The organism is Mesorhizobium sp. M1322 (assembly GCF_040318085.1).
Taxonomy (GTDB): domain Bacteria; phylum Pseudomonadota; class Alphaproteobacteria; order Rhizobiales; family Rhizobiaceae; genus Mesorhizobium.
The window spans coordinates 1-57,671 of the sequence record NZ_JAMYLP010000014.1; the positions used below are offsets into that span (position 1 = coordinate 1).

Here is a 57,671-nt window from a genome sequence, read left to right on the forward strand (position 1 = left end):
GCCCAGATCAAGCAGCAGATCGAGGAGACCACCTCGGACTACGACAAGGAGAAGCTGCAGGAACGTCTCGCCAAGCTGGCGGGCGGCGTTGCCGTGATCCGCGTCGGCGGTGCGACCGAAGTGGAAGTCAAGGAAAAGAAGGACCGCGTCGATGACGCCCTCAACGCGACCCGTGCGGCCGTCGAAGAAGGCATCGTTCCCGGCGGCGGCGTCGCATTGCTGCGCGCTTCGCTGAGCATCAAGGCTGTCGGCGCCAACTCCGACCAGACCGCAGGCATCAGCATCGTGCGTCGCGCGCTGCAGGCTCCGGCCCGCCAGATCGCGGCCAACGCCGGTGCGGAAGCATCTATCGTCGCCGGCAAGATCCTCGAGAACAAGGGCGCGACCTTCGGCTACAACGCCCAGACCGGCGAATATGGCGACATGATCGCCATGGGTATCGTCGATCCGGTCAAGGTTGTGCGTACGGCTCTGCAGGACGCGGCCTCGGTCGCCGGCCTGCTGGTCACCACCGAAGCCATGATCGCGGAGGCTCCGAAGAAGGAGTCGGCTGGCGGCGGCATGCCTGGCGGCATGGGCGGCGGCGGCATGGGCGGCATGGGCGGTATGGATTTCTAATCCAGCCCCCTATCAACCTACAGCGGAAAGGGCGGCAGCAATGCCGCCCTTTTTTGTGTGCCGAGCATGATCGACAGCTTGGAGGTGCAAGTCCTCTACCCAGCTGATGGCGGCGAAGCGCAACGGCGTCGTCGTGAGACGGGTCTGGCCGTGTCCTTTCGTTCAGCCGCTGGTCGAAACTCACGATGATCGTGCTGCCTTCCGCCGTGCCGTAGATCTTTACAGGGCTGCGAGAAGGCCTTGCCAACGGCTGGCAGACCCTGGTTGCGGTAGAACTCATCGCATCGTTCGAAGGGCTCCAATTACCTGATGGCCTATGGTCGTCAGCTCTTTCAATTTGAACTCGTTCTTTCGGCCATGATCGTGGTCGGCCTGACCGAATTGGTGATCCACGGCCTGCTCACGCTTGCCGAAAACTATCTGCAACGCTGGCGTCCGGAGACCCCACGATCAGCCTGATCACGATTGCAGGTCGGGATAGGCTGTCGCACGGCGCTTCCATCGCACCGCCGGCCTTCCGCTTCATCGGCCGACATCTGCGGCCGCTTGCGGTGTCGATGGCGCTGCTCGCGATTTGGGAGTTGCTCGCCCATGCCGGCGCTGCTGACCCACGTTTTCTACCGCGGCTGGGAGAGGTGGCGGCCCGCGGCATGGCAGAGTTCAGCGAGGTGGCCTCGGCTCCAATCTTCTGGCGAGCCTGGAACGTGACCTGATCGGTTTCGTGTGTGGCAGTGTGGCGGAATCGCGCTTGGTCCGGCGATCGGATTTTCCCGCCTTATCGAACGCCTGAGAGGCTCGTGGTCGCGGTTGTGTTACCGCTATTACGTGACCTAATCACGTTGACGATGCCAGCACCTTCATTGGCCACTTTCTGGACCATGTACGTCACATCAGGCTCCCCCGCCCGATCGACACGAGCCGGCTCTGTAACCACGCCGCCGTCATATAGCGGTTCCACGACGGCACTGGCGGCAGTCGTCTTCTCAGCGGCTACTGGTGGACGTTTCAGCAGCCAACGAATCCGATGGTGGCAAGGACAGGCAGACCAAGCACCGCGTAGAAGCCGTACTCCGCTGGAGTTCGCCTCGGAAGTGGAGCGACAAGGGCCTGATTTGTCTTGCCATGCCGACATTGTCAGCACGCTTTTCGAAGCCTCTGAATTCCTTAGTGTCCATCCCAGCTCGACCTCCGACCATCCCCATTTCCGGCTGCCCGCGGCACGGCAGCCCTTGGCCTCTAGCTGCGCTCGAGCGGATCAGCGTGCCGTCCGCCTCCTCTGGCTGATCAAAATGTCTGCACCCATTTGGCAATGGCCGCTTCGCGCAAAAGTTTTCCCCCGTGAGCCGACTTTCCGAATTGGCTTAACTTCCAAATCTGTGGCTTTGCCTGCATTGCGGAGCGCGGAGTTCCGACCACTCGCCCAAGGGTATGCCATGGCGTTTCGTCTCTTTGTTCCGATCCTTGCCGGTGCAACGCTGCGCGAGCGGCTGCTCGCCTGCATCGGGGCCATGATCGGCATCGCATTGACTGGCGTGATCAGTGCGCTGGCGAACGGGTCTGGCCCACATGTCGCACTGCTGGTTGCTCCAATGGGAGCATCGGCCGTGCTGCTCTTTGCCGTGCCTTCAAGCCCGCTGGCGCAACCTTGGTCGATTATCGGTGGCAATACGATTTCGGCGCTGGTCGGGGTGATCGTGGCGCATTTCGTGCATGAACCCGTCCTTGCTACCGGCATTGCGGTGGCGCTGGCGATCGCCGCCATGTCGTTCACGCGCTGCCTGCATCCGCCGGGTGGCGCCGCCGCCTTAACTGCGGTGTTCGGCGGACCGGCCGTCTTCAGCTCGGGCTTGCTGTTTCCCTTCGTTCCGGTAGCGCTGAACTCGATCGTGCTGGTCGCACTCGGCTACGGCATCCATAAACTGTCGCGGCGCAACTATCCGCATGTGGCGGCTCCCGCCCTTAAAAGCGCGCATGGAACCATCGATCCGCCGGCGCGGGAGCGGGTCGGCTTCCAGCCCGAGGATATCGATGCGGCGCTCGGCGCGCTGGAGGAAACCTTCGATATCGACCGCAACGATCTTGAGCGGCTGCTACGGCAGGTCGAGTTGCAGGCGATGGTGCGCTCCCACCGGACCCTGCTGTGCGAGGACATCATGTCGCGCGATGTGATTTCGGTCGATGAACATGCGCCTGCCGACCAGGCGCGGCATTTGCTGCTCGATCACAACATCCGGACGCTGCCGGTGACCGACGCCGAGGGCGGGCTGGTCGGTGTAGTTGGCCTGCGCGAGCTGACGAAGGCGACCGACACGGTGAGGGCTGTGATGTCGAAGGCTAGCACCGCCTCTCCCGATACGCCGGCGATGAGTCTGCTGCCGGTGCTCACCGACGGCCGCAGCCATGCCGTGGTCATCGTCGATACCGAGCGACGCATTATTGGGCTGATCACCCAGACCGACCTGCTGGCAGCGGCAGCGCGCGTGCACATGGCCGACACAACGCTGGCAGCGGCATAAAATAGTGATCCGGACTTGCTCAATCCGGGAACCCGATGGGGCGCCAATAGGATAGCGGTATTAAGTGCGGCCTTCCGCCTAAGACAATTCCTTTTTACGAGTAGATCAACCCTGAAACGCGACCGCGTGCTCAGGCATCTGGTTCACGTGGGCCAAGTACGACTGCAACAACGGAACACTCTTCAACCTTGCCGGTGGCCAGAGCCAGTCCGCTATGTCGACCAAAGGCGTGCGGACTACAAGGGCAACCATCTGGTGGACGGCTCCTCTGCAACGATGGTAGCGCGGTTCGCGTGTCCAAGGCTGGGTTGAAGCTCTACGTCGCGGGTTGAGTGATCGTTGACAAGGGTCGCGGCTCAGACGCCGAGGACGCGGTTCGCAATTCCATGCAGGTGGTCCTTTCCTTTGGTTCCTGCATTTCGCCTATGGTGAGACGCCGCCGACTCCCGTCATGCATCACGCCGACGACCGCCGCTTCCTCGCCGCGCCAAGGGTTTGACTAGGCCGACGATAGACCATGCGATAAGCAATTCCGAAACGATGTGACTTCCTTGCGCGAAGTCGGCTCTGTCGAACAGCGATGTCAACATGATCCTGAGTTCCGAGGGTTCGCCGCGCATCAATCCTATAACCTTGATGACGTTCCTGACTAGGAGGATGAGGCTGCTCCAACACGTCCACGGTGTTAGGAATTGCCATTGCACGAGTTGATCTCGGACTTCTTCGTCGCGCGTCGCCAATTTCCAGCCCAATACCGCGCCTACGCTTGGTACCCCAACCACGCGGCCTATCGCCCTCATGCCCACTTCGAGGACCCTCCATGATCGGGCCTGTTCGGATAGGTGTGGGAGGCCGAGGCATCAGAGGGAACGGCCAGACGCTACCATGAGGATGCGCCATCTGCCGAAGAGCCGTACCGTTACCTTCGTCACTGTGCGGAACGCGGGGCGACCGTCGCGTCAGCCATCCGGCTTTGGGTGTCATTTCTCCCCTGGCGGAGTCCACCGCCCCGACAAAAGCCTGACCTTTGCCAGTCTTCTACGGGCAAGCGTTCGCGCCAAAAGTTCAAAGCCGTGTCCATAACATTCAACAATGAAAGCCAGCCTCATCAGATCGAGCAGAAAGTCGTCGATGGCATGTGTGAGCGCGTCAGACTTTTGTTCAAGCTGAAGCAGCAAGGCGCGCGCCTCTTCGATCGCGGCCCGGCAACCGTCTGCGTTTATCAGGAATCAATACTGTCTAAGATCTGCAAGCCCTCACCTCGCCCCAAGCCAGACTCAGCGCATCGAACGCCGTTGGAGAGAGTTTCCGACGAAAGAACATCGTCGCGTTTCGCGAAAAGGCATCGCTCGGCAAAGTGCCCGTTGATGAAGCATGCTGCGTCAACGACAAGCAAGAATCCGGGCTCCACCCCGTGATGTCTTCGAAGGCGGGGTGAGCCGGCTCGGGCATGCGTCTCGGCCGCAACCCTTAATCACGAGGACCTGTGCCGCAAGGCAAACAGTTTCTCTCTATTCTTCTAGCCGCCACGGTTCAGCCTAGATTACATGGGAAACGGCAATAACGCAAAGCAAAGGTTGGCAAAATGAGTAGGGTGGCTGGATTAAACGAAGATTTGGCTGCACCAACGACCTTTGCGCCACTTTTGCAGCCCACCTTTCGTTCGATCTGGCTCGCCACGCAAGTCTCGAGCCTCGGCTGGTTGATGCAGACTGTTGCCATCAGTTGGCTGATGGCTACCATCTCGACTTCCGATCTGATGGTTGCGCTGGTGCAGGCTTCATCGAACCTGCCCGCTTTCATTTTGTCCGTGTTCGCCGGGGTTCTCGCTGACAATTTCAGCCGTCGCAGGGTTATGTTCGCGGGCCGCTGCCTTATGGTGATAGCATCTGCGATGCTGACCGCTGTTGTAGCGCTGGGCTTTCTCGACCCATGGATGATTCTCGGCTTCAGCTTTTTAATCGCATGCGGCGGCGCTCTCAACGATCCCGCCTGGCAGGCGTCGGTTGGCGATATGGTGGACCGGCGCGATGTTCCCGCTGCCGTTACCCTGCTTTCCGTTGGCTTCAACACCGTACGGACCGTGGGCCCGGCGCTCGGCGGCATCGTGGTTGCCTCCTTCGGGCTTTTGGCCGCTTTTACCGTGACCACCCTCACCTATTTGGTACCCTTGGCCACCATATGGCGCTGCAAGTGGAAGGTTCGCTCGTCCCCTCTTCCACGCGAGTCGATGAGGACGGCGATCTACGACGGACTGCGCTTCACGGCGATGTCATCGGAAATCAAAGCGGCGATCGCACGCGGAACCCTCTTTGGCTTGGCGAGCATCGCCATACTCGCGCTGCTGCCGGTGGTTGTCCGCGACCAGCTGGGAGGAGGTCCGCTCGCCTATGGCGCGCTCATGGCTGGCTTCGGGACCGGTGCCGTCTTCGCCGGCCTCTCCAACAGCCTGTTCAGACGGAGCTTGTCGCAAGAAAGGCTGATGAGGCTCTCCTGCCTCGCCTGCGCGGCGTGCTCCCTCTCCCTGGCTCTGACCTCTTCGATCGCTGTGGCGGCAATTGCACTCGCCCTGGGCGGCGCCGGTTGGGTCACCGCCTGGTCGGGGGTTGGCGTGAGCGTGCAGCTGGCGAGCCCGCGCTGGGTCGTGGGTCGCACAATCTCGATCTACTACGCATTGATAGACGGCGGCATCGCGGTCGGCAGCTGGGTATGGGGCACGGTTTCCCAGAACCATTCGCTGACCTGGGCGCTCGAGGGTTCCGCGGTAGCCCTTCTGATCGTCGCTGCAGCCGGCGTTCTGTTTCCTCTTCGCGAGCGCCGTGAGTCCGAGCCCGATCCTTTGGAGGAATTCGACGCCCCAGCTGTCGCTCTCAGTTTGAAGCCGAGAAGCGGCCCGATCGTGGTCAAGATCGAATATCTGATAGCCGAGAGAAGTGTCGAGGCCTTCCTCGACCTCATGCGGCAGCGGCGTCATGTACACAGCCGCGTCGGTGCTCGGAACTGGACGCTCCAGCGCAACCTTCAGAAGCCTATGCAGTGGACAGAAACGTTCCGCACGCCGACCTGGACCGACTACCTTCGGCTCAATCATCGTCTCACGGAAGTAGACAAGGAACTGGACGAGCGTGTCTTCCAGTTACACGCGGGAGAAGAAGCGCCTCAAATGACGCTTTCGATTGAGCGGCCGACAAGCTCGGCCCGGAAACCCGACCAGTCAATCCTTCACCTTCCCCGTCATTGAAGCCTGACCTTCCCATATCTGGGCATCAGCGATCGTTAAAGATCCGGGTGATGGATGAGAATCTCGGCGGCATCCGTGTCGTGCGTGCCTTCGCCGCGCAGCCGCACGAGCTGGAAAAGTTCGACCGCGCCAAGCAGGACGCGCCTTGATCTCGCCAATGAGCGCGTCGACATCCGTGTCGGCAACACCAGCGCCATGAATTTCTCGTTCCTGACCGCCATGGGCCTGGTGCTCTGGTTCGGTGGCCAGAAAGTGATCGCAGGTCAAATCAGCGTCGGCACGCTGGCCCTGTTGCTCACCTTCATGACCATTCTGCAGATGCCGGTGCGCCAGCTCGGATTGATGGTCAACTCGTTCGCGCGCGCCTCGACCTGCGGCACGCGGCTGTTCGAGTTGCTCGACGCCGAACTTGACATCGAGGACGCGGCGGGCGCCAGGGATCTCGTCGTCACCGACGGCGTGCTGCGCTTCGACAATGTCGGTTTCTGCTACGCGGGCGCGGGCGGCCGCCCGACGCTCTCCGGCATCTCCTTCGAGGCGAGCAATGCCTCGCCGTCTAGGCAAGGCGAATGCTCCGGACTTCCCAGCCTTTCTTGCCTTGCCCGCATTCGACAAACACCTTCTGTCCCGCTACCAGCACGCTGAGCCCTGAGCGCGTCAGGGCGCTGGCATGAACGAAGACGTCCTTCTCACCGTTGTCAGGAGCAATGAAGCCGAAGCCCTTTTCGGGTTTGTACCACTTGACCGTGCCCCCGCTCTCCATCTGCGCACCGGTTTCAACGAAGGTCCCTCCAGCGACGCGCGTATGTGACGGAGTTTTCGCGCGGTGATCGCCGATCTCCAGCACCTGCGCGACTTGATGACCTTTTGGACTTTTTTCGACCGTGATCTTGAGAGGCGTTCCCGCGGCAACATCCCGGCTTCCGGCCGCCTCTAACACTCGCACGTGCAGATAGGCCTCCGTGCCGTCCGACAGTTTGACGAAGCCAAAACCCTTGCTGACTGTGAACCACAATACCTCCGCATCGACAGGATCTGCCGTCACGGTCGGCGGGCGCTGAAAATAGCTTGGCTCGGAAGTCCGTTCCGAAAAGGAAACGGGGTCATCGTCATAGCGATGCCGGCGTGGCTCGCGATGGTCTCGCTATTTGCCCATGATCATCTCGACTGGCATGGATGGCGCACTGCGCTACCGTCAAGATAATCTCAATCGGGCGACGCGTTTATGTCAAAAAGGCCGTGAAGACCGCAGCTGTGCCCGGCCTATCGGCCGAACCCTTTGAAACTAGATTCATTTCCCCTGAAACAATAGTGCCGGCGAGTCGATTTACTGACTCGCATAGGTTGTGTTGGAGCGAGAGTGCGATGATGCTGGCGCGGGCGCACTGGAAGGGCTTTATCAGGCATTGCGGAAAGCCTGCTCCGGGTTTCTTCAAAAGGAACCGAACGGCGGGTCGACGACCATTTGCGCCGGCTCCAGGCCACGGGGCAGGCCTGACCGTGCATGATCATCATCTCCAGCGTCACGCCCAGCGTCGACGCCAAGCCGTCGAGAACCATGCCGCGCTGTCGCCGACGAGAACAACGTCGCAATGTCGATCGACGAGCTTTGAATCGGCGCACTCAATGGGCCTCCTTCCCCAAGCACGGATGTCGCGTTGGCACTTTTTGTGCAGCTGCGAAGAGCTAAAATCGCCACGACGGGTGGTGTTGACGCGCCGACAATTATCAGACAAAAACGGAATTCAATCGGTTCAGCCGCCTACGCGGCAGGGCTCTGCTCAACGACGTCGGGGACCATGGACGATCGCGCAAAAGGGATTAGGAAAGGCGGAGCTGGAGGCAAGGCCAACGACGTCAATGCGGACTTGATCGCCGTTGTGGTCGCCATGGACAGCAGCGCCCCCTGCGTTCTGACCATCCCGCAGGCAAACGCCCTGCCCTCCGGCCCGTTCGAGCTTGCTCACCGTTCGCTGCAGTCGGGCCTCAGGGGATGGGTGGAACAACAGACCGGCCAGCCGCTCGGCTATATCGAACAGCTCTACACCTTCGCCGATCGCGACAGGGTTGGCGCTGACGACCGCGTGGTCTCTATCAGCTATCTGGCGCTCACCCACCAAGACGAAGCTGGCGACCCGGCCGGGCGACACTGGGGAAGCTGGTACGACTATTTCCCGTGGGAGGATCACCGCTCCGGCACACCGGCGGTCGTGTTGGACGAATTGCGGCCGCGCCTGATGGAATGGGCGGATGGCACTGACGACGGTACGACACGCCTCGACCGACGACGGCGGGCGGCGATCGCCTTCGGCTTTGACGACCGCCATTGGAACGAGGAACTCGCGCTTCAACGTTATGAGCTGCTCTACGAAGCCGCCCTGGTGGAGGAAGCAATACGCGCCGGACATTCCGCTGCGCCCACCTCGGTGTCGGGCAGATCGATGATCGCCGATCATCGTCGCATCCTGGCGACCGGCATTGCGCGGCTGCGCTCCAAGATCAAATACCGGCCGGTCGTATTCGAACTGATGCCGCCGGTCTTCACGCTTTTGCAGCTGCAGCGCACCGTAGAGGCGCTTGCCGGCAGGCTCGTGCGTAAGCCGAACTTTCGCCGGCTGATCGAGCAGCAGGAGCTGGTCGAGGAGACCGGTGAGACAACCGCGCAAACCGGCGGCCGGCCGGCGCAACTTTATCGCTTCCGTCACGCCGTTCTCGACGAGAGGGTGATAGCCGGAACAAAATTGCCGCTCTCGCGGGCTTGACCCGCCTTGCGCCAGCAGCCCTGACGATGTCGCGGACGGCTTGGCCCTTGTGAGAACCGGGATTGTCGAGAATGACGATGTCGCCCGGCTTCAGTGTTTTGTTGAGTTCGGTTTCGACATAGACGCGAAAGGCCTGCGTATTGATGGGTCCGTCAATGACCCAAGGCGCCTCCACCCGATCATGCCGCAGCGCGGTGATGAAGGTCATCGTCTTCCAATGGCCATATGGTGCGTGGGCCATCAGCCGCTTGCCGCGCACACCCCAGCCGCGCAACGGCGCCATGTTGGTCTTGACCCATGTTTCATCCAGGGAGACCAGGCGCGTAGGGTCAATGCGGGTCTGATAGCGCATCCATTGCGCACGCCCGCGCATCAGCTTTGGCTTGAGCTGCTCGGCCGGCAGAACGGTTTTTTTGAAGCTCTTGCCCTCGCGGTGCAGGAAGCGACCGACGCTCGCAGGAGACCACGTTCAGCCAGTGCCGCCGTCAATTGATGAAGCGTCATGTTGGCATCTCGCTCAACCTCGCCCAGGACGAAAGCACGGTGCTCCCCGTCGATCAGATAGGGCCGATGACCACCCATCTTGCCGGGTGCCGCACTGCCACGGCGACGCTTGCGGCCTCGGGCGTTTCCTGGGCGAAGGCGGTGGCGATGAAAGCCGAGACGACGCCACAGACTGGGCTGGCGGATAGTAGTTCGCGAGTCAGCCACGGTAGCGGTCGCTACGAAGCGCGCAGCACTTTGTCATCGGTACATTCCGTCCCATGCCTGAAATGAGCAGTGCAGCCATGTCGCCTCCTCCGCAGTCACCGTGGCGAAAGCAATCCTTCCGCTGCCACACGGACCTAATGTCGCCTGGCACTAGCTTGCTTCAGCAAACCACTTAGCGCAATTCTCAGGAGCTACCGTGCCCGCATCGCAGGCGAGGTCCGGGGAGGCTTGCTCACTCAGTTTGCCATTCTGGAAAGTCGCGTTCTTGCCAACGCGCATATTCGAGATATTCTCTCGCAATCGCCTCTACAAGATCTTGTTGGAGCTCTTTGCGAAGGCACGGCATTTCGCTGATTGCCAAGCTGTGCTCTCTCGCAAAATGAATGGCGCAACGATATCCGTCAACGTCTTCCAAAATGGGACGGACTGCATCTTCCTTCCACTGATCCGCAAGTTCCTGCAGCAATGAAGGTTGTCCTTCTCTTGTGACAAACATGTCTGTGACCCGACGCTTGGCTCTCTCCAGAAAGGCGTCCGAGTTGCCGAGCCGCAACCGCCTTACATGCCACCGAAAAGCGCCATCCCAATGCTGACTTCGCGCCATTAAATTGAGAAGGGAGATCGAACCGCCTTCGAGGATGAGCCCCGGCTGGGAACTACGCTCATCCACTTGCATTATCAGCTTACGATGGGCGGTCTCGGCGTCGATGATGCCCGCGGTTAGCGGGCGCGAATCCAAGTAGATCCGCTGGGTAGATTGCAGTTCGGAATCCGAGGGACGCCCGCTGCCGGTGGCGATTTGAGGACAGCATTGTACACGATCCAGCGCAATGACCGGCCATCCGGTCTCTCGTGCAATTTGGATTGCCGCGTCTGTTTTGCCGCTGCAGGTCGGCCCGTAAATCAAATAGATTAGCATGTGTATGCCGCTTAGTTTATCGGAACTAACCGCCCCCCAAGCACAAGATCCTCGGTAGGCTTTCACCGGACTTGTCGCAAACATTTTGACAAGCGGCGATTATGCCCTGAAACGACGCCATTTTCGAACTTTGTGAAGTCCGAAAGGGCGCAAGCAGCCCGTTCTGATCGTTCAGTCCAGTCACCAACGCCTCTGTTTGACGTTTGACGACGGTCCACTTTGCACATCTCATGCCGACTGTGACGCAACGCGGCACCGCAGGATGGTGACCTCGTTGTCTCCGGCAAAAGATCCTTGCGCGTCTTGGGTTAATCGAGGCGGCGGCGCACGGGCGCCTTATTGTCTCGGAACATGGCCAGGAAGGCGGCTGATCAACAAAAGTGGAAGACGGTGTCCCGACGACCTCACCGATTTGTGAGGCGACCGAGGATCTGCCCGACATCGTCGATCTCGTCTTCGAGGTGGGCCGTGTGCCGGCCGCGCCGCCAAAGCCTCCTCCCCTGCCGGTCCGGCTGGAAGCCTCGTCGAAACGGCACAGGAGTACACCAAAGCCGCCAGCGCGCAAACACACAGACCGCCGGCGCCAAGGATTTGGCGCTTTTTGCGTGGCGTCCGCTCCGATCTTCCGGAAGGGGAGCTGGCTGCTGTTTTTTGGGCACTCGCTGCGCATCGCCGAACTGGACATCGAGCGGCTACGCGATGAACCGCATGGTCTGCCATTGTGAGGCTCTTGCTCGACACTAATGGCCTCTCCGAGGTGACGAGGCCGAGCCCTGACGCGCGCGTGCTGGAATGGATGGACGGGCTCGATGAAGACCGCTCATTTATCAGCGTTGTGTCGATCGCCGAGATGCGGCGCGGCGCTGCCCTCATGGACAAAGGTCGGAAACGTGACGCACTGGCCGGATGGCTCGCCCGGGACCTGCCGCAGCGCTTCGAGCCGAGAGTCCTGCCCGTGGACGAACTGGTTGCCCTGGCCTGGGGCGACCTGACGGGCCTCGCGAAGCGGCGTGGCCGCGGTCTGTCATCGATGGACGGGCTGATTGCAGCCACCGCGATTTCCTGACCCATCACATGGCGGGGATATTCATGCGCTGACGGCGAAACACCCAGATGCCCCGCACCTACCACGATCAATATGGAAACGCCTCGGTGGCAGCCACGAGGTCGATGTCATTGAAGATGAGATGAAATAGGCGGATCAGCTCTGCTTTTCGCATCGGCCAAGGGCGTCGAGTTTAGCTTCTGGTTGGATGCTTGCCCTCACCTGTGGCTATGCTTACGGCCATCCCGATCGAGAAAAGCATCGAACGCGGCAGCGACAGCGCGAATTACAAAGCGATGCTCCCGCCGTACGCGGACAAAACCGTTTTCGAAGTCCACTATCCCGTCCTCGGCCAGCATCGCCAAGCGTTCAGCTGAATCGAGAAGACGGATCGGATCAGATCCGTGGGAGGCACAGATTGCCTGCACATCGGCCTCGAGATCGCACATTAGTCGCTCGATAATTGCGGCTCGCACGCGGTCGTCGTCGGTGAGGCGATAGCCCTTTGACGTCGCCAGACGGCCAGCTGCGATGTGCTGGATGTAGGAATCCCGTGTAACTTCGTTTTGGACGTACCCCTCGCCGACGCGGCCGATAGCCGACGCGCCGAAACCGATCAGGGTTCTGCAGGTGGTGGCCGAGTAGCCCAGCGAGTTACGCCGCAGGCGACCCGTTTTCTGTGCCAGCGCGAGCTCGTCGTCCGGCAAGGCGAAATGGTCGAGTCCGATCTCGCGGTAGCCGGCGGCAATCAGCGTCGCGGCCACGGCCGCATACTGTTCGGCGCGGGCAGCGCTGCCCGGAAGAACTGCCTCCTCGATGAGGCGCTGATTCTTTATAAGCGACGGGATGTGCGCATAGCCGAACACCGCAAGCCGGTCGGGGCGCATTGCGACCGCCGCCCTCGCGGTCTCGACGCAGGACTGCACCGTTTGATGCGGGAGACCGAAGATGAGGTCGAAGTTGATGCGGCTTACTCCATGCCGGCGCAGCATTTCCACGGCAGCCGACGTCTGCGCCTCACTCTGAACCCGGTTGATTGCTTTTTGAACAATGGGATCGAAGCTCTGCACGCCGAGACTCACACGGTTCACGCCGGCTGCTCCTAAGGCCTCGGCCATCTCGGCCGTGAACGTGCGCGGATCAATCTCGACGGCAACCGTAGCTGTTTTCGTGAGAGCGAAGCGGCGTCGCAGGAACTCCATCAGAGCCAGGAACTCGGCTGGTCCTATGAGAGACGGCGTTCCGCCGCCGAAATGCATGTCGCTCACGGGCAGCGTCTGCGGCGCTCGCTCCGAGACCAAACGGATCTCGTCACGCAGGGCCGCCAGATAGTTGAGGATCGGCGCATCATGGCGGGTGATGGTGGTGGGGAAGCCACAATACCAGCAAGCTGATCGGCAGAACGGAACGTGGAAATAGAGCGACACCGGATCGTCAGCCGGCAGGTTCCTGAGCCATTCCTCATAAGCCTCGGCGCCGACCGCCCCAGAGAACTCTGACACAGTCGGATAGATAGTGTACCAAGGCAGGCCGGCCTCGCGATATTTTGTGGTCTGCAACAGTTACCGTCCCATGCTGATAACCGCCAACCTTACCGCTGCGCTCGCCTGTGTCTTTGCGCTATGTCAGTCCGTTCCGCTTTGGGCTCGAAACTTGTATTTCTCAGCAATAGCGGCCGTTCAGTCTTGGCTGGACGGTCAGCGACTGGCCATGGCTGTTCCCGCCGCGACCCTCACGCGCACCGTTTGGTTCCACCATCCCTTCCCTTCAGCCTGCGCCTGGTCGAGTAGATTCTGCTGAGCGCGGCTGCCGCATCCAACGAGATAACACGGCGTTGGGACCAGACTTTGCTCGCCAGCTAGCGCAGCCCCATAGTGATCTCTGGCATCTCGATGAGCTCGTTGTGTGAATTGCTGGCAAGAAGCATTAGCTGTGGCGCGCCGTCTATCAGGACGAGAGGCTGCTCGACGCGACCGTCAGGTCGGCCGCAATGCCAAGGCCGGCGCGCCTACTGACTCCGTGGTGGAGGCAAGGCTGCGCGTCAGCGCGTGATTACCGATCATCGCGCTCGCCAAAATGACGGCGTCGTACCGAGCGGTGCCGCCGCATGATGTCTCAACGTCGGGGCTCACAGCAAACAAAGCTGTCGCCATTGAACGAAACTGTCGCGAAGCGAACAGACGAACCGTAGCCGAAACGTTTGCCGTTCGTGCTTGGGTTGATCCGCAAGGCAAAAAGGAAGGAAGAGCGAACCAAGGTCCGCCGGCACACTTGAGCTTCAAGCCGCAGCTGCGTCGTCAGGATGGCACGTCATTTGCAGTAGAAGCCTTTGTGACGGCCCGCCCACAACTAGCGGAGATGACGGGGATGATTTGTACAGAAATGTTGGATGGCGTCGTTTCGGCGATTATTATATTTGTAATAACAATGGCATATTTGTAACAATAACACCCAATAATATTCTCAATTTCTGATGAATATCCGGCGTGACGAGCGCATCAAAACTGCTCAAATTCAACTCAATGCGCATCGTTATCGACTGTTTCCTTAGCAAGAGTTCATCACTGACGTCCATTCCTTTTACTCTTTGAACGGAGATCAACAATGAACATTAGGAGCCTCCTCCTCGGCTCAACTGCGGCACTGATTGCCGTTTCCGACGCTCGCGCCGTGACCGCCGTTGCCGAGCCTGACCCGACTGAGTACGTTAAAGTCTGCGACGTCTACGGGTCGGGCTACGTCTACATTTCAGGCACTGAGACCTGCGTGCGCATCGGCGGCTATGTCCGTTACGACGTCGGCTTGGGCCATGTCGGATTGGTTGATCACGCAAGAACCTCGGATGTGAGGACTGGTGAGCATCAGGGCACATGGCAAAACAACACGCGCTTCACATTGAAAACTTGGACCGGCCAGGAGACCGAACTCGGCACGTTGAAGACCTACACCGAAACCCGCATGAACTTCGGCAACCGCCACACTTCGGTTTCGGACAGTTCTCGGTCCTATGCCTTCAACGGAGACAGCACCTTGACTCTCGCCTGGATTCAGCTTGGTGGCCTCCGAGTTGGTAAGGACTGGTCGGCCTTCGACATGTTTATTGGCGGCGCGGGTGACGTACTCAACCAGACGCCGGTTCCGTACGGCGCTTTCGATACCAATGTGGTTCAGTACTACTTCGACGCCGGGAACGGCTTTTCGGCCGTGGTTTCGCTCGAGGAAGGCTCGGGCGTGGTCGGCACAATCGACAGCTACGCACCGCACGTAGTCGGCGGCTTGAAATACACACATGGCTGGGGCGCGATCACCGGCGTTGCCGCTTATGATAGCAACTACGAATCGGTGGCCGCCAAGGTCCGTGTCGACATCAATGTCACCAACGAACTGTTGCTGTTCGGAATGCTCGGCTACGGTTCCAACGGCAAGCTCAACGACGACTCCACGAACGCCATCGACGCTCATGGTCGCGGCTTCTATAAGAGTTGGGGCGGGAACTGGGCTTTCTGGGCTGGCGCCACTTACAAGCTCAACGAGACAACTTCGTTCAACCTTCAGCTCTCCGGTGATCAGCTCAAGAACCATGGTGTCGCTGCAAACGTCGCCTATGCGTTTCTTCCAGATTTCACAGTTACGGCGGAACTCGACTATGGCCGATACGGTAACTTCGCCGTCGGCAAGGTGGACGGCGCTTCCAACATGAATTGGACCAACGCCAACAAGAAGAGCAGTGTCGGCGGAATCCTGCGTTTCGAACGCTCATTCTAACGGATGAAAGGGCGCTGAGGCAGGCATCGCATGTACTTGTCGTCGGCGGATCGGACTCCAGTGGGGGTGCCGGAATCGCGCGCGATATCGAGACGCTCTCCTCCATGGGCGTGCGCAGCTGCCTTGCCGTCACTGCGGTGACGGTGCAAACACACGACAGCGTCACGGACATCCTTCATCTGCAACCCGGTCTGGTGGCCGATCAGATGCGTGCGGCGATCTCACGGGCGTCGCGGCGTAGTGAGCGCGGGCGCGGCCGTGATGATCGTGGCGGGAGGGAGAGGTAAGGAGCGAGAATTCGCGTCTACGGGTACCCACGATGCACAACGGGCGAGTTTTTCAAAGAGGCGCGTCCTCCTTCGAAGCGCTTCGGAGGGCCAGGCTCTAGGCTCGCCCCGAGCCCTTGCGTAGCCTGCGGGGGAGCTGGGTCTCGGCCCATCCGGGTAACGATCCTTCGCGCGGCTATGGAAACGATCGCATTTGCCGATTATCGCATAAAAAACTTGTTATCGCACGACTAAAAAAACTTGCAACTCCACAGCATCATTGACTTGTCACCTATCAGCACTATATACTTGTAATCGCACAGCTCTAAAAACTTGCAAAGGCACGGCCATGGCCAAGCCCCATGAAAAACTCTCTGTATCACTGGCCGTCCTCAAAGAGCTGCAGGAGGGTGGGCGGCGCATATTCAAATCAGATGAGCTGACCCGCGTCCACCGGGAGCGGCTGCTGCAGAACGGGTTCCTGCGCGATGTTATCAAAGGCTGGCTCATGGCGACCGGCCCGCAGGCACGGCAGCAAGACACCACCCCTTGGTACGCGAGCTTCTGGGAGTTCTGCTCCCTTTACTGCAATGACCGGTTCGGCAAGGACTGGTTCCTCTCACCGGAGCAGTCGCTGCTTCTGCACGCGGAAGCGCCCACTATTCCGCCTCAGGTGGTGGTGAACACCCCCAAAGGCACGAATAACAAAATCGACCTGCTGTTCGGCACTTCGCTCTATGACCTCAAGGTCAAGGAGATGCCGGCCGAACTGACAGAGAAAAACGGCCAGCGCGTGTTCACTGTCGAGGCCGCCCTTACCCGGGTGCCGGAAGCGTTCTTCCAGCGCGCCCCTATCGAGATGCAGATCGCCATGGCGTCGGTGCGCGACGTATCAACCGTTCTGGCCCTGCTGCTTGATGGCGGCCATTCCGCCGTGGCGGGACGGCTTGCGGGGGCCTTCCGTCGCGTAGGACGCGACTCCTTTGCCGATGAAATCGTGGCCGCCTTCAAAGCCGCCGGCTATGACGTGCGCGAATCCGATCCGTTCGCGGGACAAATTGGAGTGACAACTATTGCGGCGGGCGTACCGCCGTTGGTCGCCCGCCTGCGCGCGATCTGGCAATCGCAGCGCGAAGCCATCATCGAGATATTCCCGAAGGCACCCGGACTGCCGTCCGACAAAGACGCCTATATGAAGTTCGTCGAGGATATCTACGAAAGCGACGCCTACCATTCGCTGTCGATAGAAGGGTACAGCGTCACCCCGGAACTCATCGACCGGGTGCGCGAGGGGAGCTGGAATCCGGAGATTGATGAAGAGGACCGCAAGAACCGGGATGCGCTTGCCGCGCGTGGCTACTACCTCGCATTCCAGAAGGTCAAAGACTCTGTTGCCGCGATCATCAACGGCAAGCCAGCCGGCGCGTTGACGCGGGACACTCACCGGGAGTGGTACCGGGAGCTGTTCGCGCCGTCAGTGACCGCCGGCATCCTCAAAGCCAGCGCGCTTGCGGGATATCGCAATCACCCTGTGTACCTGCGCGGCTCGCAGCACGTGCCGCCGCGTACCGAAGCGGTGGCCGACGGTATGAATGAGCTGTTCGACCTGCTGGAGGCGGAGAAGGAGGCCTCCGTGCGTGCCGTGCTGGGGCATTGGCTTATGGGCTATGTGCACCCCTATCCGGACGGCAACGGACGGATGGCGCGGTTCCTCATGAACGCGATGCTGGCTTCAGGCGGTTACCCCTGGACACTCGTCAGAGTCGATGACCGGAAGGCCTACCTCGCAGGGCTGGAGGAGGCGAGCGGCAATATGAATGTGAAATCATTCGCCGCCTTTCTCGCCGAACGGGTGAAGTGGTCTATGGAGAAGGCGGCGTGAGGTCGGTGGTGTGCTATGTTTAACTTGCTTGTCTCGGGCCACGGCGAGTGGTGGGAAACGCCGCCGTTCACGTCAACCATTGACCGGTTCAAGGAATATAGCGGCGCCGAGGCCGAGGCTATCGACCTCGCGCGCCCTGAAACATTGCGCCGGCTGGAGGAAATCCCGGCGCTGTTGATGTACGAAGTCGGGGCGGGAGGCCCGCACGCGCGCGTGGTCCGGCACGGCCGCATACGCAATATCGTTCGGCGCGGACACGAACTGGCCTTCACCTTCGAGCCCGATCCGGAACATGCCTTTCTCGACCGGTCAGCGGTGTTGAGAATTGCGGACCGGCTGGGCATTCAACAGTTCGAACAGCACCGTACGCACTGGGCTATCAAGGATGGTGACATTCCGGCCGAGCTGATTGCCACCGGCACTGCTGAACGGGGCGCAGCGCACCGTTGCCGTGGTTGCGGCAGAATATGTAGAAGCGCGCCGCGAGGGACGAAGGAGAGAAGCTGCCGAACTGGCCGAAGAACTGGAGGATTTTCCTCCCTCGCTGGAGAAAGCACTGTCGCTCGTGCCGGCGCGTATCCTTCAGCAGCCGACACCCGAATTATACCCGATCCTTGGGATAGAGCCCCGCACGCCCGAAGGCCGCAACGCCGTCGTGGCCGTCGTCGCAAGGGATCACAATGGGCAGGACTTGCCTGCCGACTGGTCTTATTCGCTGGCGTGGTTCCTGGACCTTTACGGCAGCGCCACGGAAGCGGGGCGCCTTGACGGCGCGCTGGCCGAATGCGCAACGCATATGATCGCGCTCGGCACTGGCGAGGGAGAAGCCGCCGCCCCGGTTGAAGATATCGGCTACGCACTCTGGCGCTGTTCGCGAAGCCCGAAACTATCGGCGATCTGCGCCGGGAAATTGCGGTCCTGACTGATCGCCTCGTGCGCCGCCAGGAGGGTGGGGGCTACTGGAATGAAACTAGAGAAGGGGTTCCCCGGCCCGGCCTGCGCGCCACGGCCCTTGCGACAGTCGCCCTTCAGCGGCTTGGCGATGACCGCTACCACGACGCAATTCGGAAAGCCGTGTCATGGCTGATCACACAAGTTATTCCTGACACAGGCGCGCTTCCGCGCGACGCGGGCGACGACGATCCCGAGGTCATCGCCACGACACTCGCGACGGAGGCTATTCGCCGGTCTGATTTTGTCGATGACGTGCCCCACGTGCTGGCGGCTGGAGATGCCTGGCTGGTCTCCGGTCAGACCGTGCTGGGAGGCTGGCAGGCAGAGCCGTGGGCAGAGGATTTTGTCGCGGCCTTGGTGCTTGAATATCTCGCGCGCCAAAACGAGATGCTGCCGCAGGTCGATGGCTTTCTCCTGATGGCGCGCGACTTCTTCCGCAAGGCAGAAGAGCTGCAGCTGGAAGGCGGCGCCAATAATCGGCGGCTTGCTGCCATAGCGACCGTGCATGCTGTGGAAATGTTCCTCTATGGGCTGTTTGAGCGGCGGGAAGATTTGGCGCTGTCAGCCTTCCGCGAAAACGACACTGAGACGCTCGGCCCCCGGGAAGCGCTCGGCGCTCTGCAGGCTGCGTTGCAACGGATCGGGGTGCTGCACGCGCCGCAACGGCTGTCCCACCGCGACAATCTGAGTGCGTTGGTCGGGCGGCGTGACGGGATCATCCATCGCGCTCACGAAATTAGCGAAGCGGAACTCAGAGACGGGATGAGGCATGCCCGGCGCTTTATCGAAAAGTATGCCCGGTCGCTGCTCGACTTGTACCTGTTGCAGTGAATGTACGTGATTGAGGGGGATGATGAAAAGAAGCGATATTCCAAAGGACGTTATGGCGGCTATTCCGCAAGGCCGCGGAAGAATATGGGGGCAGCGATGCCCCGGCGAAATGGCCCCGGATGTGCTGATGACCGGACGTTACCAGTTCGGCAGCAACGAGCGCCGATGGCGACGACATTCTCGGCGATGCAGACGAATATCTGATGCGCCATTTCGCGACTGAGAGCGGAAAGAGCAAAGGCCAGTTCTACACCCCCGCCGAAGTCAGCCGCATCATGGCGCAGATCATCGGCATTCGGTCCGCCAAGACCAGCGGCGACACCACCGTCTACGACCCGACCTGCGGATCGGGATCGCTGCTGCTGAACGTGGCCGACGAGGCCGGGACCAATGTCACGCTCTACGGGCAGGAGAAGGATTCGGCCACCAGCGGTCTCGCGCGCATGAACATGATCCTGCACAACGCACCCACCGCGATGATCATGCAGGGCCACACGCTCACCGATCCCAAATTCCGCGACGGCGATGCGCTCAAGACCTTTGATTACGTCGTCGCCAATCCGCCCTTCAGCGACAAGCGCTGGAGCACCGGGCTTGACCCGCTTCATGATGAGCTGATCGCTTTAAGTCGTTTCGGCGTACCGCCCGCCAAGCAGGGCGATTACGCCTACCTGCTACACATCGTCCGGTCGCTGAAGAGCGCCGGTAAGGGCGCCTGCATTCTGCCGCACGGCGTTCTCTTCCGCGGCAACGCCGAAGCCGAACTCCGGCGCAACCTTGTGCGCAAGGGATACATCATCCACACCTACAAATTCAGCGAGGCGGTGGAGGACGAAGTCGTTCTCGACCTCGTTTATGAAGCACGCGATATCGACCAGCGCCTGGGTTCAGAGGACAAAATTGATCAGTGGTTCGATGCCAAAACCGAGGCCCTGAATGACTGGTAAAGGGATGAGCTAAAAAAGAAATGGGGCACGATGCAACGTGCTCAGCTCGCGATCCCGCATGGATCGTGTCGTCAGCGACATCGTTTTCGATTTCAGCGTGAAGCCCCGCCTGTCAAGCGAACGCGGCAACGCAATTCTCGTGGCCTCCAGCATCTACGAAGCCTGCAAGTACTTCGAGCTTTTTCAAAAAAACCCCGTTCCGCAATAAGTGCGCCCCTGATCACATCGTACAATCCGAATGCGCAGGACATCACAAAGGAAGAGACGGGCGCCAACACCGATACCGACCGGCAGGTCATTTACAACACCTACACCGAGTTGCTGAAGGGCGTTGAGGCCAAGGGCGGTTTGTCCAAAACCGAGGTGTACGAGGAAGCGGCCAAGGCTCTTTTCACCAAGGAGCCGGCGAACATGAAGCTGCTGGTTGTCGTCGACAAGCTGCTCACAGGTTTCGATGCGCCACCCTGCACCTATGTCTACATAGACAAGTCTATACAGGACCACGGCCTGTTCCAAGCGATTTGCCGGACCAATCGGCTTGACGGCGAGGACAAGGATTTCGGCTATATCGTCGCCTACAAGGGCCTGTTCAAGAAGGTTGAGAATGCGATCGCGGTCTATACGTCGGAACTTGATCATTCCGACGACGGGCCGGCTCCGGATGTGCTGCTCAAGGACCGTCTGAAAAAAGGAAAAGAACGTCTCGATCAAGCCCTGGAACGCATTTTCCTGCTTTGCGAGCGTGTGGAGCCGCCGAAAGGAGAACTGGAATACATCCACTTCTTCTGCGGCAACACCTAAATCGCGTCAGACCTTAAAGAGCGCGAACCTCAGCGCGCGGCCCTGTACAAGGCAACCGCAGGGCTGCTGCGGGCGTATGCTAATATCGCGGATGAAATGGATGCCGCAGGCTACAACAACGCCCACGTTGCCCGCATCAAGAAACAGGTCGAGCATTACCTGAATGCGCGGGACACTGTGCGTCTGGGCAGCAACGAAAGCCTCGATCTGAAGGCCTACGAGGCTGATATGCGGCACTTGATCGACACATTTCAAAGCCGATGAGCCCCGCAAAATCTCACCATTCGACGGCATGAGCCTCCTTGAGCTCAGCTCGTTTGGGAGGACGTGCTGGACGAATAGGGTCACCATTCCCCGCAAAATCAAGCAGTCCAGCGAGCGTAAAATCCAGGATCTAGCTGACCGCACAAGGAATCTTCTCACTACGCTTTACTACAAGGGGACAGGCCGTATCCCTTGGCGCCGGAAGAAGATCGGATTGAAAGGCAACCTTCTTTGTCATCTTTGCATCACGGTCAGTCTGCTCGAGATTGACCGCTGCAAACCGGGAGCACGAGCGGGCCGGGCAAACGTTGCAACAGATCCTTCAAGGAAATTCATTGACTCTTAGCAACTCCGGTTCGCTGTGAATGGTAGGCTTATTGCAACGTCTGAGGTCAGTGGGGTCCAAACCGTGGCGCCGCTTATTCTCCGACCCGCCGAACTGCGTGCAATTTCGGCTAAAGGCAATGGCAAGAAGAGCGCCCATCTTGTTTGTTCGACACAGCCATATCGGCTCAAAACAGTATCTTCACGGCCACCGACATTGTCCGGTCGGTGGACAATCAACCATATAATTTGGTTCGAAAGCCGCAACATCTGTGGAGAACGCGAAATGACAAATTCAGTAGGACGAGTGCCCAGGCTTTCCAAGTGGCTTGGTCCTGACCAATGCTGACACTGGTCAGTCGCCTACGGACGGCAGCGCATTTAGATCGCCTTCGAATCCTAGGTCTTTGCGCGCACGCGGACCTAACTGTCTGCCAGCTAGCGGAGATTCTGGGTCTGCGTCGTGAGCACGTTGTACGACACGTCCGGCTACTGGCCAGAGCCGACTTTCTTTACTGCAACGAACAACGCCCGTGGTGCTCGTACCATCTCAAAGCAGCAGGTAAGGACGGCGGGCTGGTTCAGTTGTTGGTTGATCTCCTGCCCCACGGCGATGACTATCACAAACGAGACCTTCAACGGCTCGAAGCGACACAAGACGCGCCGTCAAAGGGGATCGCATGCTTGACCGTGAAATAGATCCAATTGGAGCGCGAAACCACCATGGACAACTCCGCCGACGGCGCCATCGCGCCGCCCGACACTTGCGGACGGTCTCGCTTGGCGGCCTCTGGCCCACGCGCTTCTGGACCGAGGTTATGACCTGGTCACCGGGGGCACTGACAATCACATGCTGATCCTTGATCTTCGCGATCGACCACTATCAGGCAAGGCCTATGCCGAGCGGTTAGCGAAGGCAGGCATCATTACGAACTTTAATATGGTGCCGGGGGACCCGCGCCATCCTGAGGTCACAAGCGGAATTCGCCTGCGGGCGCCAGCAGTGACGTCAATGGGCTTGCGCGATGTGGAAACCGTGCAAATTGCTGGCTTCATGGACTCCGTCCTCCGGCGAGCCAGAAGACGAAGATCTCCATGCCTGCTTGCGAAGAGACGTTGCCGACCTGTGCGCTGCGTTCGAGGTCCCGGGCCTCACCGACAGGTAAGGTGGGCTAAGCAAAATGCCCCATACAACTCCAACACCCGAAGCGAGGCATTTCATGGCTAGGCAGTTCGTGTTCTCTTCCGAATCGGTTGGCGCGGGACACCCGGATAAGTTGGCCGACAACATCTCGGATGCCATCCTCGATGCCATCCTCCGCACCGACCCCAAGGCGCGCGTCGCCTGTGAAGCGTTGGTAAAATCAGGGATGGTCGTTCTGGCTGGCGAGATTACCAGCGATGCGCAGGTGGATTATAGCCAAGTTGCGCGCGATACGATTCTCGATATTGGATACGACGACGAGGCCGTCGGCTTTGACGGCCGGCGTTGCTCCGTCGTTCATGCACTCACCGAGCAGTCGCCCGACATCAGCCAGGGCGTTGACGAGGGACGAGGGCAGGACCTCCAACAGGGAGCGGGAGATCAGGGCCTCATGTTCGGCTACGCATGCCGCGAAACCGATACTCTGATGCCTTTGCCGATCCAGCTCGCTCATCGCTTGACGAAACAACAGGCAGATGTCCGGAAAGCACGACAGCTTGGCTGGTTGCGTCCTGACATCAAATCCCAAGTCTCAGTGCGCTATGAGGGGTTGCGCCCGGTCGCCCTGGATACCATCGTCGTATCGACCCAACATGACGAGCAGGTCTCGCAAGAGACGGTCCGCGAGGGCGTCATTGAGGAAATCATAAAGCCTGTCCTGCCGACCCACCTGGAGACGGAAGGCATCAGAATTCTGGTCAACCCGACGGGGAGGTTCGTAGTCGGCGGGCCGCGCGGCGACTGCGGTCTCACTGGACGCAAGATCATCGTCGATTCCTATGGTGGGATGGGTCGTCACGGCGGCGGCGCCTTTTCGGGCAAGGACCCGTCCAAGGTTGACCGCTCAGCTGCCTATGCGGCCCGGTATGTCGCAAAGAATATCGTCGCTAGCGGACTTGCGGACGTCTGCGAGGTGCAGCTTGCTTACGCAATCGGCGTGGCCAGTCCGGTTTCTGTCATGGTCAACACGTTCGGGACAGCGAGGGTTGAGGAAAGAAGGATCGAGCGCCTCATTCTTGAGTTGTTCGATCTCAGACCGAAGGGCATTATCAAGATGCTTGATCTCTTACGCCCTATATACCGCAACACCGCGACCTATGGCCATTTCGGCCGTGAAGAGCCTGATTTCACCTGGGAGAAGACAGACAGGGCCGACGAATTGCGTCGGGAGGCAGGACTTGCCGCCCCGTGAGGGCTGGCGCCGAACGGATTGGCAATCGGAAAGCCCATTCCCACTGGCCAGACCCGCCCGCGGCCGGCATGCCTGAAAGCCGGTGGGCTTTTGGGAGACATCATTGATGCCGGACTATGACGTGCTTTGTATCGGGAATGCCATCGTCGACATCATCGCCGAGTGCGACGAGGCGTTCCTGGAGACGAACGGCATCATCAAGGGCGCAATGAACCTGATCGATACGAGGCGCGCCGAACTGCTCTACAGCCGCATGGGCCCGGCGATCGAAGCCTCGGGCGGCAGCGCCGGCAACACGGCGGCGGGCGTGGCCTCCTTCGGTGGTCGCGCCGCCTTCTTCGGCAAAGTCTCCAACGACGCGCTCGGCGAAATCTACGCGCACGACATCCACGCGCAGGGCGTCGCCTTCGACACAAAACCGCTCGACGGCGAACCACCGACGGCGCGCTCGATGATCTTCGTCACGCCGGACGGCGAGCGCTCGATGAACACCTATCTCGGCGCCTGCATCGAACTCGGCCCGGAGGACGTCGAGGCCGACAAGGCCTCTGGCGCGGCGGTCACCTATTTCGAGGGCTATCTGTGGGACCCGCCGCGCGCCAAGGAGGCGATCCGGCAGACGGCGAAGCTCGCCCATGCCGCCGGGCGCGAAGTGTCGATGACATTGTCGGATTCGTTCTGCGTCGACCGCCACCGCGACGAATTCCTCGATCTAATGCGCTCCGGCACCGTCGACATCGTCTTTGCCAACAGCGACGAGATCAAGTCGCTCTACCAGACCGCGGCCTTCGACGAGGCGCTGGCGCAGATCCGCAGGGATTGCAAGATCGCCGCCGTCACCCGCTCGGAAAGGGGCTCGGTGATCGTGCGCGGCGACGAGACGGTCACCATCGAGGCGACCAAGATCCGGGAGCTGGTCGACACCACCGGCGCCGGCGACCTCTACGCTGCCGGCTTCCTCTACGGCTACACGCAAGGCCGCAGCCTCAAGGATTGCGGCGATTTCGGCTCGCTGGCGGCCGGACTGGTCATCCAGCAGATCGGCCCAAGGCCAAGGCAGAATTTGCGTCGCGAGGCGGAGCAGGCGGTATTGCTGTAGGTGGGGAGCCAAGAACCAGCTGCGCACCCTTCTTAATCCAGCCCGAGCCTTTTCTTCAGTTCCGCATTCTCGTTGCGGAGACGATCGGCAAGCAGGCTCTTTAGCCGCTTGTTTTCTTCCTCGAGCGCGACGAGATCCTTCAGCCCGTCACTGTCCGCCGCCGGCGCCGCCGCCTTCTTCCAAAGATAATATGTCTGTTCCGAGATGCCGGCTTGCTTCACCGCACTCTTGAGAGTAGCGCCGCCGCCGATCGAGGTCTCGATCTGCGCCAGCTTCTGGGCACGATCCTTCGCGGAGTAGCTCTTTCGGCCTGTTCGCGCTGACGGCGGTGCTTCAGTGGCCGCGGATATCGGCTTGGCGCCGTTCTTGCGGGCAGGCGAGCTCGCCTCAGCTTCTGGCTTCCTCGACCGCCGCGCTCTCGCCTTCGGTTTTGGCGTTTCCGTTTTGTCTGCCGGTTCGCTAACTACTGCTGACTCGGTTTCCAGAGGATTGGCCATGAAATGCTCCACTCGCGGTTCGTGCAAAGGTTCAGCATCAAGGACCACTACAGTAGAGTCAACAAGCTGACGATTTAACGGCTCGACTTCCTTTGTTGTCTCGGCCATCGCCGCGGCGATGTCGAAATTGCCCCAGATGGAACGTGCGGATTTTTGATAATTGCGCTTTTGTTTGACTTCCACGGTGAATGGTCGCGTCTGCCGCCTCATAGTTCCTTCCTGAATAGGAGAATGAAGTCGCCGCTCGAATTTTTGGCGCTTCCTGCTTAGCGCGGAGCATTATCGTATAGCCGCTCAACAGGCAAGTGATGCCGGTCTTCGATGGCTGACCCATCTGGGGGATTTGAGCGGCTTCGCGCGTCCTGCGCATGCCTGTAAGGCCGCCAAGTTTTCTGGGTTAGCAGGCGCGCACTGTGGCAGCTTGGCTTGTACGGCGAGGCCATGGTTGAGTGAGGCGAAACAAATCCAGCCCCGCGGTCAATCCCGAGGCTTCCCACAATGGCGAAGAGAACATCTTCACTCGTTCCTTTTGAGCACAAGACCTTCCGTTCGCTATGGTCGGCTGCACTCATTTCGAACCTTGGCACCCTAGTGGAAGGTGCGGCGGCAGCTTGGCTGATGACGAGCATCGCCACCTCCCATGGAATGGTGGCGCTCGTCCAGTCATCGACCACCCTCCCCTACATGATCTTCTCGCTCGCGGCGGGAGCGCTCGCGGACAAGTTTGACCGTCGCCGGATCATGTTGACTGCGCAACTGCTGATGGTCTGCGTATCCGCCTTCCTGGCGTTCCTGACCTATGCGGGGAATGACACCCTGGACCCTTCTGGGTCTCACCTTCCTAATCGGCTGTGGTTGGGCATTGCACGATCCCTCTTGGCAAGCCTCCATGGGAGATATCCTGCCTCGCGAACACCTGCCAAGCGGGGTTGCGCTCAACGGCATGAGCTACAATCTCATGCGCAGCATCGGGCCGGCGATTGGCGGCATAATCGTGGCCACAGCCGGTGCGGCCTTCGCGTTCCTCTTCAACGTCCTTTGCTACTTCGCTCTGATCGCTGCGCTGTTGCGATGGAAAAGCCGAACGGGCACGACAAGCGCTGCCGCGGGAGGCTTTCGGCAGTGCGATGGCGGCGGGCTTCCGTTACGTGCTCTTGTCGCCGAACCTTCTCAAGGTGATGTGCCGGAGTTTCATTTTCGGCCTCACCGCCGTTGTTATTTTGGCTCTCCTGCCGTTGGTCGCTCGCGAACAGATCAAAGGGACCGCAGTCACCTACGGCGTGATGCTCGGCTTCTTCGGCCTGGGAGCGATTTGCGGCGCGCTCCTCATCGGGCGGGTCCGAGAAGTTCTCTCCAACGAATGGGTCATTCGCGGTGCATTCTTTGTATTGGCGATCAGCTGCTTCTTTCGGGCATGGAGCGAGCACGTTGGGCTGAGCTGTCTCAACCTCATGCCAGCCGGTGCGGCCTGGATTCAATCATTCTCGCTGTTTAACGTCACAGTGCAGCTTTCGGCGCCGCGGTGGGTGGTTGGACGCGCCCTCTCTCTATCAGACGGCCACATACGGCGGCATGGCGGCGGGAAGCTGGCTTTGGGGCGAACTGGCGGATGTCCAAGGTGTTTCGGGAGCCTTGCTCGTCCGCCAGCTGGTTCTTGTGATTGGGGGACTGATGGGCATCCTTCTGCGTCAGCCGGATTTTGAAACGCTCAATCTGGATTCCGACCAACAAGTTCAGCGAACCGACGCTGCAACTTGACCTGCGGCCACGAAGCGGTCCGATCATGGTGATGGTCGACTATCGTGTCGATCAGAGAGATCCAGACTCGCCCACAATAATTATCTGAATTTCAGCAGTAATTTTTGATCGCCCATTCGTGCTGTGTACCAGCCCTGTGTCTTGCGCAAGTGGTCACGAACGGCTGCCGGAGCCTCGAAGACGCCCTAAAAACACATGCTGCGATTTTTGAACACGCTTGACGTGTTAGATTAATTCATCCACAATGCGTGTGTTGAACACGCGAGGTGAGTTATGAACATGAAAGAGCTTAGGGTTCGACTGGGCATGACTCAAAAAGATTTGGCAGAGCAGATGGCAACGACGCAACAGACTGTGGCCCGTTGGGAAACAGGCAAAACGCAGTTGAACGTCGAGCAGATCAAGGACCTTTGTCTCACGTTGAAATGCACGGTCGAGGAGCTGCTGGGCTGGAAGATTGATGTCGAGGAGTGGCGCACGAGCCCGTTTGCAATTGCCGATGCCGAAACGCGATACGGCACGCTCAGAATCAAGACGACTGTTGGCAGCCGCCAATATCCTATCGATGAAAAGGCGCGTGAATCGATTTTACGTCAGTTGAAGGAACTTCATAATCTTCGTAGAAATAACACAAGCAGGCCATGGCTGTATTGTTGGAGCCTTGACAACAAAATACTCTTGATAAATCCGCAATATGTCCGCACCATTGAGCTTATCGGTGACGATGTAGAGGAGATGCCAGAGTATTATCATCCAGAAATCTATCGGGCTTTGGATGACTGGGATAAGGGTGAGGTTTCAGGAAAGCTGAAGAAAGAATGCGATGCCATCATCGCAGAGATGGGTGATCAGGAAGCCGTGCGCATGGCCTCCTATGTTCGCGTCACATATGACGACGGAGAAGATGAGTGGAACTTCTTGGATGAAGAAACCGCTACGACTTTCTTCGGATTGGAAGCTGCGACCTTTGACGTTCCCCAGTGTAGTTTCGCCGAAGTGGAGGAAGAAGGTTACTACCGAGCGCGATACGCCAACCTTGATCGCGTCGCGGTGATGGAGGTTCCAAGCGACCGTTATCACAGATTGACCGCGCCCGAGGAAGCTTAGAACCATCCACGAAGGGCGCATGTTACATCTCGACCTTGCGTGGTGCGTTTTCAATACGAGATGACGTTAAGCGTAGGTAGTGGCAGGTAAGAGTGCTCGACCAGAAGCTCAACTGCCTCCTCAATATCGCTGCCGATGTGCCGCAGGACACGTCCACGGGAGCGTGGATAGGCGTGAACTTCCTGCACTCCACGGTCCGCTCTCCCATCGCCGGTGTGTGCCCGACGCCATCTTGTGGACGAGCTTGGCCGCCTGCACCCGGTTGTATTCCGGCTTGCGGTCCGCCTGGGGGTCCGCCGCGATGGCTATCTCCATGTCAATCGGCGCCGAACTTTGACTGCCCGCTGCTTTTGATGAATTTGGCGAGGTCCCGCGCATAATCACTCTTGGTCTTCTCCTTGAGGCCCTGTGTCGCGAACTTGTGGTCCAGCAGGGCAAACAGGTCCAAGTCCCCCTCCGCCCGTGGCGCTGGCTTGCCCTCACCGCCCTCGGCTTCATTGGGGAACCGCTTCTGCGCGCTGCACCGTGGCGATTGTCCGCCCAAGACGCATCACAAGATCGAACGCCAAACCGTGCGCGTGCACGACGATTTGCCGCTCAGGCCTCATTTGGACAGGACTTGAGCTGGCCCGGTGGTTTGAGCCGGGTTACCTTGAGCCTGGGCTGCGAACAAGCAGTTCGAGACATTGGCCTCGATCACTTCGCAACACGCCGCTGCGCCTGGCCTCGGTGTGCTCCCCTCGAAATCGTTGTGTCATATCCCCGAGGGCATCACGGCCAACAGCTTCCACATGGGCAACAGCCTCGCCATTGAGCCGAATATGGTCGCGAGCAGATCACCAACGAAGCGGTCGGAACCTCGGAGCCGAAGTTCGACGCCGAGGTGGTTCGCATGATGCGCTAGCAGCACCACGGCGCTTGCCGGTATGTTTGCTGCCGGCAGCCGACGGACTCCTATCCTCCTGGACAAGGGCGCCGTGCGTCGTTGCTTTGATTTACCGGCCGCTCAAGGCTTCCACAGTTTTCGCTTTCGAGGCGACCTTTGGAATATGCCAACGGAAATTTAACATAACGACATAAACATTTCTTTATGCGGCGTTGACAAAGAAGCGAACTGCTGTAATTGTCTCCCGCGTCGTGGTTCTCCGTACGGCGCTGCCGCAGCGGAGCTAAGAGGGAAGCCGGTGCGATGCCGGCGCTGCCCCCGCAACTGTTAGCGGCGAGCCAACCCCACTCATGTCACTGAGGCGAATAGCCTTGGGAAGACGGGTAGAGGCTACGACCCCGCGAGCCAGGAGACCTGCCACGGCGAATTACGTCCACGGGCGGGGTGTCTCGGTGGCCGCTGCAGCCTGGCGTTCGTGCCGGCCTGCTAGCGCCTTCCTTGTCACCGACGCCCCAACCATCGGGGTCTGGCATGACTGTCTCTCAGCAAATTCCTGTAGCAACGCTCGGCGTGCCCCGCTTCGGTCGTCGGCGAGAACTGAAATTCGCGCTTGAAAGCTACTGGTCCGGAAAATCGTCCGCTGCCGACCTTCTCACGACCGCGAAGGCGCTCCGTGCCGCTAGCTGGGAGGAGCAGCACGATCGCGGCGTGTCGAAAATCCCGTCGAACGACTTCTCGCTCTACGACCATGTGCTCGACACCGCAGCCATGGTCGGCGCCGTTCCATCCCGTTACGGCTGGAATAGCGGCGAGGTTCCACTTGACATCTACTTCGCAATGGCGCGGGGCAACCAGGGTCAGACGGAGGATTGTCGACACGCTGGTCACCAGCAGGCGGCTCATCGGTCTGATGTAACCGCGATGGAAATGACCAAGTGGTTTGACACCAACTATCACTACATTGTGCCGGAACTCAACGATGATCAGACGTTCGCCCTCTCGTCGACGAAACCGGTCGACTACTTCATCGAGGCTAAAGCTCTCGGCGTTCACACACGCCCAGTCATCCTTGGACCGATCACCTTCCTCAAGCTGGCGAAATCGCCTGCCGAAGGATTCGATCCCATCGCGCTGCTGCCGCGGCTGCTGCCCGTCTACGAGCAACTCCTGCAGAGGCTGAAGCTGTCTGGAGCCGACTGGGTGCAGATCGATGAGCCAGCGCTTGTCCTCGATCTGAACCCGAACGAACGAGCTGCGTTCGAATTCGCCTATGGCCAGCTGTCGAAAGCCGCGCCCGAGCTGAAGATCATGCTGGCTACCTATTTCGGGCCGCTGGGAGACAATCTCGAAACCGCGGTTTCTCTGCCCCTGGCCGGGCTGCATATTGATCTCGTGCGCGCTCCCGAGCAGCTGGAAACGGTGGGTCGGCTCGCACCGAAGGATCTGGTGCTCTCGCTTGGCTTGATCGATGGCCGCAACGTCTGGCGTGCGAACCTGCCCGCCATTCTCGACCGCATCAAACCGATCGTCGCCGGCTGGCCCTTGGACCGCGTCGAGATCGCGCCTTCTTGCTCGATGCTGCATGTGCCGATCGACCTCCGCATGGAGACGGAACTCGACGCGGAGATCAGGTCGTGGCTCGCCTTCGCGGCCCAGAAGACCGACGAGTTGGTGTTGCTTGCCCGGGCCCTGTCCCAAGGCAGGGATGCGGTGGCAGGCGCGTTGAAAGCGTCTGCCGAGGCTGCCGCCACTCGCGTGACATCCACGAAGATCCATGACCCGCTGGTTGAGGGGCGGATCGCCAGCATTGACGACAGCATGAAGCGACGAGAGAGCGCTTTTGCCGAGCGCTCCAGAGTCCAGGCCGGCACGCTCGGGCTGCCGCCGTTCCCGACGACGACCATCGGGTCCTTCCCGCAGACGCCGCAGGTACGCAGGGCGCGGGCCGCTCATGCGAAGGGCCAGCTGAGCTATGTCGACTACGAGACCTTCCTGAAGAAGGAGATCGAGGCTGCAATTCGCTGGCAGGAAGAGATCGGGCTGGACGTGCTGGTGCACGGTGAGTTCGAACGAAACGACATGGTACAGCATTTCGGCGAGCAGCTGTCCGGCTTCGCCTTCACCCAGCATGCCTGGGTGCAGAGCTATGGGTCGCGTTACGTGCGCCCCCCCATCATCTTCGGCGACGTATCGAGGCCCAAGCCGATGACGCTGCGCTGGTGGCAATTCGCCCAGTCGCTTACGGAAAACCCTGTGAAGGGAATGCTCACAGGCCCGGTGACCATTCTCAACTGGTCTTTTGTTCGCGACGACGTACCCCGCTCCGAAGCATGCCGCCAGATCGCGCTCGCCATCCGCGACGAGGTGACGGATCTCGAATGGTCCGGCGCAAGGATGATCCAGATCGATGAGGCCGCGTTTCGCGAAGGATTGCCACTGCGCCAGTCTGATTGGAACGACTATCTCAACTGGGCTGTCGAATGCTTCCGGATCGCTTCAACGGGTGTAAAGGACGCGACTCAAATCCATACCCACATGTGCTACTCGGAGTTCAACGAGATCATCGACGCGATCGCTGAAATGGATGCGGATGTCATTTCGATTGAGACGTCGCGCTCGAAGATGGAACTGCTGGACGCCTTCACGAGCTCCAAATATCCGAACGAAATCGGTCCCGGAGTCTACGACATTCACTCACCACGCGTCCCGGAAGTCGGCGAGATTTCGGATCTCGTCATGCTTGCCCGCGAGCGACTGTCGGATTCCCAACTGTGGGTAAACCCGGACTGTGGCCTCAAAACACGCAAATGGGAGGAGGTCCGCCCTGCCCTGATGAACATGGTCGATGCAGCACGTGCGCTCCGGTAGAAAGTGTAGGCCGGAGGGTTTCCTGGTTGCTCACCATGTGGTGAGTGACCGGCTGCCGCATGTCGGCCGTGAATGTGCCAAAACGCGATCACATCTTTTGAAATAAGTCACTCGAGCGAGAATGTGCACTTTCCTTCGGCACGTGTATTAATCGCGCAGGAGTAAAGGGTACCGTTTTCTCCCTGTGACGTGTCGAGTTCGAAGGGGATGTGATTGGCGTCGAGACCGCTCCGGCCATGGGTTATCAGCATGCCAAGTGCACTGTTCTCGATCAGTTCGTAGCGGACTTCTCGGCTCGGTTCATCGAAATGCGCGGGTACATACATGGCAGGTTCCTTCGCTGGCCGCCGGGTTCGCTATTCACCGGTTGACATCCGATGGCAAGCGTTCCAACGCGGCGGCGATCTGGCGCTTCGCTGCTGAGGGCAGAGGCAGGATGGGACGCGGGGGGTCGGCACGGCAAATGTCGAGCAATTCGGCAAGTGCATAGACGACGCGAAGGCTCGAGAACTCCTTGAAGAGGCTCCAGAGCGGCGCAAGCGCGGCATCGATCCGTCGCGCTTCGGCCGCATCGCCCTGCTGCGCCGCTGTGACGATCTTTGTGCAGACCTCGGGCAGGATGCCCGCGAGGACGCTGTACCATGTGTCAGCGCCAGCGATCATGGCCTCTGCAGCGTTCCAGTCGCCGCTGTAGCCGATCGAGAACCCTTCCGGCACAGTGCGCCTCTGGTCGGCCAGATGGCTCTTGATCGCATCGCCCTTGTCTGTCGGATTCTTGATAGCGACAATCCCACCCACCTTTGCCAGGCGGCTGACGAGTGCTGGGGTGAAATGGAAATGCGTCGTTCCTGGATTGTCGTAGACGACGATCGGCAGGCCGCTCTCGCACGCCACCGTCGAGAAATGTTCGAACACCTCGTCATCAGTGAGCGGGGTGTAGGAGGCGGCCGCAAGCAGCCCCGCGGCAGCTCCAAGGGCCTTGGCGTCCTGCGCGAACCTCACTGCTTCATCGGTGCGCAGCGCGCCCACACCCACCAGGAGCGGCATTCGCCCCGCGATTTCGTCCAAGGTCTCGGCGAGCGTCCGTCGCCGTTCCTCGCGCGACAGATACATGTAGGTGCCGGTGCTGCCGAGAAGACCGATGGAGTCGACCTGAGCGGCGCAAAGCCTGGCAATCAGCTTGCGCAGAGCAACGGTATCGGCACGGCCGTCACGATCGGTCGGCGTGATGGGAAACGCGGAAAGGCCGCTCAGGAATGCCATGGCAAGGCTCCGGGTTTGTACGCGAGCGCGGGACTGGCCGGACCACAGGTCATCACAAGGCGTCCAGAGCCCGCCGCATGTCGGCGATCAGGTCCTCGGCGTCTTCAAGACCCACCGAGAGACGCATGAGGTCCTCGCCGACTCCATCGGCCAGATGCGCATCCTTGCGGATCGGCTGACGAGCACGGGTCAGGCTTGCCGGATGATAGATGAGGCTGTCGGCATCGCCGAGGCTGACAGCCCGGGTGATCAGGTTGAGCCGGTCCATCATCCGCCGCGCGCCCTCGAACCCAGCGTGGAGGCCAAAGGCCAACATGCCCGACCCTTGGGACATCTGCTTTCGCGCCGTCACCTGATCAGGGTGCGAGTCGAGGAAGGGATAACTCACCCATGCCACCGCCGGGTGCGCCTCGAGCGCCTGAGCCACCGCAAGGGCCGTGGCGCTGTGCCGTTCCATGCGCAGCGTGAGCGTCTTCAGACCGCGCAGGATCAGGAAGGCTGACATGGGCGAGAGCGCTGCGCCGGTGATGTAGCGCAGGCCCGTTTCGTGCAGAGTGCGGAGCGTTTGCGCGTCGCCGAGAATCGCCCCACCAAGGGCATCGCCGTGCCCATTGATGTATTTGGTCAGCGAGTGGAGCACGAGGTCTGCCCCATGTTCGAGCGGCCGCTGGAGCGCGGGGGAGGCGAAGGTGCTGTCGACTGCAACCTTTACACCGCGCGCGTGGGCGCGCTCGGCAATGGCAGCGATGTCTAGGATGCGGCTCAGCGGATTCACCGGCGTCTCGAAGAAAACAAGCCGGGTCCGCTCGGTGATCGCGGCATCGAGATTGTGAGGATCGGACAGGTCGACCGCGACGACCTTGATGCCGAAGCGGGGGACCGCCTGTTCGACCATGGCAAGCGTGTTCGCATAAAGTGTCTTGTGGACGATGAGTTCATCGCCTTGGGACAGGAGCGACAAGATCAGTGTGCCGAAAGCCGCCATCCCCGAGGCAACGACCAAACCTGCCTCGGCTCCTTCCAGATTGGCGAGCCGTTGCTCGAGGATCTCCGTCGTCGGATTGTATTCGCGCGCATAGAGCCTTCCGCCAAGCGCGGCGGCGGCCTCGTTCGCTGCCACGCTTTCGAATCCATAGGTCGAGGTCAAGAAGACTGGCGGCTGAACGGCATTGGAAAAGCCGGCCGGATCGTAGCCATGATGGATCGCCCGAGTGGCGAATCCGGGACCGGTGTCGTTGAGCGACCGCGTGAGAGCATCGGTTTCGGATTGATAGGAACGGGTCATTCGGCCTCTAAGATATTTCTTGGGTTTCCGAAAGATTGACGGCAAACTGGCCAATGGGAAATATCCAGTTGGCGATGAATGAAATGGTCCAGTCTTCAAGTGCCGGTTCTGCAGGTCGCTCGCACGCGATGGGTGCACGCCAGATCTACGAGGCTCTTCGCGAGCAAATCCTCGGCGGCGTCTATGAAACCGGTAGTCAGCTGCCGTCCTCCCGCGGCCTGGCAAATGACCTTGGGATTTCGCGAACGACGGTGACGGTCGCCTATGACCAACTGACCGCGGAAGGTTTTATCGAAGTCCGTCAAGGCGCACGACCTCGCGTTGCATCCTCGCTGATCGGTCCTGAGACGAGCCGCACCGTCGCGAAACGAGTCGGCCCGGTTCATCTGTCCGCCTATGGCGAACGACTGCGCGTTACGCCGCCCTGGCCGGATTATCTGCCGACTGGACTGAAGGTCGATTTCCGCTATGGCGACCTGGCGCCGTCAGACTTCCCCGCATTGGTCTGGAAACGTGCGATGAACGAGGCGATGGGGCAGCGCCCGTTGCGTCTTGCCTATGACGACCCTCGCGGCTCGCGCCGGCTGCGCCAGGCGCTCCAGGGCTATCTCTGGCGCGCCCGAACCCTGAGCTGCGACCTCGAGCAGATCATCATCGTCAACGGTTCGCAGCAGGGCCTCGACCTGTGCGCGCGCCTGCTTCTCGATCCCGCCGACCGCTTTGTTATCGAGGACCCGTGCTACAGGATGGCGCGTCAGGTCTTTGCCAGTACGGGTGCCTCGCCCATCCCGGTCACCGTCGACGAGGACGGGATGAAGACGGAGTTGCTGGCGGGGATCGGGGCGCGACTGGCCTATGTCACGCCATCGCATCAGTTTCCGCTGGGCGGCGTCATGCCGATCGCGCGCCGCCACCAGCTTCTGGAATGGGCGAGGCACAACAACGCCTATGTGATCGAGGACGACTACGACAGCGAATATCGCTACGACATCAATCCGGTCCCTCCGCTGCACAGTCTTGAGGACCACGGGGCTGTCATCTACCTCGGCACGATCTCCAAAACGCTCTCGCCGATGCTGCGTATCGGCTATCTCGTCGTCCCGCCGGAATTGCAGGAGGTCTTCGCTACCGCCAAACAATTCGCGGACCGGCATTCGCCGGTGGCTGAACAGGAGGCTCTGGCCTCTTTGATCGAGAGTGGCGGCTACGCAACCCATGGGCGGCGCGTGCGCATGCGGAACGGCGAGCCGCGGGGGACGTTGCTGGGCGCCTTGCGGCGCAGCTTCGGCGATCGCATCGCTGTCCAGGGAGCAGAGGCCGGTCTGCACGTCGTCGTTTGGTTCGACGAACTGCCGCGATCGCGGGAAACGACCCTGGTCGAAGCCGCCCGAGGCGCGGGCCTGGGGCTACACCTGATCTCGCCCCTTTACGAGCGGCAGTCGGACGAAGGCCACATCGATCGCGTGGGGCTTGTCATGGGCTATGCCGCCTTGAGCATTCGGCAGATCGAGAAGGGCGTTGAGGTCCTGCGAGCGGTTGTCAGGCAGGTACAAGACGCGTTGCCGGGACACGGTGGCTAAAACGGCGGGGACGTGGCGTGCTGGCGAGGAAACCGACCCTTGGGCTGAACCGCGTTTCGTTGCAAAGCCAACTGGACTGGGAAAACGCCATACCATGCTGTTGATCAGGCCAGTTTGGCGGTAGATTTTCGTGCGAGACGAATTTCCGAAAGCGATGCATGACCCGGCAAGGAAAGCTGCTTCACATCCATATCGCGCCCGCTGCCTCCTATGAAATGGAGGATCTGGAGGAGGCGTAGCTTGTTGCCGGCCGAGGTGGGCTCGAGCACCCGCAAGACATAATCGACGATCTCTATCAGGCCTTGTCCACCGCCGAATGATGGAATTATCCAGCGCATGGTGCGGCATGCACCATGGCGACGCCAGAAGATCTGGACGCTCGACAAGCACCTTTCTTGAAACATTTCCCGAACCACCCGCAGCGCAAAGCCTCCCCATGAGAAAAGAGCATCCCATGTCTTTCACGCCATTGATTGCCCCGAGATCAAGGCCCGCTACCGGGATTTTCATCTGATCAGCATTGTGGTGCGGAACGCTGGAATCGACGTGCCGGATGCACAGGCGTTGAACGGCACGATTGCGGCGGCGGAACAGGCGGCGCTTCGCGATGACGCCCAAAGGGACGCGCGTCTTGCGGCGTGGGCCCTTGCCTACGAGGCTTTCGGCACAAAGGCCAATCGAACGCCGTGCTCGGCCGCCGCGCTTCTCAAGCGGGTGCGGAAAGATGGCTCTCTCCCGCGGATTTCCCCACTGGTTGATGCCTACAATGCCGTCAGCGTGTTGTATGGCGTTCCGATTGGCGGGGAGGGAGCGGAGCCATTCGACACGATCCAGCAAGGTGAAATGGTAACCGAGCATCCCGAACCGGGCGAAGTCATCTGGTGCGATGATGCCGGTGTCACGTGCCGCCGCTGGAACTGGCGGCAGGGGCGGCGCACCATGGTCACGGCCGATACCCGCGCCATGTGGCTCGTGCTGGAAGCCCTCGGCCCAGTGTCAGCTAAACAGATGACGGGCACCGGAGAGCATCTGATGGGACTTATCCAAGCGTTGTGCCCGGGTGCGCGAATCGAAACCGCGCGGATCGACGAGTCCACCTACATCTCGTGTCCCTTAGGGCATGGCCCACCTTTCGGAGAAACACCCCACTCAGCCCTGTCCGGATCTGGCGCTCCTTGCTCGCTCCGCTGGCCTACACAGTTGATTGCGAACGACCCAGAACGGCTCTCGAAAACGAGCGTCGAACGAAATCAGATCACTGCTTGTTCTCCCTTAGCGTTGTTTGGCGTACTTTTATCGCGATGCCTCCAGTGGGGATGGTCCAAATTGCGCAAGCTCGGTCGAGTGATCGCGGAGAAGCTTAATGTCGACTAAATCGAAATTCATGGAGCGGTACGGACAACGGGTGCGAACCCGGGACGTCGTCCCGGTGTCGTCAGGCTCTCCCGTCCGACTGAGCCTCAGTTTTCTTCACGGCGCGAATACTCCTGAGGCTGCCCGGATTCTCGTTAAGGGACAGCTGCCGCTCAGGACGGCCCACGCGATACTCACGGAGATGGTCGATCACGGCAAGGCGTTCGTGACGGTTCCTTGCGTCGACGACCTATTGGCACTGAAGAATGAACTGTCGTCCGCAGGCGTGATCGCGAAGGTTCATGCGCCGCGGCCGATAAGTGTTCGCGAAGTCCGGGATCGCACGAAGCTCTCTCAGGAGGCATTCTCCGTGAGGTATGGCCTCGATCTGGCAACGCTTCGAAACTGGGAGCAAGGTCGCTCGAAACCGGATGCAGCGGCGAATACTCTCCTTTGGACCATCGCCCGGAATCCGGAAGCAGTCGAAGAATCGCTGGACATGGAGGACGAAGTGGCTGCCCCTTCGCCCTAAGGGGGCCGATCACTTCGGCGCGCGGCAATTCGGCCGCCAGCGCGATGACCGGCCGCCGCGCGGTATCGACAGCGCGCGAGCCTCATGCGTCAGACGCCTTCCTTGGCATGTCGCACGCCAGATCCCAACCATGATTCCATCGCAACGAGCTGGTGACGGAAGCAGTGTCTGCACTTTGGAAACGAGCCATTTGCGTTCTCATGGACGTCGCGACTCGTCTCGTCCAGTAAAAGTCGCAATCATTGTCGATTGCGATGTTCCGCAGTCAGCTGGCCGTTTATTTTCCTAAGATCTGCGTTACAGGCCGGGGCGTTGTCGCCGTTTCGGCGGGTAAAATGGGATAGGCGAGCTCGGGTGCCTTTCCGGTCAGCGAGTTGAGGAAGGCAACAAGCAGGTCGACTTCTTCGTCCGCCAGTACCACGCCAAGCTGGGTGGTTCCCATGATGGCAACGGCCTGTTTCAGATCCCAAACCTTGCCCGAATGAAAGTATGGCGCGGTGAGTGCAACGTTGCGCAGCGGCGCCACGCGGAAAACATAGGAATCGTCGGCTGCATTGGTGACCGCAAATCGGCCCTTGTCTTTTTCCGGCAGGACCTCGGCGCTGGGCTGTTCCACGAGGCCGAATGGGTAATAGGCTTCCCCACCAACGTTGATGCCGGCATGGCAGGACGAGCAGCCTTTGTCCATGAAAAGCGCCAGGCCCTGTTTCTGTTCGGAAGTCATGGCAAGCTCATCACCATTCAGGAAGCTGTCGAAGGGGGCCGGCGTGACCAGTGTCGCCTCGAAGGCTTCGATTGCCTTGGCGAAGTTGTCGAAGGTGACCCGATCGGCTTCAGCCGGAAAAGCTGCATCGAACCACTCGACATATTGCGGCATGGACTTGAGCGTGGCGATGACTTGGCCCGGTGTATTGGCCATTTCGATGCCGGCTTGGACCGGTCCCTTCGCCTGAGCCTTCAGGTCTGCGGCACGACCATCCCAGAACTGGGCGATGTTGAAGACAGCGTTCAGCACAGTCGGCGCGTTGCGCTGTCCCTTCTGCCAACCATGGCCGATCGAGGTTTCATGATTGTCGTCGCCGCCGGTGGCCAAGTTGTGGCACGAGTTGCACGACAAGACGCCTGACGCCGAGACGCGTGGATCGAAGAACAGTGCCTTGCCGAGGGCGATCTTCTCCGGTGTGATCGGGTTGTTAGCGACTACCGGCGTGGTGGGTGGCAAAGCCTTGAAAGTGGCCAGTGCCGTTTCTCTGAGGTCTGCGGGGATCGAATCCGCAGCAAAAGCGGTGGCTGTCAGCAAGGGGACAGCCATCGTACTGAATAGGATTTTCATAAATGATCTCGCTGCGTCGTGCACGCAGCCACTCTGGGATATGCGGCTCATGAACGCCCTGCGCTAGATCAGTTGCGGGAGAGGACCGGGTGGTCTGACACCTGTTTTCGCGGCAGAGCTTGGACCGTCCCGGAATTGAACGCTCTTCTCGATTGGATTTCAGGGAGGCGGAGGATCGCTGCTCGGCAAGCGGCGGCGCCGGAGCCCGGAGCCGTGCTTCGGTTCTCTCTGCGCCTTCAACTATGAAGAAATCGGGGCCACCTGTCCGATTCGGTTTGGGGCCGGTTATCTGTTCCGCAGCAGGTCCTGCTCGACTTCCGCCTGCCTTCGCCAGATCGACGTGGGCCCAAATCGATCCGCGATAGTGTCTTGTAGCACCTTTGCGGGACGATCTTATTTCGACTGTAGAGGGCCGTTTCGGGTGAGCAAAATTACACGAATTTCAAAGGGCGCCCGAGTAGCTGTTTTGATTGGCTTGTGAGGCCTATAGCCTCCATCGAGCGAATATTGGCAGACGACGGAGCACAATTTTGGCTTCGTTTATCAGCTTCGATCGGCCAACTGCTTTGCTATAATTACAGGGCAATTTACCGTCATGAATTCGAGAGAACCAAGTCCCACGCAGTGATTTTTACACCGGAAGCGTTGCAGTCCTGTCGCGAGAAGCTTGTTTGTTCGCTATAGTACGCTCCAGATGCCGGCGAAATCTCGATACAATAACCTCGTCGGCGTTCCCGCTCCGGCTTCAGATACGACTGCGACGCCTATACTTGCGCTTTTCCACTGCCCGACATGCAGGCAGCGAGCCATTGCATCGCGGAGGTTGCATCTTCCAATATGGCGACCTGTTCCCCAAAGCGGAAAAAAGTCTTGCGCGCTGCGCTCGCAGGTATTCGTCTGTTGTATGCATCAAAGCACGCCGTGAGAGCGGCTTCGTAGATCCGGTCTCTGCCATCTTCTGGCCATTCGTTGAGAAAATCGATAGCATCCGCAGGACTGGCAATCTCTTGCACGATGTGCGCTGCCCGCCTTACGAAAAATGGGCTGCTGAAAGTCCCTGAGCTCATTCGTTCCTCCCGACCTGCTGAACCGCTAGTTTGCGTGAACAGGCGCCTCCTCTACACCCGCCCACCATTGCGGAATGTGTTGTCACAGCGATAGCGGTTCAATAGCAAAGCAGCGGCGTGATGTCCTCGGTTTACCAGCGGGCCAAACCCTAATATCCTGCTGCGAGAGCGGCTCACCGGATGAATCTACATCGTTTCGACCATTGCGAATCAACGCTTGATAGTTCCTCCACGCGCCATCAGGAAGCGGCCACTGCTCTGCCACCGATTTCACAGCCAAAGAGAGGATTGCGAAACAGAAATAGCCCGCTTCGTTTCGAGATTACTGGTCATTTCGGCGCAAAGCTTACGGCCGAGACGCGCCTGAAAATGCGCAAGCACCGCGGCAGCTCGCCAACAACGGACGGATCAACGGTCACGACGGCGGGATACCGCGCCGTAGATCTCGCTGGACGAACATCGCAACAATCCTGTCGAGACCTTTGTTGCTTTCAGCGGCGACCGCCACTATGAAGCGACGCTTCGCCGACAGTGTTTCACGCCGCCTGGAGAGTTTCATGACAGAAGAAGCCGAAAAAAACATCGACACCCTCATCGAGCTCACGGCCGATGTCGTCTCAGCCTATGTCTCCAACAATCCGATCCCGGTGGGGGATCTCCCTGCCCTCATCGGCCAAGTGCACGCGGCTCTGAAAGGGACGGCCCGAGGTGTCTCTACAGAAGAGCCGGTTGCCCTTACGCCTGCAGTCCCGATCAGGAAGTCGGTGACACCGGACTACCTCATCTCCCTTGAGGACGGGAAGAAATTCAAATCGCTAAAGCGCCATCTGTCGACCCACTATGGGCTGACGCCAGATGGATATCGGGCCAAATGGGGCCTGCCGGCGGATTATCCGATGGTCGCGCCGAACTACGCCGCGGCGCGCTCTTCATTGGCCAAGACGATGGGGCTCGGCCGCAAACCGAAAGCGCCGGAAGCGCCGGAGCCGGCGCCGACGAAGCGAACCCGCAAGAAGGTCGCGGCTTGATTTCGGCGATCGAGATTCGTTCTGGAGGGTTGCAGCCATCGGCTTAATCTGCTCGTCATATAAAAAGGCGGGGCCAACCCCGCCTTCCTTTCAAACAACTTTGTTTCATGAGGAATTCGCGACGCCTGCAGCAATCTGCTGCCCTCAGTTTTTGCTCGCTCCTATCGAGCGGCCGTGAGGACCTCCGGACCTACGCGCCCACTCTTGCCAGGACGCAGGAGAAAATTTCAACCAGCTTTGCTGAGGCTGCCAGCGGAGGATTTGCCGGTGCGGCGATCCTGCTCGATCTCATAGTTGATCTTCTGGCCGTCAGCGAGGGTCGAGAGGCCCGCGCGTTCGACAGCGGAAATGTGGACGAAAACATCCGGACCGCCATTGTCGGGCTGGATAAATCCAAACCCCTTGGTGCTGTTGAACCACTTTACCGTTCCAGTCGGCATATACGTGTTCCTCCTTAACAATTGCAACGTGGGCAGGCCATCAGGCCTGCCCGACTCATAGCCGAGACTTGGGCGCAGCAAAAAGCGAAAAATTGTTAAACCCCGATCAGCTGCCGCACTCCATTTTGGCCGAAGTCGCCAGCAAGCACTGTCCTACACTACCGCTCGAGCGTGGCCGGAAGCGCCCGGATCCTTCCAACGCTCCTCAGCCCCACGTCTACGGCTGGTGCTTGGAGGCACGGGACGTAAGGCCGACCGCTGCTCGTGCCGCCAGGTCAAAGGCCGGGTAGTTCACGGAGCTACCTTCGTGCATAACGGCTTGGCAAGCGCTTGAAGGAGTTTCGAATTGGATTGTTTCAAGAGGGTCGAGGGGTTGATCGATGCCACCAGCGTGGAAGCGATCGATAACGCGCGCGTTTTGCTGGACCAGTTCAAGGGCAAGTCAGAAACAATCGCCCAAGCGATCGACGACTTCCTACTTGATTTCATGACCTTGCTGTTTGTGGTAGAAGCTACCCGCGAGCGGTTCCACAATCCGGCGAGGCGGTTGGCGCGTATCAGATTGAGCAGGATCAGGCTGTTACTCACCCGATGCTCTTGACCTAAGGGACCACGCCGCCAGGGATGCGTTTGCAGCCGCAAAGAAGGCAAAATCTGTTCGCCGGCAAACCGAGCACAGCCAGTCGGTATTTACGCAGATGAATTCGACCGCGACCGCCAAATTCTCCTGTTTGGTACCCAGCGACGACGGCAAGCGCGGACAGCTTCCGTGCTGCTGTCCTCCAGCGACAAACGTGCCTGCATGCCCCTCTACGGCGAGCTCGACGGTTGTTTCTTACGTCTGACCAAGGTCCCGCGCAAACACTCCCCTTTCCTTTCGCGCAGCAACTCATCAGGCTCAACGACCTCGCGGCAGGCGCATTACGCCAGAAGCGCGACCGCATCGTTTTTTCCCGCCCGAGTCCTACGATCTTCGTTGTCCAGCGCCTCGCCGATATCGCCCAAGTTGCCGATTTTTGGATCAGATCCGTCCTAGCGCGAGCAGGCTCCGCGCTCGAGTTGGCTGGGCTGCTCACGCCTCTGCCTTCAGCATCGACCCGGTCTGGCTGTCGAGGACAGGGTTCCGCTGCGGCGACCAACATCTCCATTCTCACCGTCAGTGCAGCGGCCATTCGAAGCGCATCCTATACCCCTCCCCGGCAGCGCGCCCAATCGTCTTCCGAACGAAGAAGATATTCTCAGCCGCGCGCGTCGCGTTCGGCCCTGTCCGATGTCCGACAATGTCGGATGCGCAACATGGCAGAGCCCGATTTGTCCACTGCCTCGAACGGTTTTCTGATCTGGCACGGTGCATGCTTGGTCATCCGCAAGGCGTCGCGGACCAAGGAGAATCCGTCCCATGATCACCTCACCAAGAAATACCGCCACAGGTCTCCTGGGTCCATCCAAAGATGAGGCTCGGGTAAGGCCTGGCTCCATGAAGAGCTTATTCATCTGGCTCGGCGCTACCCGCCGATCCTCCCACGCGGGGAGACGGGGACGCAGCGCCTTCATCAAAATGAGGAACAAATCACTTTGCCTCGAACCTTGCCTTTCGACCAGCCACCACAACCGGAGCCATCGATCGTCCGCCTGGCTGCGCAACGCGTTCATTGCCACCGCGCTGGCCCTGGTGACGACCGCTCCGGCTCTGGCCGCCACTGCCGGCGGCAAGGTGACGGATTTTCTGCTCGACAACGGCATGGAAGTGGTCGTCATCCCCGATCACCGCGCGCCGATCGTCACTCATATGGTCTGGTACAAGATCGGCAGCGCCGACGAGCCACCCGGCAAATCCGGCCTTGCCCATTTCCTCAAGCATCTGATGTTCAAGGCGACGACCAACCACGCCGCCGGCGAGTTCGACCGAGCCGTCTCAGCCATCGGCGGCTACAATAACGCCTTCACCGCCTATGACTACACCACCTTCCTCGAGACGGTGGCGCCCTCGGCGTTGGGTGAGATGATGGGCTTCGAGGCCGATCGCATGTTCAACCTCATCCTCAACGACGATGATATCAAGACCGAGCGCGACGTGATCCTGGAGGAGCGCCGTTGGCACAGAGAGACGAACCCGCATGCTCTGCTGGACGAGGAGGTCAACGCGACGTTGCGGCAGAACCAGCCCTACCGCATTCCGGTCATCGGCTGGATGCAGGAGATGGAGAAGCTGAACGGCACCGACGCATTCACCATCTACAACAAATACTACCGACCGAACAACGCCGTGCTGGTGGTGGCCGGCGACGTAGAGCCTGAGACGGTGAAGGCGCTGGCCGAGAAGACCTATGGCAAGGTTGTGCGCGGGCCGGACCTGCCCCCGCGCAACCGTCCGGTCGAGCCGGAGCAGAACACCAGGCGCACAGTGACGCTGACCGATGCGCGCGTTTCGGTGCCGAGCTTTTCCACTCAATGGGTGGTGCCGTCCTATCATACGGCAGAGCCCGGCGAGGCCGAGGCGCTCGACCTGCTGGCCGAGATCCTCGGCGGCGGTAACCGCAGCCGGCTATATCAGGAGCTTGTCGTCAAGCAAGGCATAGCCTCGGCGGCCAGCGCCTCCTTTCAGGGCACCATGCTAGACGACACCAATTTCACCATCTCCGGCTCGCCACGCGGCGATGCAAAGCTCGTCGATCTCGAAGCGGCGGCCGTTGCCGAAGTCGCCCGGATCGCCAAGGATGGCGTCACCAGCGACGAGCTGGACAAGGCCAAAGACCGCTATATCCGCTCGGTGATTTTTGCGCACGACGAGCTGGACCATATCGCCAACATTTATGGCAAGACGCTCACCACCGGTGGCAATGTGAAGGACGTGCTCGAGAGGCCGGACCGCGTCCGCAAGGTCACCACCGACGAGGTCAAGGCGGTCGCCGCGCGTTATCTGGCGCTCGACCATTCGACCACAGGCTATCTTTTGCCGCAGCAACAGGCGGGGAATTGATCATGAGCTCCATCCCCATGCAAATGCGCCGGCCGGTCTTCCCTCGGCGCGCCTTCGCCACCCTGTTCCTCTCCATCCTCTTTCTCGTCTTGCGGGCGCTCGCCGGCTAAACGGGATCTGTTTAAAGCCGCGAGGAGCGGTTTTCGCGGGCCTTGCCAGGCATTTGCCGGTTCAGGCGTCATTATTGGGGTGCGCTCCTCCTCAGGCCAGCCTCTCTTCGAGTCGATAGAGTCGCCGATTCGTGGTCCGCAGATTGTAGGCGCAGGCCACCAGCATCCACTCCGCGCGGCTGGCGAAGCCGATGTCCGTTGTTCAATCGTTCGACTAGTAGAACCGCGAGGCATCTTCTAGCGTATTCAGGTATTCTCCCTTTCCAGTTGGGTACCGTGGTCTACCAGCTGTCTGGCCGAGGCCCTATAAGGAACCCGGACGTCGCGGAGTACACACCGCACCTGCTATATATACCTGCTGCGTTGAGGAGGAATCCGGTATTGCCCCTGTGCCTGCCGATGATCCGTCACCTGAGATGCCCTGACCTGTTTGGACCCATTGATCGCCTGCCGGCACTTGGCACGCGGACTAGCGAGCGGATATTCGAGGTCCTCAACCCGTCGACTGGCGAAGTGCTGGCAGAACTACCCGACATGGGTGTCGAGGAGACATGCGCTGCGATCGACAAGGCCTATGTCGCTCAGCCTGGATGGGCAGGGTTGACCGCACGTGAGCGCAGCGACGTTCTATGGCGATGGCATCAGTTGATCATCGACCACGCCGACGATCTCGCCGAGATCCTCACCGCCGAGATGGGCAAGCCGCTTGCAGAAGCCAAGTCGGAGATATCCCATGCTGCGGCGTACCTGCAATGGTACGCCGAGGAGGCCAATCGCGTCTATGGCGAGACGATCTCCGCACCATCGATGGACCGCCGAATGCTGGTAATCAAGCAGCCCATCGGAGTTGTTGGCACGATAACGCCATGGAATTTCCCGGCCTCGATGGTGGCGCGCAAAATCTCGCCAGCCTTGGCGGCGGGCTGCACGATCGTCCTCAAGCCCGCTGAACAGACGCCGCTCGTGGCGGGGGCAATGTTCGCCCTCGCCCATCAGGCTGGCTTTCCCGAAGGCGTCGTCAACCTGATCTATGCGTCCGAAGGTGACGCGGTCGGCCGCGAACTTTGTACCAATCCCAAGGTCCGCAAGATCAGCTTCACCGGGTCGACTGAGATCGGGCGCCTTCTCATGCGCCAGTGCTCGGACCAGATCAAAAAAGTCAGCCTTGAGCTCGGCGGCAATGCACCTTTCATCGTCTTCGATGATGCCGATATCGATGCCGCGGTTAACGGTGCGATCCAGGCGAAGTTCCGCAATGCCGGCCAGACCTGCGTTTCGGCGAACCGCCTTTACGTCCAGTCGGGCGTTCACGACGAGTTCGTCGAGAAATTCGTGCAACGGGCTCGCCAACTTCAAGTTGGTGACGGTTTCGCTCCCGGAGTGGACATCGGACCGCTCATCGACAAGCACGCTTTGGCCAAGATCGAATCCCATATTGCCGATGCCGTCGCCAAAGGCGGCGCAATTCAATGCGGGGGCAAACGTATCGGCACGAATGGCACGTTTTTCCAACCGACAGTCCTGACCGGTGTCTCCAGCGAGATGACCGTCGCGCAAGAAGAGACATTCGGGCCGCTGGCACCGATTATTCGCTTCAAAGATGCGGATCAGGTCGTGCGTGAGGCCAACGACACGATTTACGGCCTCGCGGCCTACTTTTATGCCTCCAACCTGAAGCGTGTCTGGCGTGTGGCCGAGGCCTTGGAATATGGAATGGTCGGGGTAAATACCGGCCGGATGTCTTCAGAAGCGGCGCCGTTCGGTGGGATAAAACAGTCCGGCATCGGGCGGGAGGGATCCCGCCATGGCCTCGAGGACTACCTCGAAATGAAATATCTCTGCATGGGCGGCATCTGAATTTTCGGCTTGCAGGGTTCACAGACCGGGTAACCTAGCGAGCGATCTCCAAATTTGTGCTTTGTAGGATCGCTCCTCGATTGGGAACTGAGGGGCGGCTCCGTACCCGAGCAAACACGCAATCCTGAAGGAGCACCCTGGCTGGGTTTATCTCTCGACGAGACAAGCGTCTGCATTGTCGGCGACGACGGCGTGCATGTGACGGAGGATACGCTTGCGAGGGATTTGGCGGCCCTCGCCGAGTATCTTCAGGCGACGGGCTGTCGTTGCGCGGGTCTGGTTGGAAGCTTGTGCACCATCGCGATCGTGAACGCTGGTTGTGCGCAATATCCGGTTTCTGGGGCAGAATTTTGAACCTGCTACCTTCCGATTGTCAGTAGCTCACTTGTTCTTCGGCCGACTGCCGCGCCGGTACAGGCTCGGCCAGAATCGAAGATACCATCAGGCAGGCGTGCGCATTCGACATTTCCGGTGATCGGCGCACGATCCAGGGCGCGCCAGGTTGACCAAGCGCCTCGAACCGCATGACAGTCTTGACCGGCTGGAGGACGGAAATCCCGCGATGCCGAAGAGGTTGGTCATCGAAGTCGAGCCCACACGGCATTTGCGGCACGAAACAGCAAGGGCTGGGAAGCGATCGGCCGAGCGGTCCTCGAAGGCGCGGGCCAGGGTGTCGACGATGCGTTGGTTCAGGTCCGCCAATCTGGTCTCTACCGTCTGATAGCGGGTTCGGTCGCCAGTGACAGCGAGTAAAGATATTTGGCATCATCGGCTTTGATTGCCGCGCAGATCTGGTCGAGATTGGGATAGCTCACTGATGCACCTTTGGGCTCACAGTGCTTCCTCCTCATCGAGATGAGGATTGCCGGATTTGGCGTAGAACACCAACACGGGTCCGAGATCAAAGCGCGTCCCGGGCGCAAGGCGCTGGACGGACCGGGGCCATGTTTCGGTTGAGACGCCATCGATGCCTCGCGCCAGCGTTCTGGCGAATCGGGGCATCAGCGGAGCGAGCGTCGCTGCCAGGATCGCAGCGGCCGTCGTCTGAAGGGCTAGCGAAGTCCGATTGCGGGCGGGATAGAAACGTCGCGCCGCTGCATAGTCTTGCGCCCGACGGTAGATCACGCAATCGCGCACGAAATCGCAGACCTGAGCGGCCGCGCGGCGGACCGAGAAGCCTTCGTCCGAATAGGCGCGTTCCATCGCCGCGCGATAGATCTCTATCCGAGCAAAGAAGGCGCGGTCGGCCGGGCTCCAGTCGCCTGCATCGGGTACACGGCCGGCAAAATCCTGCTTGATTTCCTGGTTCAACGCATCAAGCCAGTTCAGCCAAATCCCTTGGAACACCTCGTTCTCGGTGCGGCGCAGCGCGTCCAGCGTGAAATCCGTCCGCTCACCTTCCGGGCGTGTCAGGCCCAAATGGAGGCGCACGACGTCGACTGTCTTTGGGCTCAGAACCTCCTTGCCCCAGACCGCATGGCGGCAGCTGGTTGAGAACTTCTTGCCGTCGAGCAGGTAGAACTCGTTGACGTGATAGTGGATGCGTGGCGTCCAGTGGGAGAAGACCTCGGCGTAAAGAGCGGGGTAGAGTAGCGCGTGGTAGAACGAATTGTCGAAGCCGAAGAAATGGACAATCTGCCAGTCGTTGCCGGGCATCTCCGCCTTCCAGTCGCGACCCAGCAAGCGGCCGAGCGCCTGGATGTTGTAAAGAAAACCGAAGGCCATTTCCGGCCAGACCCAGATCACTTGCCCCGGGAACCCTTCGGCCGGCAGGCCCCAGTCCGAGGGGTGGGTAATGGGCACTGAAAAGTTGCCACGTCGGCGTAGGCGCGCGAAGAGATCCAAGATCCGTGGCGGGACGCCCGACGCTCTTAGATGCCGGTCGATATTGTCGTAGCATCGGTCCAAGGCAAGTTCCGGGCGGCGGACGGAGCCGACCAACGGCGCCTCGGCAGACTGCCGTGACCGGGCTGCGCCCAAGTCGTGGCAAAGGTTGGGGGCGCCGCATTCCTCGCAGATGTTGCCACCGGCGGAGCCGCCGCAATCGGGGCAAAGGCCGCTAACATCCGGCTCGTAAAGATAGTGGCCTGTCACAGCATCGAAAAGCGCAGGGCTCTGGCGCAGATCTACCGCCGTGCTGCTCAGAAGACTGCGGAAACACGCGGCTTGGAACTCGCCGTAACCGTCATCGCCCATTGTGGGTTGGAAGCTGTGGACGTCACAATCGAGAAGTGCAAGCGTGGCGCGAATCTCGTCGGCGTAGTAGCGCGCCACGGTTGCAGGCGTCAATTGATCGGCATCGGCGCGTGTCGTGACGTAGCTCTGGTTGTCATCGCTTCCAGTGAGGTGATAGGCTTCGACTCCTTTCATCCGCAGGAAACGAGTATAGACGTCGGCGCCGAAATAGGGGCCAGAAAGATGCCCCAGATGCAGATCGCCATTTGGCGTTGGAGGCGTGGAGAAGACGAAGATCGGCCCGCGTGGAGCCGTGGTTTTTGCAGCGGCATCAAGGGCGGCCTCGCCGTCTCGCCAGTAGACATCGACGAAATCTAGGTCTTCGTTTCCGTCGTTGCGCAGCACATGCGCTTCAAAAGGGTCGAACAGAACGACATCGCCCGCCTCGACCGAGATTTCCCCAAGGTCGGTCCTGACCTTGCCCGATCCTGACAGGATCACGAAGGCCTCGATTTCGTCGTGCCGATGGGGCTCGGATATAACGCCCGGTGCCACCCTACCGAACGAAAACCCCGTGCCGGCGCTTCCCGTTCCAAGCGTGGCCATGTTGATACCGAACGCCCGGGACAGCGTCGTTCGAGAAAGCGTAGATTTCCGCATGACAAACCTAAGCAGTTGAAACAGTGGCATCTCCCAATGCCAACGCAACAGCCTCTTGTGCAAGTTGCGCAGAGAAGCGGCAGCCCAACCCGTTGGCGGCCCCGGCCAGAATAATCCGGCTCTGGGCCGCCAGGCGGGCGACGAGGGGGGCGCCAGTCGGGCTGTAGGCCTCATAGAAGACCGCCCTGCGACCACCTCCACAATCCACGTGCCGAACCGTCGTAACGGGCTGCGGTCGATGCTCCGCGAGCCCGCAAATCAGAACGCCATACTCTCTGCGCATTTTTGAGCGGTCGATCAGTTTCGGGTGCATGCCTCTGGCTGCGTGAGCTCAATCGCGATAGAAAATGCCATTTGGGGGCTTGAGTTTGTCGAGATCGGCCACTTTGCCCTCGGGCGGGTTAAGGGCGCGCTTAAGCACGTTATATTCAGCGCGGGTCGGTCCACCGGTTGAAGCACGCTGGAACACCAAGTAGAGTGTCCGCCGCGAACGATTGCTTTTGTTCGGTCGTGAGTAGTGCGGAGCGTAATCGTCGAAGATGAAGATGTCGCCAGCCTTCCATACTACGGGTTCCCAGGAGAACATTTCGGCGACTTGAGGATCGATCACCCCACCGGCATCCATGGGAAACACCCCCTTCTTGTGGTTGCCGGGGCTGAAGAAAAGCCCGCCGTTTTCCGGGTCGGAGTCGTCGATGCCTATGGCAACCACCGCATGGACCATCCGGTCGGGGAGTTTGTGTGGAATGTGATAAATGTCCTGATGCGGGAGATAGCCGCCGCTGTCGGGGTAGTGGAAAATCAGCAACTCCTTGAGCCTGCGCGAATCTTCGCCAAGCAAATCCTCGACCGCTGACTTTATGCGCTGATCTTCTAAGAGCAAACGACGCAATGGATCATGGAAGTCGAGAAAATTCTCGATCTTGGAGATGATCTTTCGATTGTCCGTCGTCTTCTCGAACCACATGAGCCATTTATCATCGCTGACACCCCAGCGTGACATATCCTCGACAAAAATAGAGATATCTTCCTGAGCCGCTGGAGCGAAGAACCTTTCGAGCCTGACGTATCCGTCTTTCTGCCACTTTTCTCTTTGTGCATCAGTCAACATGTGAAAAGCCTCCTGTTGGAAAGACTGGTTGGTCGGACATCCCAATTAGGGAAGTCGGGCGCTGGTCAAGTTGCGGGTCCACGGAGACGGACTCACGTCATGTGGGACGGCGATGCTAAGTGCGTTCCGCTCCGGCGGATATTGTCCGCAGAAGCTCGGCGCGAGACTGCCTATGTCAGGCTCAGCCGGGTCCAGGAGTTCCGTAAACTGGGCCGGATCAATCGCTTCACCCGGTCCAGCCACGACACGCATCGCTAAAGGCCGGCACCATCCGCTGACCGCCGACCCAGCCATGGCCGCCAAGACCACGGCGCTCTTTCGAGTGAGCGATCTGGTACGGTCTTGACGACCGTAGGGGAAATGCACGCCCCTGCGATGCCCGCTTGGTCCAAGGTCTTGTTCTGTCGCGATGACTTCGGAGAAGCCTCCGGCCTTCGCCGCAGCGGAGGCGGACATCATTCCTAGGATGCCACCGCCGATGATCAAAAGTCTACGAGTCATATCCCGCTGCCCATTTCTTCGGCTACGGGGTCGGGCCAGCTCTCGATCGAGGTATGGCTAATGAAGCCAGGATGCTCGGGGTTCGCGCATGGCGCGCGCCCAAGAAGGCTATCGAGGATGCGGCGCGCGCGCCAGGCCAGCAGGCTTAGGTTCGGATCGGCGAGGCCGCGCTGCCCGAGGCTCGCGTTTTGTACGAAGATGCGTCTGTCACGCGGTCCGTCCCAGCTGACCGAAAAATCCTCGCGAATAGCTAATTCATTGTCGATCTGCTCCAACCGGTCCATGATCGGTTCCAACAACCCTGGCACCGCGTTCTCGTAACCGGTGGCCAGGATGACGATGTCAGCGGTGACTTCTTTGACCTCGTCCATGCCGTGCTGCAGGGTCAGCCTGTGACCTGCGCCGGCGTTGATGCAGTGCGAGACGGTGCTGCTCGGCCGCAGTGTGATGTCGCATCGGTTTGGCTCGAAAAATGCGTGGCGGTACAGCGCCTGATAGATCGCGCGCAACGTGCTTTCCGAAATGCCGTCCGAGGCAAGCACGAAACGCCGCAGGAGCAGCTTACGCTGCGACTCGCTCATCGCCGCGAAACGATCCGAAAAGCAGGGCATGAACAACTCGTTTGTGAACGGGCTGTTGTCCAGAGGCAGATAGTTTTCGCGCTGCGAGACCCAAGTGATCGAGCCAGGCCGCCGTTCGTTCGGCAGGCCGACAAGGTGCAACATCACCTCGGCTCCCGACTGGCCTCCGCCGACCACGCAGACATGCTTTCTCCGCACCTCAGGGTGGATGTGCAGTAAAACAGATGAGTGGAACAGGTTGCGTCCAATCCAGCCCTGAAACTGAGGCGGAATTTGCGCCTGCTTGCCAATGCCGACCACGACGTTTCTGGCGCCGAGAACCGCCTTATCCGTCCGCACCCGAAACTCGCCGTCAAACCGGATTTCGCGCACTGTCTCGCCGCCGCGCACAAGTGGGTTCCTGTGGAAGGCCCAGTTCAGATATTGCTCGAACTCAACTCTAAGCACGGCCTCGAACTGTGCGTTCAGGAAGTGATACAGACGCCCGTTCTCGTGCAGGAAGTTTACGAAAGTGTAGGCTGATCGCGGATTCACCAGCGTGACCAGATCCTTGAAGTGGCTGACTTGGAGCTCCGAGGAATCGAATGCGATGCCTGGATGCCAGCGGAAGTCGACCTGCCGATCCACGAACAGTGCCCCTTGCCCAACTTGCTCGTGTATCTGACACGCAAGGCTCAAATTAGACGGCCCAGCACCGACCCCAACGCAAGATAACTCCACTTGCTTTCCTCCTATAGAGTCTTCCCGCTAGGCGGCTTGTTCGCGGCGAATATCGGCGATAGCCATTGGGCCCCCTCGCGGACGTTTTCGAGCCCCGGTCCCGACCGGGTTTGCGGGAATTTGTCCGCGTTCGGGTCGCCGAATGTAGACCCCAGCATTCCAGCGCGGTGACAATCGACGGTTCATGCCGGCGACGTGGGGCAACGACGTATGTCCTTTCCACCCGTCTGGATGCCCGCCTCGCCGTCACGCGAGACGCTTTCCAAGCCCATTAAGGTGTTTGAAGCCGGCGCAATCACCCGCCTCAACCATGACGCGCCGGCCTTTCGGCGGCTTGATGGCAGGCGAGAGCGCGGTTTTCACTGCGGCGACGGCATTTTCGGTGCGGATGATCATGAACGACCTCTCTTTGATGCAGAGTCCCCTGCATCGGCCGTGCCAAAGACGGAACATTTTATTAAACAATGGGTTGGCGGATTTGCGATCCTGTCGGAAATCCGACATTGAGGGGGACGCCTCACGGCGGCGCCCGATTTGCACGTCGATGTCGCCTTTTTCCGAATAGCTAATCGGGGCACCTTCTGCACCAGAATACTTCTCTTATGGAGACCAGCAGGAAGTCTTCATGAACGGACAGTGCAGAACCTTGTGTCTCTGCCGGACAGATCGCGATTTCCTTCTCCCATCGAGGTCGGCAGTTGCAAGAGCTGCCAGATCCTTCGCCCTATCGTGCCGTTCACTGGCTCGATCCCGACATCCTCGGAGCCCGCGATCATCAAGAGTGGCGCACTCTCATGTCCGCCGCGACGCCTCTCTCATGGGGAAGCAATTCTCTATGTTGGTGTCGGATCGATGCTCTTGATGAGATGGTTGCGGATGGGGGCATGCCCAGACCTAAGCACATCAATGATTGGGCGATATGGGACCTTCACCAACTGGATTGTCGAATCTCTGGAAAGATAGCCGGAAGACAATTGCGTGATGACCACTCTGCCGGTTCCAAAAGCACGTGCGCCGTTCGGTCCCTGCGATCCAGGCGGAGGGATGAGGCCGCAAAGCAGTCCTTTGCGCGCCCACCGGTGGGCGAGGATGGAGGCAACGTAAACGCAGTTATTCGATGATCGCGCCGCGGTGTCCTCAGGCTGTGCCGCGCCCGACACCGGCGACGCAGTGGTCGTCGATCGCCGCGTCGCCGATGTCGATCCGAAGTTCGGCCAGTTTCGCGGTGAGCTTCACTGCTTATTCCGCAGTGCCCACCGATCTGGCACGGGAGGTTCTATCAGGCGGTCACGGCTGCATTCGTTGTCGGATCTTCGACGATGTCGGACATAAGACATAGCGCCATCAGGGTGATCGCATTGTTCTGAAATGATTTTCTCATTTGGCACGGCACCTGCAACGCAGTCCGCAAAACGCGCTGCGGCACGGATAGAGGAGAAATCATCCCAGGATCATGCGCGCCGAACCTACGGTCGCAGCCGGGAGCAAACTGGGCATGAGCGCTCCGCCAATATCAAGCAATTCGAGCAAAATTTTTCGTAATTCAGTGCACATTTCTGAAGAGCAAGGAGAGAATATCATGGCGAGAAAGCAAACGGGCGTGGCGCGGGGAGCAACAGCGGCCGTCGTCCTCATGGTGGTGGGACAGCAAGCCGTCGCGGCCGACCTTGTGCAAGCCCCGAGCGTCCCGCAGGCAGGAACCTCGGTCACAAAAGAGCCAAGTCCTTGGCAAATCCGCCTGCGTGGGTTGGGGGTCATCACCGAGGATTCGGGCTACGTCAATGCAGTGTCAGGCTCCGGTCTTTCCTATTCGGACACCGTGATCCCGGAACTCGATCTTTCCTATTTCTTCACGGACAACATCGCCGCCGAGCTCATACTCGGCACCACCTATGCGAATATCGAGGGCCAAGGAGCGATCGGCGCGCTGGGCAATCTCGGCAAGGTTTGGCTGCTGCCACCCACGCTCACATTGCAGTATCATTTTACCGATTTCGGCGCATTCAAGCCGTATGTCGGCGCCGGCGTGAACTACACGATCTTTTATAACCAGGACGTCGGCAGTGCAGATGCTCTCCATGTTAAGAACACGTTCGGCACCGCGCTGCAGGTCGGGTTCGACTACATGGTGGATCAGCACTGGGGCGTCAACCTCGACGTGAAGAAGGTTTTCCTCAAGCCAGACTTCGACGTCACGGTCGACGGCGCGAAGCTGACGGGGAAGGCGGAGCTCGATCCCTGGTTGATAGGCGCAGGTGTCACCTACCGCTTCTGATAACGAAAGCGAAGGCACCTGCTGATAGCCGATCGAAATGAAGGGCGCCTTGTGCGCCCTTTTCCGTCGGCCCTGAACGGGCGACAACTGAAGAAGCGGTTGTCGAGGGGCGGCCGCCCGGTGATCTCCTGATAAAGGCTGGCGCCGGGGCGCCCGCCCTTGCCTGCGCCAGCCTCTGTGCTGGCACAACGCTTGCTGTTTGCATGCATCGTCTCATCCTCCGCTCGCCAATCGCCGCGCCTTTCCCCGGAAGAAGTCGATCCCAATCTCGCGTGCCTGCCCCCGTTGAGTGGGGTGGGCGGCAGAACGCGACTGGCTTGGCCCGCTGAATGAGGCGGGCCGCACCCGAAGGGCCGGAACGGAGTGGAGGATGCGAGCGGAGCGAGCGTTGCGGCACGCCGCAGCGGGCCTAGAAAGGAGCGTCGCCCACCCCGCGAAACGGGGGCAGGTAACAATCAAACCGCATCGCGAAGCGATGACCGCAGCTGCGATCAACTCGCTTTGACCGGCACATTGCTCGTGAAGAACTTGAAGGAACCAGACACATGAAGACTGAAAACGCGACTGAGAATGAAACCGGTGCGGTCCATACGACGCTCGGTGCTATCTTCCTGTCCCTGGAACTCAGTCGCTCGACCTGGTTGGTGACAAGCTTGTTGCCGTGCAACGGAGAGAAGATGTCAAAGCGCGTCGTCAAAGCAGGCGATACGGCCGGCTTGTTGGACCTTGTCCTCCAACTGAAGGCGACGGTTCGGCGCAGAACGAGCCGTGACGTGCCGGTGATCGCAATCCAAGAGGCTGGCCTAGACGGCTTCTGGATACATCGGATCCTTGAGCGTGACGGCATCGAAAGCCATGTTGTTGATGCGGCATCCATCGCCACGTCACGCAGGAAACGCCGGGCAAAGACAGACAAGCTGGACGGCGAGACCCTCCTTCGCGCCCTGCTTGCCTACAAGCGCGGCGAACCGCGGGTCTGCGCCATGGTCGTTCCGCCATCGCCCGAGCAAGAGGACAGAAAGCGCAACAGCCGTGAGCGACGCGCTCTTATCGCGGAGCGGATCAAGATCGTGAACCGGGTCAAAGGGCTCTTGTTCTCACAGGGCATCATTGGATTTGAGCCGCTGAAGCGGGACCGGCGCACTAGACTGGAAGAACTCAGGACCGGAGACGGTCGTGAACTACCGCCGAATCTCAAAGCGGAAATTGTGCGTGCACTGGACCGGATCGAGCTCCTGCTTCGGCAAATCAAGGACGTGGAGGCAGCGCGCGACGAAGCGGCTCGCAAAGAATGCGAGCCTTCAAAAGTCGCCAATGGAATGTCGATGCTCAAGCAACTGCGCGGCGTGGGAGCACGTTGCCGAGGTGCTTTGGTCCGAGGGTCTGTATCGCGAATTTGCGAATCGAAGGCAGCTTGCCTCCTATGCCGGTCTGACACCGACACCGTGGCAAAGCGGATCGATCAGCCGGGAACAGGGCGTATCGAAGGCGGGCAATCCGAGGCTGAGGACCGTGATGGTGCAATTGTCGTGGTTCTGGCTTTTGCATCAACCTCGATCGGCTTTGGCACAATGGTTCCAGGAGCGGGTCGCGATCGACGGCGGCAGGCGCCGCAAGCCGGCCATCATTGCGCTCGCGAGAAAACTTCTGATCGCGCTGTGGAAGTACGTTCATCATGGTGCTGTCATTGAGGGCGCTGTTATGAAGCCGGCATGATCAACGCACTCTTCTCCATCCGCCGGGATTGATCGCTCCCGGCTGATCCTGGGCGAACGAACCTTCCACCCCACTTGGCCCAAAATGCCGTCCGGAAGATTGGTCGCGTTCCCCTGAGCCTTACCGACGAAAGCGGGATGTTGGTGCAGCTGCCACAGAGCAGCGACCGTATGTGAGTTTGGACCGGTGTTGTCACCGCGCCAAGATGACAGGCTCGGACCTTGGATCACAACGCATTGAGGTTGATATGCGAAGACAGCCTTGACGACAAAGTCCCCATGTGAGCGGGGTGGGCGGCGAGTCGCGACCGGAAAGGCCCGCCGTGGGAGGCGGACCGCATCCGAAGGACCGGAACGAAGAGGAGGACCCTGAGCGGCACGCGAAGGGTTGCGGGCTGCCGCGGCGGGCCTAGAAGGGAGTGCCGCCCACCCCGCGCCACCGGGAAAGGCCAACAGACAAACCCCGCCGCCCGCAAGGGCGGCGGCCGTCTCGAAGGGCTGCCCACGCCAAGGGGCGAAGCCGAATGGCCGAGACCGCCTGAGCTTGCCGAAGAAAAGCGGGCTCGGTTCACGAGACCTGGTGCGCGTCGTCAGGCGCGCGGGCGCTCCTGTCAGCGGCATGAAATGCCTGGAAAACCTTCTGGTCGA

At 60.0% G+C, this 57,671-nt stretch carries 41 protein-coding genes, 9 pseudogenes and 1 riboswitch; of the genes and pseudogenes, 32 read left to right on the forward strand and 18 right to left on the reverse strand.

Going from position 1 to position 57,671, the window contains the following annotated elements; genetic code table 11:
• From NKH12_RS07920 to NKH12_RS07940, 5 genes and pseudogenes are all read left to right on the forward strand, one after another.
• The coding region (locus NKH12_RS07920; RefSeq protein WP_352952606.1) for a TCP-1/cpn60 chaperonin family protein at positions 1 to 618 on the forward strand (618 nt) is incomplete at its 5' end.
• 309 nt (positions 619 to 927) lie between these two features.
• Positions 928 to 1,077, forward strand: a complete 150-nt coding sequence (locus NKH12_RS07925; protein WP_352711326.1) for a hypothetical protein — start codon at positions 928 to 930, stop codon at positions 1,075 to 1,077.
• A gap of 974 nt (positions 1,078 to 2,051) precedes the next feature.
• Positions 2,052 to 3,134 (forward strand): HPP family protein, encoded by a 1,083-nt coding sequence (locus NKH12_RS07930; RefSeq protein WP_352952607.1) that lies wholly within the window; start codon positions 2,052 to 2,054, stop codon positions 3,132 to 3,134.
• Between the two features lie 1,585 nt (positions 3,135 to 4,719).
• The gene (locus tag NKH12_RS07935; protein ID WP_352952608.1) at positions 4,720 to 6,375 is read left to right on the forward strand and encodes an MFS transporter; all 1,656 of its coding nucleotides are present in this window, start codon (positions 4,720 to 4,722) and stop codon (positions 6,373 to 6,375) included.
• Positions 6,376 to 6,407: 32 nt separating this feature from the next.
• Positions 6,408 to 6,957, forward strand: a pseudogene (locus NKH12_RS07940) (ABC transporter transmembrane domain-containing protein); the annotation flags it as partial.
• Here NKH12_RS07940 and NKH12_RS07945 read toward each other — a convergent pair.
• Positions 6,932 to 7,390: a cold-shock protein gene (locus tag NKH12_RS07945; protein WP_352952609.1), complete on the reverse strand. Its 459-nt coding sequence runs from the start codon at positions 7,388 to 7,390 to the stop codon at positions 6,932 to 6,934. The pseudogene NKH12_RS07940 and the gene NKH12_RS07945 sit on opposite strands and share 26 nt — an antisense overlap.
• 420 nt (positions 7,391 to 7,810) lie before the next feature.
• Positions 7,811 to 8,027, reverse strand: a pseudogene (locus NKH12_RS07950) (3-methyl-2-oxobutanoate hydroxymethyltransferase); the annotation flags it as partial.
• Between the two features lie 147 nt (positions 8,028 to 8,174).
• Between NKH12_RS07950 and NKH12_RS07955 the strand changes: the two are divergent.
• On the forward strand, positions 8,175 to 9,137 hold the full coding sequence (locus NKH12_RS07955; RefSeq protein ID WP_352952610.1) for an NUDIX hydrolase: 963 nt from the start codon (positions 8,175 to 8,177) through the stop codon (positions 9,135 to 9,137).
• A gap of 73 nt (positions 9,138 to 9,210) precedes the next feature.
• On the opposite strand, the pseudogene NKH12_RS07960 reads toward NKH12_RS07955, so the two are convergent.
• Positions 9,211 to 9,510: pseudogene (locus NKH12_RS07960) on the reverse strand (transposase); the annotation flags it as partial.
• 570 nt (positions 9,511 to 10,080) lie between these two features.
• A complete protein-coding gene (locus NKH12_RS07965) occupies positions 10,081 to 10,767 on the reverse strand; it encodes an isopentenyl transferase family protein (protein WP_352874850.1) in 687 nt (228 codons plus the stop codon).
• Between the two features lie 380 nt (positions 10,768 to 11,147).
• On the opposite strand from NKH12_RS07965, the gene NKH12_RS07970 reads away from it, so the two are divergent.
• Positions 11,148 to 11,492 (forward strand): hypothetical protein, encoded by a 345-nt coding sequence (locus NKH12_RS07970; RefSeq protein WP_352952611.1) that lies wholly within the window; start codon positions 11,148 to 11,150, stop codon positions 11,490 to 11,492.
• A pseudogene (locus NKH12_RS07975) lies at positions 11,489 to 11,830 on the forward strand (PIN domain-containing protein); the annotation flags it as partial. The gene NKH12_RS07970 and the pseudogene NKH12_RS07975, both read left to right, overlap by 4 nt.
• Before the next feature lie 200 nt (positions 11,831 to 12,030).
• On the opposite strand, the gene hemN reads toward NKH12_RS07975, so the two are convergent.
• Entirely contained in the window at positions 12,031 to 13,371 is a 1,341-nt protein-coding gene (gene hemN / locus NKH12_RS07980; RefSeq protein ID WP_352874854.1) for an oxygen-independent coproporphyrinogen III oxidase, read from the reverse strand.
• 1,045 nt (positions 13,372 to 14,416) lie between these two features.
• On the opposite strand from hemN, the gene NKH12_RS07985 reads away from it, so the two are divergent.
• The 3 genes and pseudogenes from NKH12_RS07985 to NKH12_RS07995 all read left to right on the forward strand — a co-directional run bounded on the left by NKH12_RS07985 (position 14,417) and on the right by NKH12_RS07995 (position 17,725).
• Positions 14,417 to 15,577 (forward strand): porin, encoded by a 1,161-nt coding sequence (locus tag NKH12_RS07985; protein ID WP_352902370.1) that lies wholly within the window; start codon positions 14,417 to 14,419, stop codon positions 15,575 to 15,577.
• Positions 15,578 to 15,591: 14 nt separating this feature from the next.
• Positions 15,592 to 15,801: pseudogene (locus tag NKH12_RS07990) on the forward strand (bifunctional hydroxymethylpyrimidine kinase/phosphomethylpyrimidine kinase); the annotation flags it as partial.
• Between the two features lie 391 nt (positions 15,802 to 16,192).
• Positions 16,193 to 17,725, forward strand: coding sequence for a Fic family protein (locus tag NKH12_RS07995; RefSeq protein ID WP_352952612.1), 1,533 nt, complete (start codon positions 16,193 to 16,195; stop codon positions 17,723 to 17,725).
• A gap of 72 nt (positions 17,726 to 17,797) precedes the next feature.
• On the opposite strand, the gene NKH12_RS08000 is transcribed toward NKH12_RS07995, so the two are convergent.
• Positions 17,798 to 18,019, reverse strand: a complete 222-nt coding sequence (locus NKH12_RS08000; RefSeq protein ID WP_352952613.1) for a hypothetical protein — start codon at positions 18,017 to 18,019, stop codon at positions 17,798 to 17,800.
• A gap of 115 nt (positions 18,020 to 18,134) precedes the next feature.
• Between NKH12_RS08000 and NKH12_RS08005 the strand changes: the two genes are divergently transcribed.
• From NKH12_RS08005 to NKH12_RS08040, 8 genes and pseudogenes are all read left to right on the forward strand, one after another.
• On the forward strand, positions 18,135 to 18,647 hold the full coding sequence (locus tag NKH12_RS08005) for a hypothetical protein (RefSeq protein ID WP_352952614.1): 513 nt from the start codon (positions 18,135 to 18,137) through the stop codon (positions 18,645 to 18,647).
• Positions 18,648 to 18,799: 152 nt separating this feature from the next.
• Positions 18,800 to 19,510 (forward strand): hypothetical protein, encoded by a 711-nt coding sequence (locus tag NKH12_RS08010; protein ID WP_352952615.1) that lies wholly within the window; start codon positions 18,800 to 18,802, stop codon positions 19,508 to 19,510.
• A 176-nt stretch (positions 19,511 to 19,686) separates the two neighbouring features.
• Positions 19,687 to 20,457, forward strand: a complete 771-nt coding sequence (locus NKH12_RS08015; protein ID WP_352952652.1) for an N-6 DNA methylase — start codon at positions 19,687 to 19,689, stop codon at positions 20,455 to 20,457.
• A 30-nt stretch (positions 20,458 to 20,487) separates the two neighbouring features.
• Positions 20,488 to 21,258 (forward strand): type I restriction enzyme subunit R domain-containing protein, encoded by a 771-nt coding sequence (locus tag NKH12_RS08020; protein WP_352952616.1) that lies wholly within the window; start codon positions 20,488 to 20,490, stop codon positions 21,256 to 21,258.
• A 96-nt stretch (positions 21,259 to 21,354) separates the two neighbouring features.
• Complete coding sequence (locus NKH12_RS08025; RefSeq protein WP_352952617.1) at positions 21,355 to 21,522, forward strand: hypothetical protein; 168 nt, start codon at positions 21,355 to 21,357, stop codon at positions 21,520 to 21,522.
• Positions 21,523 to 22,630: 1,108 nt separating this feature from the next.
• Positions 22,631 to 23,012 (forward strand): annotated as a pseudogene (glyA, locus tag NKH12_RS08030) (serine hydroxymethyltransferase); the annotation flags it as partial.
• A gap of 54 nt (positions 23,013 to 23,066) precedes the next feature.
• Complete coding sequence (metK, locus tag NKH12_RS08035; RefSeq protein ID WP_352952618.1) at positions 23,067 to 24,242, forward strand: methionine adenosyltransferase; 1,176 nt, start codon at positions 23,067 to 23,069, stop codon at positions 24,240 to 24,242.
• 106 nt (positions 24,243 to 24,348) lie between these two features.
• Positions 24,349 to 25,341 (forward strand): adenosine kinase, encoded by a 993-nt coding sequence (locus NKH12_RS08040; protein WP_352952619.1) that lies wholly within the window; start codon positions 24,349 to 24,351, stop codon positions 25,339 to 25,341.
• Positions 25,342 to 25,373: 32 nt separating this feature from the next.
• Here NKH12_RS08040 and NKH12_RS08045 read toward each other — a convergent pair whose 3' ends face one another.
• The gene (locus tag NKH12_RS08045; protein WP_352952620.1) at positions 25,374 to 26,048 is read right to left on the reverse strand and encodes a transposase; all 675 of its coding nucleotides are present in this window, start codon (positions 26,046 to 26,048) and stop codon (positions 25,374 to 25,376) included.
• Positions 26,049 to 26,336: 288 nt separating this feature from the next.
• Between NKH12_RS08045 and NKH12_RS08050 the strand changes: the two are divergent.
• A pseudogene (locus NKH12_RS08050) lies at positions 26,337 to 27,657 on the forward strand (MFS transporter); the annotation flags it as partial.
• A gap of 212 nt (positions 27,658 to 27,869) precedes the next feature.
• Positions 27,870 to 28,703: a helix-turn-helix transcriptional regulator gene (locus NKH12_RS08055; RefSeq protein ID WP_352515945.1), complete on the forward strand. Its 834-nt coding sequence runs from the start codon at positions 27,870 to 27,872 to the stop codon at positions 28,701 to 28,703.
• 316 nt (positions 28,704 to 29,019) lie between these two features.
• Here NKH12_RS08055 and NKH12_RS08060 read toward each other — a convergent pair whose 3' ends face one another.
• Complete coding sequence (locus NKH12_RS08060) at positions 29,020 to 29,151, reverse strand: hypothetical protein (RefSeq protein WP_023679681.1); 132 nt, start codon at positions 29,149 to 29,151, stop codon at positions 29,020 to 29,022.
• Between the two features lie 673 nt (positions 29,152 to 29,824).
• Positions 29,825 to 30,025, forward strand: a riboswitch (cobalamin riboswitch).
• 95 nt (positions 30,026 to 30,120) lie between these two features.
• Between NKH12_RS08060 and metE the strand changes: the two genes are divergently transcribed.
• The gene (metE, locus tag NKH12_RS08065; RefSeq protein ID WP_352952653.1) at positions 30,121 to 32,457 is read left to right on the forward strand and encodes a 5-methyltetrahydropteroyltriglutamate--homocysteine S-methyltransferase; all 2,337 of its coding nucleotides are present in this window, start codon (positions 30,121 to 30,123) and stop codon (positions 32,455 to 32,457) included.
• Between the two features lie 107 nt (positions 32,458 to 32,564).
• Here metE and NKH12_RS08070 read toward each other — a convergent pair whose 3' ends face one another.
• Genes NKH12_RS08070 through NKH12_RS08080 form a run of 3 tightly spaced genes read right to left on the reverse strand, consistent with a single transcriptional unit; the run spans position 32,565 to position 35,005 of the window.
• Positions 32,565 to 32,783: an FMN-binding negative transcriptional regulator gene (locus tag NKH12_RS08070; protein ID WP_352480447.1), complete on the reverse strand. Its 219-nt coding sequence runs from the start codon at positions 32,781 to 32,783 to the stop codon at positions 32,565 to 32,567.
• Positions 32,784 to 32,817: 34 nt separating this feature from the next.
• Complete coding sequence (locus NKH12_RS08075; RefSeq protein WP_352952621.1) at positions 32,818 to 33,720, reverse strand: dihydrodipicolinate synthase family protein; 903 nt, start codon at positions 33,718 to 33,720, stop codon at positions 32,818 to 32,820.
• Positions 33,721 to 33,772: 52 nt separating this feature from the next.
• Entirely contained in the window at positions 33,773 to 35,005 is a 1,233-nt protein-coding gene (locus NKH12_RS08080; protein ID WP_352684087.1) for a trans-sulfuration enzyme family protein, read from the reverse strand.
• An 83-nt stretch (positions 35,006 to 35,088) separates the two neighbouring features.
• On the opposite strand from NKH12_RS08080, the gene pdxR reads away from it, so the two are divergent.
• From pdxR to NKH12_RS08100, 4 genes and pseudogenes are all read left to right on the forward strand, one after another.
• Positions 35,089 to 36,585: a MocR-like pyridoxine biosynthesis transcription factor PdxR gene (gene pdxR, locus NKH12_RS08085; RefSeq protein WP_502910764.1), complete on the forward strand. Its 1,497-nt coding sequence runs from the start codon at positions 35,089 to 35,091 to the stop codon at positions 36,583 to 36,585.
• A gap of 158 nt (positions 36,586 to 36,743) precedes the next feature.
• Positions 36,744 to 36,821: pseudogene (locus NKH12_RS08090) on the forward strand (MOSC domain-containing protein); the annotation flags it as partial.
• A gap of 310 nt (positions 36,822 to 37,131) precedes the next feature.
• Entirely contained in the window at positions 37,132 to 37,959 is an 828-nt protein-coding gene (locus NKH12_RS08095) for a B3/B4 domain-containing protein (protein WP_352952622.1), read from the forward strand.
• Entirely contained in the window at positions 37,949 to 38,470 is a 522-nt protein-coding gene (locus NKH12_RS08100) for a helix-turn-helix domain-containing protein (RefSeq protein ID WP_352952623.1), read from the forward strand. The genes NKH12_RS08095 and NKH12_RS08100 overlap by 11 nt, the downstream gene beginning before the upstream one ends.
• Positions 38,471 to 38,747: 277 nt before the next feature.
• Here the strand turns inward: NKH12_RS08100 and NKH12_RS08105 are convergent, their stop codons facing one another.
• Both NKH12_RS08105 and NKH12_RS08110 read right to left on the reverse strand, forming a co-directional pair.
• On the reverse strand, positions 38,748 to 39,803 hold the full coding sequence (locus NKH12_RS08105; RefSeq protein WP_352952655.1) for a cytochrome-c peroxidase: 1,056 nt from the start codon (positions 39,801 to 39,803) through the stop codon (positions 38,748 to 38,750).
• A 764-nt stretch (positions 39,804 to 40,567) separates the two neighbouring features.
• A complete protein-coding gene (locus NKH12_RS08110) occupies positions 40,568 to 40,870 on the reverse strand; it encodes a DUF982 domain-containing protein (protein ID WP_352952624.1) in 303 nt (100 codons plus the stop codon).
• A gap of 557 nt (positions 40,871 to 41,427) precedes the next feature.
• On the opposite strand from NKH12_RS08110, the gene NKH12_RS08115 reads away from it, so the two are divergent.
• Entirely contained in the window at positions 41,428 to 41,898 is a 471-nt protein-coding gene (locus NKH12_RS08115; protein WP_352615682.1) for a Ros/MucR family transcriptional regulator, read from the forward strand.
• Between the two features lie 227 nt (positions 41,899 to 42,125).
• Here NKH12_RS08115 and NKH12_RS08120 read toward each other — a convergent pair whose 3' ends face one another.
• The gene (locus NKH12_RS08120) at positions 42,126 to 42,338 is read right to left on the reverse strand and encodes a cold-shock protein (protein WP_023679670.1); all 213 of its coding nucleotides are present in this window, start codon (positions 42,336 to 42,338) and stop codon (positions 42,126 to 42,128) included.
• A 373-nt stretch (positions 42,339 to 42,711) separates the two neighbouring features.
• Here NKH12_RS08120 and NKH12_RS08125 point away from each other — a divergent pair, with 373 nt between their 5' ends.
• The 3 genes from NKH12_RS08125 (at position 42,712) to NKH12_RS08135 (ending at position 47,285) form a co-directional block, all read left to right on the forward strand.
• Positions 42,712 to 42,939: a hypothetical protein gene (locus NKH12_RS08125; RefSeq protein WP_352473851.1), complete on the forward strand. Its 228-nt coding sequence runs from the start codon at positions 42,712 to 42,714 to the stop codon at positions 42,937 to 42,939.
• Positions 42,940 to 43,896: 957 nt separating this feature from the next.
• On the forward strand, positions 43,897 to 45,318 hold the full coding sequence (locus NKH12_RS08130) for a M16 family metallopeptidase (RefSeq protein ID WP_352952625.1): 1,422 nt from the start codon (positions 43,897 to 43,899) through the stop codon (positions 45,316 to 45,318).
• A 509-nt stretch (positions 45,319 to 45,827) separates the two neighbouring features.
• Positions 45,828 to 47,285 (forward strand): NAD-dependent succinate-semialdehyde dehydrogenase, encoded by a 1,458-nt coding sequence (locus tag NKH12_RS08135; RefSeq protein WP_502910765.1) that lies wholly within the window; start codon positions 45,828 to 45,830, stop codon positions 47,283 to 47,285.
• A gap of 831 nt (positions 47,286 to 48,116) precedes the next feature.
• On the opposite strand, the gene NKH12_RS08140 is transcribed toward NKH12_RS08135, so the two are convergent.
• From NKH12_RS08140 to NKH12_RS08155, 4 genes are all read right to left on the reverse strand, one after another.
• The gene (locus NKH12_RS08140; protein WP_352952626.1) at positions 48,117 to 50,321 is read right to left on the reverse strand and encodes a class I tRNA ligase family protein; all 2,205 of its coding nucleotides are present in this window, start codon (positions 50,319 to 50,321) and stop codon (positions 48,117 to 48,119) included.
• A gap of 130 nt (positions 50,322 to 50,451) precedes the next feature.
• The gene (locus tag NKH12_RS08145; RefSeq protein WP_352952627.1) at positions 50,452 to 51,231 is read right to left on the reverse strand and encodes a phytanoyl-CoA dioxygenase family protein; all 780 of its coding nucleotides are present in this window, start codon (positions 51,229 to 51,231) and stop codon (positions 50,452 to 50,454) included.
• 497 nt (positions 51,232 to 51,728) lie between these two features.
• The gene (locus NKH12_RS08150) at positions 51,729 to 53,033 is read right to left on the reverse strand and encodes a lysine N(6)-hydroxylase/L-ornithine N(5)-oxygenase family protein (protein ID WP_352952628.1); all 1,305 of its coding nucleotides are present in this window, start codon (positions 53,031 to 53,033) and stop codon (positions 51,729 to 51,731) included.
• A 246-nt stretch (positions 53,034 to 53,279) separates the two neighbouring features.
• On the reverse strand, positions 53,280 to 53,429 hold the full coding sequence (locus NKH12_RS08155) for an iron-sulfur cluster assembly accessory protein (protein ID WP_352650843.1): 150 nt from the start codon (positions 53,427 to 53,429) through the stop codon (positions 53,280 to 53,282).
• Between the two features lie 1,183 nt (positions 53,430 to 54,612).
• Between NKH12_RS08155 and NKH12_RS08160 the strand changes: the two genes are divergently transcribed.
• Together NKH12_RS08160 and NKH12_RS08165 are read left to right on the forward strand one after the other, a co-directional pair.
• Positions 54,613 to 55,308 carry an OmpW/AlkL family protein gene (locus NKH12_RS08160; protein ID WP_352952629.1) on the forward strand — a complete coding sequence of 232 codons (696 nt, stop codon included), beginning with the start codon at positions 54,613 to 54,615 and terminating at the stop codon, positions 55,306 to 55,308.
• A gap of 545 nt (positions 55,309 to 55,853) precedes the next feature.
• Positions 55,854 to 57,024 (forward strand): annotated as a pseudogene (locus NKH12_RS08165) (IS110 family RNA-guided transposase).
• Positions 57,025 to 57,671: the final 647 nt, after the last annotated feature.

Coding starts and splice junctions, on each gene's coding strand:
- NKH12_RS08045 (WP_352952620.1), bottom strand. CDS start 26,048: ATGAGGCGGCAGACGCGACCATTCACCGTGGAAGTCAAACAAAAGCGC.
- NKH12_RS07930 (WP_352952607.1), top strand. CDS start 2,052: ATGGCGTTTCGTCTCTTTGTTCCGATCCTTGCCGGTGCAACGCTGCGC.
- NKH12_RS08055 (WP_352515945.1), top strand. CDS start 27,870: ATGAACATGAAAGAGCTTAGGGTTCGACTGGGCATGACTCAAAAAGAT.
- NKH12_RS07935 (WP_352952608.1), top strand. CDS start 4,720: ATGAGTAGGGTGGCTGGATTAAACGAAGATTTGGCTGCACCAACGACC.
- NKH12_RS07965 (WP_352874850.1), bottom strand. CDS start 10,767: ATGCTAATCTATTTGATTTACGGGCCGACCTGCAGCGGCAAAACAGAC.
- NKH12_RS07985 (WP_352902370.1), top strand. CDS start 14,417: ATGAACATTAGGAGCCTCCTCCTCGGCTCAACTGCGGCACTGATTGCC.
- metE (WP_352952653.1), top strand. CDS start 30,121: ATGACTGTCTCTCAGCAAATTCCTGTAGCAACGCTCGGCGTGCCCCGC.
- NKH12_RS08070 (WP_352480447.1), bottom strand. CDS start 32,783: ATGTATGTACCCGCGCATTTCGATGAACCGAGCCGAGAAGTCCGCTAC.
- NKH12_RS08135 (WP_502910765.1), top strand. CDS start 45,828: ATGATCCGTCACCTGAGATGCCCTGACCTGTTTGGACCCATTGATCGC.
- NKH12_RS07925 (WP_352711326.1), top strand. CDS start 928: ATGGCCTATGGTCGTCAGCTCTTTCAATTTGAACTCGTTCTTTCGGCC.
- NKH12_RS08100 (WP_352952623.1), top strand. CDS start 37,949: ATGTCGACTAAATCGAAATTCATGGAGCGGTACGGACAACGGGTGCGA.
- NKH12_RS08130 (WP_352952625.1), top strand. CDS start 43,897: ATGAGGAACAAATCACTTTGCCTCGAACCTTGCCTTTCGACCAGCCAC.
- metK (WP_352952618.1), top strand. CDS start 23,067: ATGGCTAGGCAGTTCGTGTTCTCTTCCGAATCGGTTGGCGCGGGACAC.
- NKH12_RS08110 (WP_352952624.1), bottom strand. CDS start 40,870: ATGAGCTCAGGGACTTTCAGCAGCCCATTTTTCGTAAGGCGGGCAGCG.
- NKH12_RS08120 (WP_023679670.1), bottom strand. CDS start 42,338: ATGCCGACTGGAACGGTAAAGTGGTTCAACAGCACCAAGGGGTTTGGA.
- NKH12_RS08025 (WP_352952617.1), top strand. CDS start 21,355: ATGGATGCCGCAGGCTACAACAACGCCCACGTTGCCCGCATCAAGAAA.
- NKH12_RS08075 (WP_352952621.1), bottom strand. CDS start 33,720: ATGGCATTCCTGAGCGGCCTTTCCGCGTTTCCCATCACGCCGACCGAT.
- NKH12_RS08160 (WP_352952629.1), top strand. CDS start 54,613: ATGGCGAGAAAGCAAACGGGCGTGGCGCGGGGAGCAACAGCGGCCGTC.
- NKH12_RS08080 (WP_352684087.1), bottom strand. CDS start 35,005: ATGACCCGTTCCTATCAATCCGAAACCGATGCTCTCACGCGGTCGCTC.
- NKH12_RS08000 (WP_352952613.1), bottom strand. CDS start 18,019: ATGTTCCGGATCGGGCTCGAAGGTGAAGGCCAGTTCGTGTCCGCGCCG.
- NKH12_RS08040 (WP_352952619.1), top strand. CDS start 24,349: ATGCCGGACTATGACGTGCTTTGTATCGGGAATGCCATCGTCGACATC.
- NKH12_RS08145 (WP_352952627.1), bottom strand. CDS start 51,231: ATGTTGACTGATGCACAAAGAGAAAAGTGGCAGAAAGACGGATACGTC.
- pdxR (WP_502910764.1), top strand. CDS start 35,089: ATGGTCCAGTCTTCAAGTGCCGGTTCTGCAGGTCGCTCGCACGCGATG.
- NKH12_RS08155 (WP_352650843.1), bottom strand. CDS start 53,429: ATGATCATCCGCACCGAAAATGCCGTCGCCGCAGTGAAAACCGCGCTC.
- NKH12_RS08020 (WP_352952616.1), top strand. CDS start 20,488: ATGCAACGTGCTCAGCTCGCGATCCCGCATGGATCGTGTCGTCAGCGA.
- NKH12_RS08115 (WP_352615682.1), top strand. CDS start 41,428: ATGACAGAAGAAGCCGAAAAAAACATCGACACCCTCATCGAGCTCACG.
- NKH12_RS07995 (WP_352952612.1), top strand. CDS start 16,193: ATGGCCAAGCCCCATGAAAAACTCTCTGTATCACTGGCCGTCCTCAAA.
- NKH12_RS07955 (WP_352952610.1), top strand. CDS start 8,175: ATGGACGATCGCGCAAAAGGGATTAGGAAAGGCGGAGCTGGAGGCAAG.
- NKH12_RS08105 (WP_352952655.1), bottom strand. CDS start 39,803: ATGAAAATCCTATTCAGTACGATGGCTGTCCCCTTGCTGACAGCCACC.